This window comes from Sphingopyxis sp. BSN-002 (genome assembly GCF_022024275.1).
Classification (GTDB): domain Bacteria; phylum Pseudomonadota; class Alphaproteobacteria; order Sphingomonadales; family Sphingomonadaceae; genus Sphingopyxis.
This window is the reverse complement of the sequence record NZ_CP091804.1, coordinates 1920903-1976363: the sequence shown is the minus strand read 5'-3', so window position 1 is coordinate 1976363 and position 55461 is coordinate 1920903. Positions and strand designations below refer to the sequence as shown.

50 protein-coding genes and 2 tRNA genes (2 of these 52 running past the window's edge) are annotated in these 55461 nt (G+C 65.6%); 27 read left to right on the top strand and 25 right to left on the bottom strand.

What is annotated here, in order from left to right; translation table 11 throughout:
- The 3 genes from L7H23_RS09710 to glpX form a co-directional block, all read right to left on the bottom strand.
- Nucleotides 1-341, bottom strand: the 5' portion of a protein-coding gene (locus tag L7H23_RS09710; protein ID WP_237835686.1) for a Slp family lipoprotein. The gene continues 121 nt to the left of window position 1, outside the view; the window shows 341 of its 462 coding nt (coding positions 1-341); its start codon is at nt 339-341; the stop codon falls past the left edge of the window.
- Nucleotides 342-473: 132 nt separating this feature from the next.
- Entirely contained in the window at nt 474-1595 is a 1122-nt protein-coding gene (locus L7H23_RS09705; protein WP_237835685.1) for a TIR domain-containing protein, read from the bottom strand.
- Between the two features lie 48 nt (nt 1596-1643).
- The gene (glpX, locus tag L7H23_RS09700) at nt 1644-2618 is read right to left on the bottom strand and encodes a class II fructose-bisphosphatase (RefSeq protein ID WP_237835684.1); all 975 of its coding nucleotides are present in this window, start codon (nt 2616-2618) and stop codon (nt 1644-1646) included.
- A gap of 123 nt (nt 2619-2741) precedes the next feature.
- Here glpX and L7H23_RS09695 point away from each other — a divergent pair, with 123 nt between their 5' ends.
- Nucleotides 2742-3152 (top strand): hypothetical protein, encoded by a 411-nt coding sequence (locus L7H23_RS09695; protein WP_237835683.1) that lies wholly within the window; start codon nt 2742-2744, stop codon nt 3150-3152.
- Here L7H23_RS09695 and L7H23_RS09690 read toward each other — a convergent pair.
- The 3 genes from L7H23_RS09690 to L7H23_RS09680 all read right to left on the bottom strand — a co-directional run bounded on the left by L7H23_RS09690 (nt 3149) and on the right by L7H23_RS09680 (nt 6354).
- Complete coding sequence (locus L7H23_RS09690) at nt 3149-3985, bottom strand: hypothetical protein (RefSeq protein WP_237835682.1); 837 nt, start codon at nt 3983-3985, stop codon at nt 3149-3151. The genes L7H23_RS09695 and L7H23_RS09690 overlap by 4 nt on opposite strands.
- 63 nt (nt 3986-4048) lie before the next feature.
- Entirely contained in the window at nt 4049-5368 is a 1320-nt protein-coding gene (locus L7H23_RS09685; RefSeq protein WP_237835681.1) for a homoserine dehydrogenase, read from the bottom strand.
- Nucleotides 5369-5469: 101 nt separating this feature from the next.
- Entirely contained in the window at nt 5470-6354 is an 885-nt protein-coding gene (locus L7H23_RS09680; RefSeq protein ID WP_237835680.1) for a hypothetical protein, read from the bottom strand.
- 269 nt (nt 6355-6623) lie between these two features.
- Here L7H23_RS09680 and L7H23_RS09675 point away from each other — a divergent pair, with 269 nt between their 5' ends.
- The 4 genes from L7H23_RS09675 (at nt 6624) to L7H23_RS09660 (ending at nt 9253) form a co-directional block, all read left to right on the top strand.
- Entirely contained in the window at nt 6624-7280 is a 657-nt protein-coding gene (locus L7H23_RS09675; RefSeq protein WP_237835679.1) for an energy transducer TonB, read from the top strand.
- Nucleotides 7281-7347: 67 nt separating this feature from the next.
- Complete coding sequence (locus L7H23_RS09670; RefSeq protein WP_237835678.1) at nt 7348-8166, top strand: MotA/TolQ/ExbB proton channel family protein; 819 nt, start codon at nt 7348-7350, stop codon at nt 8164-8166.
- Nucleotides 8167-8273: 107 nt separating this feature from the next.
- Nucleotides 8274-8792, top strand: a complete 519-nt coding sequence (locus L7H23_RS09665) for a biopolymer transporter ExbD (RefSeq protein WP_237835677.1) — start codon at nt 8274-8276, stop codon at nt 8790-8792.
- Nucleotides 8793-8827: 35 nt separating this feature from the next.
- Nucleotides 8828-9253, top strand: a complete 426-nt coding sequence (locus L7H23_RS09660) for a biopolymer transporter ExbD (protein WP_237835676.1) — start codon at nt 8828-8830, stop codon at nt 9251-9253.
- 102 nt (nt 9254-9355) lie between these two features.
- On the opposite strand, the gene L7H23_RS09655 is transcribed toward L7H23_RS09660, so the two are convergent.
- Together L7H23_RS09655 and L7H23_RS09650 are read right to left on the bottom strand one after the other, a co-directional pair.
- A complete protein-coding gene (locus L7H23_RS09655) occupies nt 9356-9895 on the bottom strand; it encodes a phosphatase PAP2 family protein (protein WP_237835675.1) in 540 nt (179 codons plus the stop codon).
- Between the two features lie 24 nt (nt 9896-9919).
- Complete coding sequence (locus L7H23_RS09650; RefSeq protein WP_237835674.1) at nt 9920-10711, bottom strand: hypothetical protein; 792 nt, start codon at nt 10709-10711, stop codon at nt 9920-9922.
- Between the two features lie 116 nt (nt 10712-10827).
- Between L7H23_RS09650 and L7H23_RS09645 the strand changes: the two genes are divergently transcribed.
- Nucleotides 10828-11376 (top strand): hypothetical protein, encoded by a 549-nt coding sequence (locus tag L7H23_RS09645; protein WP_237835673.1) that lies wholly within the window; start codon nt 10828-10830, stop codon nt 11374-11376.
- Between the two features lie 108 nt (nt 11377-11484).
- Nucleotides 11485-12045: a superoxide dismutase family protein gene (locus L7H23_RS09640; RefSeq protein WP_237835672.1), complete on the top strand. Its 561-nt coding sequence runs from the start codon at nt 11485-11487 to the stop codon at nt 12043-12045.
- 25 nt (nt 12046-12070) lie between these two features.
- Here the strand turns inward: L7H23_RS09640 and L7H23_RS09635 are convergent, their stop codons facing one another.
- Nucleotides 12071-13660, bottom strand: coding sequence for an MFS transporter (locus tag L7H23_RS09635; protein WP_237835671.1), 1590 nt, complete (start codon nt 13658-13660; stop codon nt 12071-12073).
- A 94-nt stretch (nt 13661-13754) separates the two neighbouring features.
- Between L7H23_RS09635 and L7H23_RS09630 the strand changes: the two genes are divergently transcribed.
- Complete coding sequence (locus L7H23_RS09630) at nt 13755-14240, top strand: low molecular weight protein-tyrosine-phosphatase (RefSeq protein ID WP_237835670.1); 486 nt, start codon at nt 13755-13757, stop codon at nt 14238-14240.
- Here L7H23_RS09630 and thpR read toward each other — a convergent pair.
- Nucleotides 14156-14764, bottom strand: a complete 609-nt coding sequence (gene thpR, locus L7H23_RS09625) for an RNA 2',3'-cyclic phosphodiesterase (protein ID WP_237835669.1) — start codon at nt 14762-14764, stop codon at nt 14156-14158. The two genes, L7H23_RS09630 and thpR, sit on opposite strands and share 85 nt — an antisense overlap.
- Before the next feature lie 140 nt (nt 14765-14904).
- On the opposite strand from thpR, the gene L7H23_RS09620 reads away from it, so the two are divergent.
- The gene (locus L7H23_RS09620) at nt 14905-15636 is read left to right on the top strand and encodes a Bax inhibitor-1/YccA family protein (protein WP_237839208.1); all 732 of its coding nucleotides are present in this window, start codon (nt 14905-14907) and stop codon (nt 15634-15636) included.
- 73 nt (nt 15637-15709) lie between these two features.
- Complete coding sequence (locus L7H23_RS09615; RefSeq protein ID WP_237835668.1) at nt 15710-16606, top strand: DUF2785 domain-containing protein; 897 nt, start codon at nt 15710-15712, stop codon at nt 16604-16606.
- Here L7H23_RS09615 and L7H23_RS09610 read toward each other — a convergent pair.
- On the bottom strand, nt 16603-17238 hold the full coding sequence (locus L7H23_RS09610; protein WP_237835667.1) for a glutathione S-transferase family protein: 636 nt from the start codon (nt 17236-17238) through the stop codon (nt 16603-16605). The genes L7H23_RS09615 and L7H23_RS09610 overlap by 4 nt on opposite strands.
- 101 nt (nt 17239-17339) lie before the next feature.
- Between L7H23_RS09610 and L7H23_RS09605 the strand changes: the two genes are divergently transcribed.
- Entirely contained in the window at nt 17340-18101 is a 762-nt protein-coding gene (locus tag L7H23_RS09605; protein ID WP_237835666.1) for a competence/damage-inducible protein A, read from the top strand.
- Here the strand turns inward: L7H23_RS09605 and L7H23_RS09600 are convergent.
- Complete coding sequence (locus L7H23_RS09600; RefSeq protein WP_237835665.1) at nt 18074-19300, bottom strand: MFS transporter; 1227 nt, start codon at nt 19298-19300, stop codon at nt 18074-18076. The genes L7H23_RS09605 and L7H23_RS09600 overlap by 28 nt on opposite strands.
- A gap of 60 nt (nt 19301-19360) precedes the next feature.
- On the opposite strand from L7H23_RS09600, the gene L7H23_RS09595 reads away from it, so the two are divergent.
- Nucleotides 19361-20143, top strand: coding sequence for a transglutaminase family protein (locus L7H23_RS09595; protein WP_237835664.1), 783 nt, complete (start codon nt 19361-19363; stop codon nt 20141-20143).
- 103 nt (nt 20144-20246) lie between these two features.
- Here the strand turns inward: L7H23_RS09595 and L7H23_RS09590 are convergent.
- A tRNA-Gly gene (locus L7H23_RS09590) sits at nt 20247-20320 on the bottom strand.
- A gap of 133 nt (nt 20321-20453) precedes the next feature.
- Here L7H23_RS09590 and L7H23_RS09585 point away from each other — a divergent pair.
- Together L7H23_RS09585 and L7H23_RS09580 are read left to right on the top strand one after the other, a co-directional pair.
- Nucleotides 20454-21605, top strand: coding sequence for an acyl-CoA dehydrogenase family protein (locus tag L7H23_RS09585; RefSeq protein ID WP_237835663.1), 1152 nt, complete (start codon nt 20454-20456; stop codon nt 21603-21605).
- Entirely contained in the window at nt 21605-22549 is a 945-nt protein-coding gene (locus L7H23_RS09580; RefSeq protein ID WP_237835662.1) for an acyl-CoA dehydrogenase family protein, read from the top strand. Before L7H23_RS09585 ends, L7H23_RS09580 begins: the two co-directional genes overlap by 1 nt.
- Here the strand turns inward: L7H23_RS09580 and L7H23_RS09575 are convergent.
- On the bottom strand, nt 22546-23016 hold the full coding sequence (locus L7H23_RS09575) for an Lrp/AsnC family transcriptional regulator (protein WP_237835661.1): 471 nt from the start codon (nt 23014-23016) through the stop codon (nt 22546-22548). The two genes, L7H23_RS09580 and L7H23_RS09575, sit on opposite strands and share 4 nt — an antisense overlap.
- Nucleotides 23017-23114: 98 nt before the next feature.
- Here L7H23_RS09575 and putA point away from each other — a divergent pair, with 98 nt between their 5' ends.
- Complete coding sequence (gene putA / locus L7H23_RS09570; RefSeq protein ID WP_237835660.1) at nt 23115-26207, top strand: bifunctional proline dehydrogenase/L-glutamate gamma-semialdehyde dehydrogenase PutA; 3093 nt, start codon at nt 23115-23117, stop codon at nt 26205-26207.
- On the opposite strand, the gene L7H23_RS09565 is transcribed toward putA, so the two are convergent.
- Together L7H23_RS09565 and L7H23_RS09560 are read right to left on the bottom strand one after the other, a co-directional pair.
- Nucleotides 26204-26761, bottom strand: coding sequence for a hypothetical protein (locus tag L7H23_RS09565; RefSeq protein WP_237835659.1), 558 nt, complete (start codon nt 26759-26761; stop codon nt 26204-26206). The two genes, putA and L7H23_RS09565, sit on opposite strands and share 4 nt — an antisense overlap.
- A 118-nt stretch (nt 26762-26879) precedes the next feature.
- Complete coding sequence (locus L7H23_RS09560) at nt 26880-27818, bottom strand: tetratricopeptide repeat protein (protein ID WP_237835658.1); 939 nt, start codon at nt 27816-27818, stop codon at nt 26880-26882.
- A 160-nt stretch (nt 27819-27978) separates the two neighbouring features.
- Between L7H23_RS09560 and gdhA the strand changes: the two genes are divergently transcribed.
- From gdhA to L7H23_RS09535, 5 genes are read left to right on the top strand one after another with little or no spacing between them, the layout of a single operon-like run.
- Nucleotides 27979-29334 carry an NADP-specific glutamate dehydrogenase gene (gene gdhA, locus L7H23_RS09555; protein ID WP_237835657.1) on the top strand — a complete coding sequence of 452 codons (1356 nt, stop codon included), beginning with the start codon at nt 27979-27981 and terminating at the stop codon, nt 29332-29334.
- 47 nt (nt 29335-29381) lie between these two features.
- The gene (locus tag L7H23_RS09550) at nt 29382-30836 is read left to right on the top strand and encodes a cytochrome c family protein (RefSeq protein WP_237835656.1); all 1455 of its coding nucleotides are present in this window, start codon (nt 29382-29384) and stop codon (nt 30834-30836) included.
- 4 nt (nt 30837-30840) lie between these two features.
- Nucleotides 30841-32820: a heme-binding protein gene (locus L7H23_RS09545; protein ID WP_237835655.1), complete on the top strand. Its 1980-nt coding sequence runs from the start codon at nt 30841-30843 to the stop codon at nt 32818-32820.
- A gap of 3 nt (nt 32821-32823) precedes the next feature.
- Nucleotides 32824-34776 (top strand): hypothetical protein, encoded by a 1953-nt coding sequence (locus L7H23_RS09540; protein ID WP_237835654.1) that lies wholly within the window; start codon nt 32824-32826, stop codon nt 34774-34776.
- Between the two features lie 3 nt (nt 34777-34779).
- The gene (locus tag L7H23_RS09535; protein ID WP_237835653.1) at nt 34780-39108 is read left to right on the top strand and encodes a hypothetical protein; all 4329 of its coding nucleotides are present in this window, start codon (nt 34780-34782) and stop codon (nt 39106-39108) included.
- Here the strand turns inward: L7H23_RS09535 and L7H23_RS09530 are convergent.
- Nucleotides 39105-41198 carry a bifunctional (p)ppGpp synthetase/guanosine-3',5'-bis(diphosphate) 3'-pyrophosphohydrolase gene (locus L7H23_RS09530; RefSeq protein WP_237835652.1) on the bottom strand — a complete coding sequence of 698 codons (2094 nt, stop codon included), beginning with the start codon at nt 41196-41198 and terminating at the stop codon, nt 39105-39107. The two genes, L7H23_RS09535 and L7H23_RS09530, sit on opposite strands and share 4 nt — an antisense overlap.
- Nucleotides 41199-41322: 124 nt before the next feature.
- On the opposite strand from L7H23_RS09530, the gene L7H23_RS09525 reads away from it, so the two are divergent.
- Entirely contained in the window at nt 41323-42207 is an 885-nt protein-coding gene (locus L7H23_RS09525) for a glycosyltransferase (protein ID WP_237835651.1), read from the top strand.
- 107 nt (nt 42208-42314) lie between these two features.
- Here L7H23_RS09525 and L7H23_RS09520 read toward each other — a convergent pair whose 3' ends face one another.
- Nucleotides 42315-42626 carry a hypothetical protein gene (locus L7H23_RS09520; RefSeq protein WP_237835650.1) on the bottom strand — a complete coding sequence of 104 codons (312 nt, stop codon included), beginning with the start codon at nt 42624-42626 and terminating at the stop codon, nt 42315-42317.
- A 128-nt stretch (nt 42627-42754) separates the two neighbouring features.
- Here L7H23_RS09520 and L7H23_RS09515 point away from each other — a divergent pair, with 128 nt between their 5' ends.
- The 3 genes from L7H23_RS09515 to L7H23_RS09505 are packed head-to-tail and all read left to right on the top strand — an operon-like array spanning nt 42755 to nt 45243.
- Entirely contained in the window at nt 42755-43264 is a 510-nt protein-coding gene (locus L7H23_RS09515; RefSeq protein WP_237835649.1) for a helix-turn-helix domain-containing protein, read from the top strand.
- Between the two features lie 51 nt (nt 43265-43315).
- Nucleotides 43316-44440, top strand: a complete 1125-nt coding sequence (locus L7H23_RS09510) for a histidine kinase (RefSeq protein WP_237839206.1) — start codon at nt 43316-43318, stop codon at nt 44438-44440.
- Complete coding sequence (locus tag L7H23_RS09505) at nt 44437-45243, top strand: LytTR family DNA-binding domain-containing protein (RefSeq protein ID WP_237835648.1); 807 nt, start codon at nt 44437-44439, stop codon at nt 45241-45243. The genes L7H23_RS09510 and L7H23_RS09505 overlap by 4 nt, the downstream gene beginning before the upstream one ends.
- 39 nt (nt 45244-45282) lie before the next feature.
- Here the strand turns inward: L7H23_RS09505 and ribA are convergent, their stop codons facing one another.
- The 4 genes from ribA to L7H23_RS09485 all read right to left on the bottom strand — a co-directional run bounded on the left by ribA (nt 45283) and on the right by L7H23_RS09485 (nt 50518).
- Entirely contained in the window at nt 45283-46338 is a 1056-nt protein-coding gene (gene ribA, locus L7H23_RS09500; RefSeq protein ID WP_237835647.1) for a GTP cyclohydrolase II, read from the bottom strand.
- Nucleotides 46335-47129, bottom strand: coding sequence for an exodeoxyribonuclease III (locus L7H23_RS09495; protein WP_237835646.1), 795 nt, complete (start codon nt 47127-47129; stop codon nt 46335-46337). Before L7H23_RS09495 ends, ribA begins: the two co-directional genes overlap by 4 nt.
- A 298-nt stretch (nt 47130-47427) precedes the next feature.
- Nucleotides 47428-48069 carry an outer membrane lipoprotein carrier protein LolA gene (locus tag L7H23_RS09490; protein ID WP_237835645.1) on the bottom strand — a complete coding sequence of 214 codons (642 nt, stop codon included), beginning with the start codon at nt 48067-48069 and terminating at the stop codon, nt 47428-47430.
- A 109-nt stretch (nt 48070-48178) separates the two neighbouring features.
- On the bottom strand, nt 48179-50518 hold the full coding sequence (locus tag L7H23_RS09485) for a DNA translocase FtsK 4TM domain-containing protein (RefSeq protein ID WP_237835644.1): 2340 nt from the start codon (nt 50516-50518) through the stop codon (nt 48179-48181).
- Nucleotides 50519-50624: 106 nt separating this feature from the next.
- Between L7H23_RS09485 and L7H23_RS09480 the strand changes: the two genes are divergently transcribed.
- Together L7H23_RS09480 and L7H23_RS09475 are read left to right on the top strand one after the other, a co-directional pair.
- Nucleotides 50625-51854, top strand: coding sequence for an FAD-dependent monooxygenase (locus L7H23_RS09480; protein ID WP_237835643.1), 1230 nt, complete (start codon nt 50625-50627; stop codon nt 51852-51854).
- A gap of 95 nt (nt 51855-51949) precedes the next feature.
- A complete protein-coding gene (locus tag L7H23_RS09475) occupies nt 51950-52657 on the top strand; it encodes a sigma factor (RefSeq protein ID WP_237835642.1) in 708 nt (235 codons plus the stop codon).
- Here the strand turns inward: L7H23_RS09475 and L7H23_RS09470 are convergent, their stop codons facing one another.
- A complete protein-coding gene (locus L7H23_RS09470) occupies nt 52658-53308 on the bottom strand; it encodes an LON peptidase substrate-binding domain-containing protein (RefSeq protein WP_237835641.1) in 651 nt (216 codons plus the stop codon). It abuts the gene before it with no gap.
- Nucleotides 53308-54219, bottom strand: coding sequence for a tetratricopeptide repeat protein (locus L7H23_RS09465; protein ID WP_237835640.1), 912 nt, complete (start codon nt 54217-54219; stop codon nt 53308-53310). The genes L7H23_RS09470 and L7H23_RS09465 overlap by 1 nt, the downstream gene beginning before the upstream one ends.
- Nucleotides 54220-54379: 160 nt before the next feature.
- Between L7H23_RS09465 and L7H23_RS09460 the strand changes: the two genes are divergently transcribed.
- Nucleotides 54380-54454 (top strand) — tRNA-Gly (locus L7H23_RS09460).
- Nucleotides 54455-54511: 57 nt separating this feature from the next.
- On the opposite strand, the gene L7H23_RS09455 is transcribed toward L7H23_RS09460, so the two are convergent.
- On the bottom strand, nt 54512-55461 hold the 3' portion of the coding sequence (locus L7H23_RS09455) for an MBL fold metallo-hydrolase (protein ID WP_237835639.1). The gene runs 37 nt beyond the window's last position; the window shows 950 of its 987 coding nt (coding positions 38-987); its start codon lies beyond the right edge, outside the window — the gene reads right to left on this strand; its stop codon occupies nt 54512-54514.

Sequence of the window (55461 nt, the reverse complement as noted above, 5' to 3'; positions counted from 1 at the left end):
GGACCTTCGCTTCCGCCGCCTCCCATGCCGATATGGCGCTTTCCCGAAATCGTACCGACGATTGTGACGTTGGTATTTTCATGGACGAGCAGGGGCGCATAGCCGCCCGCGGTGCAGGCTACAAAGGCCTGGTAGGTCGGGTCAGGAGCCCAGCGAGGCTCGGCATTGTCGCCGCTGCGGGCATAAAGGATCGTCAGGCAGGTGCCTTGCTCCGACGGGCTGATGCCATAGACAGCTCCGGCCCAGCGTATGCGCTGTCCGATCCGGTTCGCATCCATCGCCTCGTCGGGGCTCAGCGGCGCGACGTCTGCCGCTTTCAGCGCTTCAAGATCAGCCAGCATCCTGCCGGCTTCGGCGGCCCTGTCCTGCACGGGTCCGGACGCGAGGGCCGGTGACGGTCCCGCCAGCGCACAGAAAAGCAGAAAGCCCGCCTTTGCGCCCGGGGACGGAAACCGGCTGCCTTTCATGACAATCTATTCGGCTGCCGGCGCGCTTGCCCGGTTCTGCAGGATTTCGGTTCGCCGTTCGTCCAGCACGACGATGCGCTGGCGCATCACACGCGTCATGCACGCCTCGTCGGGGCAGGCATCGCGCACCGACAGCCGCCAGGCGCGCTGTTCCGTCGCCAGCAGTTCGCGCCGCTTCACCGCCACGTTGAACAGCTGGCGATAGGCGCGCGCCATCTCGCGGTCGAGCGCCGCCAGTTCGTCGCTCGCACAGATCAGCTTTTCCGAATTGGTCCCGGCCTTGTCGCAGTTGAAGGTCGGCGGAATCTTCGCACGCGCGGTGGCGGGCCCCGCGGTATCGGCCGGTGCGGCCGTGTCCGGTCCGGCGTCGGGCAGCGGAGCCGCGGGCGAGGCGGCTTGCGTGTCCGGTCCGGCCGATGCGGGCGGCGCGGCAGCGCCGGTGCCCGGAGCGGCCGTCGCCGCGACGGGCGCATCGGTTGCGGCCGCGACCTCGGCCTTGGGGGTGTCGCCGCCGCGCATGAACAGCATCGCGGCGAGCACGGCTACTGCAAGGCCGAGGCCGACCATGATCAGCGTCCGGACCGATACGCTGGCCGGAGCAGCGGCGGGCGCCTCGGCCGCCTGCGACAGGATCGCGGCGTGCAGATCGTCGGCTGCGGCGGTTACCGAAGGCGAAGGGGCGGGTGCCGGCGCTGCCGGCGCTGCATCGGCGGGCGGCGTCAATCCCGCCAGCTGGTGCGCTTTCGCGGCGATCCGCGCGATCGAATCGTCGCGCTTTTCCAGCCAGTCGATCCACTGTGCGCTCGCCAGATGATAGGCGAGGTCGTCGGGAACGATCTCTTCCAGCCGCAAGGGTATAATGGCCTTATGCGCGCTATCGGCCAGGATCAGCTCGCGCTTCACATGCGGGCTCTTGTCCGAATGGCTGCAGAAAAGCAGCAGGACGCCCGCGCAGTCGCGGATCGCCTTCATGATCGCGGTATCGAAGGCCTCGCCCGGTCCGACGTCGCGCGGAGCGATCCAGCAATCGACACCGTGTCGCGCCAGCGCCTTTTCGACGTGGAGCGCGACCTCGTACTTGCTCGAATGATGGCTGACGAACAGCTTCGGACGCTTCGGCTCTTCCATTCCGCTTCCCCCTTTGCGGTCAAGACGATGGCACAGCTCGCGCTATATTCAAGCGCTCCGATGCTCGCCCTTGACCCAGCGCACGGTGCCTGACGACGCGCGCATCACGACGGTCTCGGTCGTCATCACGCCGTCGCGGCGGCGCTTGACCCCGCGCAGCAGCGACCCGTCGGTAACGCCCGTCGCGGCGAAGATCACGTCGCCCTTGGCAAGATCCTCGAGGTCATAGACGCGGTCGAGGTCCTCGATGCCCCATTTCTTCGCGCGCAGCCGCTCGTCGTCGTTGCGGAACAGCAGCCGGCCCTTGAACTGGCCGCCGACGCAGCGCAGCGCCGCCGCGGCAAGCACGCCTTCGGGCGCGCCGCCCGACCCCATATAGATGTCGACATTGGTTTCGGGATTGGTCGTCGCGATCACCCCGGCGACGTCGCCGTCGGGGATCAGCGCGACGCCGCAGCCGATCTCGCGCAGCTCGGCGATGATTGCCTCGTGGCGCGGACGGTCGAGCACGCAGACGATGATCTGTTCGGGCGGGCAGCCCTTTTCGCGCGACACCGCCTCGACATTCTCGCGGACGCTGTTGTTGAAATTGACGATGTCGGGCGAATAGCCGGGACCGACCGCGAGCTTGTCCATATAGACGTCGGGGGCGTGGAGCAGGCAGCCTTCCTCGGCGATCGCGAGCACCGCGAGCGCGTTGGGGCCGGCCTTGGCCGTGATCGTCGTGCCTTCCAGCGGGTCGACCGCGATGTCGATCTTCGGACCCTTGCCCGGCGCATTGCCGACCTTCTCGCCGATATAGAGCATCGGCGCCTCGTCGCGCTCGCCCTCGCCGATGACGATCGTGCCGTCCATATAGAGCGTGTTGAACGAATTGCGCATCGCCTCGACGGCGGCGGCGTCGGCGGCCTTTTCGTCGCCGCGTCCGATCAGCTTTGCGGCGGCGATCGCCGCAGCTTCGGTGACGCGGACCATTTCGAGCACGAGCACCCGGTCCAGATTGCTGCCGCTGCTATTCGTCATCGCCCTGACTCTCCGTCTTTACTTGTTCTGCCGCATGGGCATGGTGGGCGCCATATGGTCGCCCGCGCCGCTTGTCGAGAATGCTTCGCCCGATTCGGGGCCGCTTTTGCGGCTTTGTGCGTCATGGGGATGACGGTCGTTCCGGCGGGCGCGCAGATGATCGGGCCGCCGGCGTCCAAGCCGGCAAAGTCCGCCGCCGACACCGCAATCGACAATTCAAAGGAACTGACCGACCCGGTCAAGCGCTGCAAACCCGCTGCGGACGGGTCGATCACCGTATGCGGCAGCGATACCGAGCGCCACCGCCTGTCGCCCGAACTGCGCGCGATCGCACGCGAGGGACGCGAGGCGCCGCCGAAGCTGCCGCGCGCGGAGGCGAAGGCGATGAGCCTCGACAAGCTGCCCTATAACTGGATGTCGATCGGCGGCCGGATGAAGCGCGGTCCGGAATATAACGAGCTTTATGAAAAGGTTAAGCGCGAGACCGACCCCGAAACCGGGACTCCGGCCCCGCCCGAAGACGAAGAGCCCTAGGCGAAGATTTCGGCCGGCCCCGCGGCCGGTCGCGCCGAACGCAGGAAGCCCGCGGCGAACAATATCTGCCCCAGAAAATAGGCTGCGAACAGCAGCACCCAGCCGAAACTCATCGCGGTTTCAAGGACGGTACCCGGCGCCTGTGCATTGTTCCAGATTACTGCGCCGTGCAGCAGGACAAGGCCGCCGAAGGCTGCCGCGACGATCAGGCCATAGACGAAGTAGAAGGCGAAGAGCCGCCCCTGTGCCTCACGCGTCAGCCGCCATGATTCGGCCATCGCCGAAAAGGGCTCCAGCCGGTTCCCCGCGCCCATGATCGCGCCGGTCAGGCACAGCCGCGCGCCGATCCATGTGCCGAACAGCGAGAGCGCCAGCCGGTATGCGGCGCTGACCGCGCCGCCGCCCAGGCTGTTCCACTCGGCGATCCCGATCGTCGTCATGATCGGCAGCACGGCGAGGAGGCCGGTGCCGACATAGACGATGATATTGGCGACCAGAAAGCCCGCGCCGGCGACCATCCCGTACATGATCTCGGAGACATAGCCCTCGCGGATTTCGGCAAGCAGCGCGTTCCACGCCGCGAGCATCGCCCCCGCCGCGACCACCGCGACGATGCCGAGCAGATAGAGCGGCCCCGCGATCGAGCCGCTGACATAGGCGGCATACGGCGAGACGATCATCGACATGACCGTGCGCAGGTTGAAGATCGGCTCGCTCGACAGCAGCAGGAAGGGGAAGACGACCCCCATCACCACATAGGCGGCGAGCGCCCCCTTGTGCTCGCCCGCCAGCGCCCGCGCCTCGGCGAGCCCGCCCCTGATCTGGATGTCCATGCGATCCCCCGTTTCCCCTGTCCGCAGGGGTAACAGCGCGATTCGCGATTTCAAGCGCGGCTTTTAAAGCGCGAGGATCGGCATGTGCATCGGCGTGCCGACGACATGGTCCGAAGCGGCAAGAATGCCCAGCGCCGCCGCGACCGCGCGCGCCGGCCCCTCGTGCGTGACGATCGCGATCACCACGCCTTGTTCCTCGTCGGTGCCGCGCTGGATGAAGCTTTCGATCGACACGCCCGCATCGCGCATCGCGGTCGCGATCTCGGCGAGCACGCCGATCCGGTCCTCGACGATCAGGCGGACATAATGCTTGCCGACCCGCGCGCCGGCGTCGGCGGCCGGCGCGGCGTCGAGCGCGTCGACCGGCATCGCGAAGGCGGGGCCATATTCGTCGCGCGCGATATCGATGATGTCGGCGACGATCGCCGACGCCGTCGGTCCCGCGCCCGCGCCCGCGCCCTCGAAGAACAGGCGGCCGACGAAATTGCCCTCGGCGACGACGGCATTGAGCGCGCCCGGAACATAGGCGAGCGGATGGTCGGCCGGCACGAGGCACGGCTGGACATGCTGATAGAGTCCGCTTCCGTCGCGCTCGGCCATGCCGATCAGGCGGACGCGGTGGCCCAGCGCTTCGGCCTCGCGAATGTCGGCGGCGATCAGGTTCCGGATGCCGTTCGCGGTCACCGCATCGATGTCGAGCCGGGTCCCGAAGCACAGCGCGGCGAGAATCGACAGCTTGTGCGCCGCGTCGATCCCGTCGACGTCGAAGGTCGGATCGGCCTCGGCATAGCCCTCGGCCTGCGCCGCGGCGAGCGCGTCGGCGAAGCTCGCGCCGTTCCGCTCCATCTGCGTCAGGATATAATTGCAGGTGCCGTTGAGGATGCCATAGACGCGCGCGATCTGGTTCGCCGACGCGCCCTCGCGGATCGCCTTGATCACGGGAATGCCGCCCGCGACCGCCGCTTCATATTTGAGCGGCGTGTCGCGTTCCTCGGCGATCCGCGCGAGATCGAGCCCGTGATGCGCGATCATCGCCTTGTTCGCGGTGACCAGCGCCTTGCCCGCAGTCAGCGCCTGCCGCGCGAGCGTCAGCGCCATGCCGTCGGCGCCGCCGATCATCTCGACGACCACGTCGACGTCGCCCGCGGTCACCAGCGCGCCGAGATCGTCTTCCCAGCGATAGGGCGACAGGTCGACGCCGCGGTCCTTGTGCCGGTCGCGCGCCGACAGCGCGACGATCTCGACCGCGCGCCCCGCGCGGCGCGCGATCAGGTCGCGGTTCGCTTCGAGCAGCCTGACGACGCCGCCGCCCACGACGCCGATCCCGGCAAGCGCGACGCGCAGCGGCGGGCGGAGGGCGGCAGGGGCAGGCGCAGGCGACATCGGGGCACTCCGTCAAAATGCGGAGCCTCGCCCCGCCGATGCGAGCGCCCTATCGGCTTTTCGTCACGAAACAAGCCCGCAAGGCCGGTTTGCCGACCTATTCAGCCCCCCACCGGCGGCGTCCGCGTCCGCGTGCATTCGCCGAGCGCGCCGAGCACCACGGCATAGTCCGACGCCGCCTTCTTGCGATCCTCGGGTGCGGTGCCGCCGAGCTTGGCGAGCGGCAATGTCCGCGGCAGGCCGCAGGCGAGGCGATACCAGGCGAGCGTATCGCGCGCCGGCACCGCCGCCGATCCGTCGACGATCTCGCCGAAGGCGGCGGCCCAGCGCCGCGACCCGTCGGGCGCCGTCAGGATCGTGATCGACACCGGCTCGCCCGTTTTCGTATCGAGGAACAGCTGAGTCTCGCCTTCGCCCGGCAGCGTGCCGGGGACGTGGAAGCCGTTGGCGATCCCGGTAATCGCGGGCGGCGCCCCGGGTTTGACCAGCTCGGTCAGGATCGCGCGCAGCTTCGCGTCGGTCGCCGGGTCCCACGGCAATTGCGCATCGGGCGAGACCAGCCGGACGCTCGCGGTGTTGCTGCTTCCGGCCGTCGCACCCGCGACGGGGCGCGCAAAGATCAGGACGGGCTGCTTCTTCTTCAGTTTCGGCGGCTTGCCCTTCGCGTCGAGCGGCAGGTCGACCAGATAGTTGATTCGCGCCGCGAGCGGCCCGCCGCCGCGAATCAGCCCGACGACATCGGCTTCGACATAGAGTCGCGCCTGACCCGCCTTGAGCCCGGGTGCCTGTTCGGGCTTGAGCACGGCAGTCTTGTAGATTCTCCCGTGGATCGCCATCGGCGCGATCGTCGCCAGATCGGCAATATCGGCATAGCTATAGGGCGAAGCCGCTGTCACCGGTGTCGGTGCCTGCATTGCCGAAACGCTGGAAAAACCGCCACTTAGCGTGACTAGGCCGACGGCAAGAGCCGGCAGGATCGCGCGCATGATCGAACCACCTTCCATAGTTGAATGCGCCGGAAAGGCGCCAAAACCCCTTCATGGGGAAGCGGACATTAACCGCTGATAAAGGGTTTGCGAACTTGTCGCCACCGCGATAGGACGGGCGACGAAGCGTCCGGCAAGACCAAAATAATAGCCGGCTGCGACGCCGCCGGGTCTGCAGATCGCAACGGATAAAATCCGGGCAATGGGCAACCGAACCCGTCGGTGCGGAATTGGTGTCAGGATGATCTAGCAAGGAGCGTCGTCCCTGAATGGCTTATGGTGATAATGTCGACCCTAAAAACAGGGTAGTGGCAGTTGTCTTGGTGGGCTTGTTAACGGCAGTGCTGGGCTATGGCCTGGTCAACGGCCTGAACATCAGCATCGTCAAGAAACTGGCCGAAAAGTTGGATGTGGTGGACGTCGAAGAGCCGCCGCCGCCGGAGGAGCCGCCGCCGCCGCCGCCGCCGGACAACAAGCTGCCGCCGCCGCCGCCGGTGGTGACGCCGCCGTCGCCGATCCCGCCGCCGGTAACCACGAATACCGTGCAGTCGATCCCGGAGCCGCCGCGCTACGCGCCGCCCCCGACCTATACGCCGCCGGCGCCCCCCGCGCCGCCGTCGACCCCCGACCTCAGCGCTCCGGGCAAGCCGAGGGGCAACCCTGCTCGCTGGGCGACCAACGACGACTATCCGGCGCGGGCCATGCGCGAAGAGCGTGAAGGGACCACGGGCTTCCGTGTGACCTATGACGCTGGCGGCAAGGCAACCGGCTGCGATGTGACGTCGTCGAGCGGCCACCCCGATCTCGATGCCGAGACCTGCAAGCTGATCCTGCGCCGCGCGCGCTTCGATCCGGGCAAGGATCGCAACGGCAACCCGCAGGGCGGCTCTTACAGCAACCGTATCCGCTGGCAGATCCCGCGCTAAGGCGCCGGGGTCTCCACGGACCACACAAGTTTTTTGATCTTTCGTTTTCTGAGAGGGAATAACCGAAATGTTTAATCTGATTGCAAATGCCGCCGCTGCGGCGCCGGCAGCCGCCCACGACGTCGGCCTCAGCCTGATGCCCGCATCGATGTGCGTGAAGGAAGAAGGCCAGAACCCCTACGGCCTCGTCCCCGCACTCTGCGAAGGCGGTATCGTGTCGCAGGTCACCTTCCTCGTCCTGCTGATCATGTTCATCGGCACGCTCTACATCCTCTTCACCAAGCTGTTCGAACAGAACAAGGTGATGAGCCAGGGCAAAGCGGTCGACGCCAATTTCTGGCGCGCCCCGACGCTCGCCGACGGCATGTCGAAGCTCGAAAAGAACAGCGCCTATCGCCAGGTCGTCGAAGACGGTCTGCGCGCCAACGAAGAGCATAACAAGCTGACCGACCCCGTCGAAGCCCACGACTGGATGCACGGCACGCTCGAGCGTTCGCAGAACCACATCAACTCGAAGCTGAACTCGGGCCTCGCGTTCCTCGCGACGGTCGGTTCGACCGCTCCGTTCGTCGGTCTGTTCGGTACCGTTATCGGTATTCTTCGCGCTCTCGTGAAGATCGGTGCATCGGGCCAGGCCTCGATCGACACCGTCGCCGGTCCGGTCGGTGAAGCTCTGATCATGACCGCCATCGGTCTGATCGTGGCGGTTCCCGCGGTGCTCGCGTTCAACTGGCTCCAGAGCCGCAACAAGGCGATCGCCCGCCGTCTGTCGACCTTCTCGAACGACGTTCTCGGCTCGATCATGTCGGGTGGCCAGGTGAAGCCGGTTTCGGCCGCGCCCGCCAAGGCTGCCGCTCCGGCCGCCGCCGCTGCGCCGAAGAAGTAAAGGTCTGCGGCCCCCGCGCGAACATCGCGGGGGCTCGCTGGACGGGACGCGCGCTCCGTGCGCCGTCCCGGTCCATGACAGTAATTTTGTGACAGGATGCTAATCCTATGGCGATGAGTTCAGGCGCAAAGGGCGAAGATGCCCCGATGTCCGACATCAACACGACTCCGCTCGTGGACATCATGCTTGTGTTGCTCATCATCTTCCTCATCACGGTTCCCGTGGTGCTGAAGACGGTGACGCTCAAGCTGCCGGACGTGGTCTTCGAGCCGACGACGACAAAGCCCGAAAACGTGCTTCTGTCGGTCCGCTCGTCGGATACCGACGGCGACGGCGAGCCCAACCCCGAGAGCACGGGTTGCGAAGTCTATTGGGGCCAGACCCCGGTCGATTCGAAGCAGCTGCTCGAAAAGGGTCAGGACAAGCTGAAACAGCTTCTCGAAGATATCGGCGGTCCGCAGAATATCACCGAAGAGAACTTCCCCGAAGTGCACATCCGCGGCGACGTCAACACGCCGTACCAGTGCATCGGCGGTGTGATCTACACGATGCAATATGCCGGCTTCCAGAAGATCGGGTTCATTTCGGAACCGGCTGCTGGCTCGGGCACGCTGGGCCGCCTCTAAGGGGTCGGTCCACTTAGGAATGAAGGAATAATCCTATGGCTATGGCCGTTGGTGATCGGGACGACAATGAACCGATGATGGAAATGAACACGACGCCGCTTATCGACGTCATGCTCGTGCTCCTCATCATGTTCATCATCACCCTCCCGGTCCAGACTCACGCTGTGAAGATCGACCTGCCGATTCCGACCGACGCAAAGAACAACGTCGACCCGGAAAAGAACAAGGTGATGATCGACCCCGCGGGTACGATTACCTGGAACGGCACGCCGATCGATCTGGCGCAGCTCGCGCAATATCTGGAACAGACCAAGGCTCTGCCGGTCGAACCCGAATTGCAGGTGCAGCCCGATCCTTATGCCCGCTATATCGTCGTCGACCGCGTGATGGCCGTCATCAAGCGCAGCGGCGTGGGCAAGCTCGGCTTCGTCGGCAACGAACAATATGCACGCGTCTTCTGATCACTGATCGGATTTGCGTACAGGACAAGGGCTGCGGAGCGATCCGCGGCCCTTTCTCTTTAAGCGCCGAGAGGCGCCCGGCCAGAGCGAACCTCATACCATCTAGAAGCGCATCGATACGGTCATGCCGGCGCCGTCGGTACCGCCCCAGGGAAAGACCTGAATCCGGTCGGTCGCTTTGCGCGTGATGAGAAATCCCGATGCCTCACCGATTGCGGCACCCACGAGTACATCGTGGACATGATGCTTCCTCGCTTCGACGCGGCTCAATCCAACGAACGCGGCGACAAGTTGTGCCGGGACACCGACCTTCCAGCCATACCGGTTCTGAAGCGTCGCCGCGGCCGCGAAGGAGATTGAGGTGTGCCCTGACGGAAAGCTCTTCGTGTCGCTTCCGTCGGGGCGTCGTTCGGGGAACACCTCCTTGAGTCCGTAGGATAGGCCGCCGGCGACCCCGACGCTGGCGCCCGCCTGAAGCGTGCCATCCCAATCGCCCTGCGCCGCGGGAACGCCGAACGCCGCGACGACCAGCGCGTCGCGCGCAAGCGATCCCGCGTCGTCCCAGCTTTTGTCGCTTGCGTGGGCGGGAGCCGCGAACAACAGCATCGCCGCCATGGCCGTTGTCGTCAGGAATCTGTGCATGGCCTTCTCCTGTTCCGGGGCGACTCAGTCCGAGATGACCAATGTGGTCATGCGCGCCGTCCGCGACCCGGTCCTTTCGGCACGCTGTGGCAAGGCAAGGATCAGCGTCGTGATGGCGAGGCCGAGTATCAGCGACGCGCCGGCGCGACTCAGTTCGAGCCCTCCGTGCGCAATGGGCTTGTCGAGAAAATCGCCGATCACTGCGCCGAGCGGACGGGTCAAAATGAAGGCGGCCCAGAACAGTCCCACGCGGCTGATTGACGACCGGTAACAGGCCACCGCGACGAGCACGAGCAGCGCGCCGAATATCATCGCCGAACCCAGATAGCCGAGCGGTCCGTCGGCGACCCAGTCACCCAGCGCCGTACCCAGCGTCTGCGAAAGGGTGATTGTAAGCCAATAACAGAACTCGGCCTTCGGTTCATGTACCGAACCGACCGATATGCTGCCAAGCGCCCGATACCAGATCGACAGCGATGCCAGTACGGCACCCAGCAACAGCAGCGACCCGCCCGGATATCCGATGCCCAGCGATCGCGTCGCAAAATCCGCCATCGTCGTGCCGGCTGTGGTCGAGGCGATGATCGTCGCCCAGTAGAGGAACGGATGGAACTGTTTCGCCCGGATCTGGAACGCGACGAGGAAAGCGAGAAGAACGCCGAAAATACCCGTGCCGACGAGATAGCCGAGGTTCATCGACATGCTGACCGTGTCGCCTGCCGTCTCTCCAAAAGTCGTCGCCAGTATCTTGATCATCCAGAAACCCGTCGTCACGGCGGGCACCTTGGTCATCAGGGCTTTCGGATCGTCAGTCATCGGAGGCAAGGCATGCCCTTTCACACGCGGGGGAGAAAATTTACCGATGGCTAGGCCTGCCGGCCGGTGCCGCCTATAAGCAGGTGCTCAAATCGACCGACATAAGCGGGAGTGCCATGCCGACCGAGCCCCGATCATCGGCACCTCGCCCCAAATTGCCCGCCGCTCGCATGCTGGTTGGTCCGGCCGCGATTGTCGCGTTACAGGGCGTGGCGGCGGTCTATTTCCTCGTCGACGGCGTGGACGATATGGTCGTCGAGGCCAAGCGGGGTTTCAGCATCGGCATGGCGATGGAATGTCTCGTCGCCATTGCGTTGCTCGGCGGTGTGATCATGGGTTCGCGCCACATCCGCCGGATCACCGGAGACCTGCGCCGCAACGAGCGTGCGCTTGCCAGTGCCCGCGGCGCGCTGGCCGACCACATCGCTCTGCGCTTCGACGAGTGGGACCTGACGCCCGGCGAGAGCGATGTTGCGCTCTTCGCCCTCAAAGGCTGCGACGTCGCCGAGATCGCGCGCTTGCGGGGCGCCGCACAAGGGACTGTCCGGTCGCAACTCAGCCAGGTCTATGCCAAGGCCGGCGTCACCAGTCAGGCCATGCTCGTTTCGCTGTTCTTCGACGATCTTCTGGAGACGGGTACCCGGCTCCCGACCGACCAGCCGTAGCATTGGAGCTATTAGCCTTGGAAAGCAGGCCGATCGCGGGCATCATCGCGCCGGATCGAAAACGCCGCCCGCGACGTTATGACCCTGAACCAACCGGAGAAGACATCGATGACCGTCCCCTCACTTGCCCGCTATTCCCTGATCGCGACCACCGCGCTGGCGCTTGCCGGCTGCGCAAGCATGGGCGGCAAGCCGGTCAAGACGCTTCCCGTGGCCGATGCCTCGGCGCAGCTCTATGACGCGCGCGGCGCCGACCGCGGCCGCGCCGATTTCTATCGCGATTCGGACGGCCTGCGGATCGAGCTGGTTGCGCGCGGTTTTGCGCCGGGCACCTATGGCATGCACGTTCACGCCGTCGGCCGCTGCGATGCGCCCGATTTCGCGAGCGCGGGTCCGCACTGGAACCCGACCGGTGCGCAGCACGGCCGCGACAATCCGATGGGCGCGCATCACGGCGATCTCCCGAACCTCGTGATCGACGATGGTGCGATCGGCCGTGCGACGCTGAAACTCGTCGGGACGCGCCTGTCGGGTGACGGTGCGCTGCTCGACGCCGATGGCGCCGCATTCGTGATTCACGCGCAGGCGGACGATCTCAAGACCGATCCCAGCGGCAACAGCGGCGCGCGCGTCGCGTGCGGTGTGATCCAGCTGCCCGCCGAAAAATGAGTCGGTCCGCGGGCGGCGGCGGGCGCTAGATCGCCGCGCCCGCCGCGCGCGCTTCGATCGTCGCCTCGGCCTTCGGTACCGCGCGATAGGCATAGACCAGCAGGGCGAGTGCGATCGGCGCGACGCCGATCAGCGACAGGATCCCGGTGCGCAGGTCGCCAACGGGCTTTCCATCGACCATCGTGCCCGCAAGATCGGAAATCTGCCCCGTCATGTAGGGGCCAAAGGCCAGGCCGACGAGCGTCGTGCCCAGGAAGAATGCCGCCGTGGCCGTGCCGCGCATGCGCGGGAGGACCAGATCCTGCGTGGTCGCCGCCGCGGCCCCGAGCGCCGCAGCGCCGAACATCCCGGCCAGAAAATTCATCACATAGAAAAGGGTCCCGCTCTCGGTCGTATAGCCGATCCAGATGGGAATGATCGGAGCGACGACCCCGAACATGATTACCCAGATCCGGCCTGCCGGATTGCGCGTCCGCAAGGCGTCGGCGATCCGGCCGCCGAGGATCACGCCCAGAAAGCCGGCGAGCGCTGCGTTGGCGCCCAGAACGAACGCCAGTTCCTGCTTGGGCAGGTGCAGCACGGTCTCGGCATAGGGTGCGGCCCAGAATCCCAATGCCCAGGCGACGAGCGACACCAGACTATAGCCGAGCGTCGTGCAGATGAACGCCGGCGTGCCCCAGATCAGCCGAAAAGTGGCGGGGTCGCGCGCCTTGAGCGTGCAGGCCCATGAAAAGACCGCATAATAGCCAAAGGCGATGGCCGACCACTGCGGCAGATTGTGGGTCAGCTCGATCATGAGCCACGCCCCGGCAGCGGCCAGCGCCGCCACCGCAAGGTTGATGGCCAAGGCAACCGGCCCGCGTTCCCACGCGCCCAACAGGGTGAATGGCGGAACGATGCTCGACAGGTCGCCGACGAAGCTGCGGAACGGGGTCGGCGAAACCGGGCTGGCAACGCCGTCCATCGCGCCGCGCGCGGGTTCGCGCAGGGTCGAGACCCACAGCGCGATCAACAGGCCCGGAACCCCGACCGCCAGAAACGCGCCCTGCCAGCCGACGAGGCCGAGCGGGCCGCCGTCCGGCCAGGTCTGGTTCCACACCTGCCCGATCTTCGCGCCGATCAGCAGCGATACGCCGCCACCGATATAAAGCCCCGATGAATAGATCGCGAGCGCGGTGGCGCGCTGGCGTTTGGGAAAATAGTCGGAAATCAGCGAATAGGCGGTCGGGCTCGCGGTCGCCTCGCCGACGCCGACGCCCATGCGGGCGAGCGTCAGGGTCAGCTGGGTTTGTGCGAAGCCCGACAGTGCGGTCATCGCCGACCACAGGGTCAGCCCGATCGTCAGCAGCTTCTTGCGGTTCCAGTTGTCCGCCAGACGGCCGAGCGGAATGCCGAACAGCGCATAAAAGACCGCGAAGGCCGCACCGCCGAGGAAGCCGAGGTCCGCGTCGGTCAGCTTCAGGTCGGCCTTGATGTCCACCGCAAGGATGCTCAGGATCTGCCGGTCGATGAAATTCAGGATATAGACGACGACGAGCACCGACAGGACGTACCAGCTGTATCCCGTCGCTTTCGGCTCGGGAGCCGCGGAAATATCGCTCGCGCTGTCGGCCATCTGGCAACCCTCTCCCTGACCCGTTATCGTTGTCCGCCATGGCTAGCAGAGCCGCCAGCCGGCGCAAGTTGAAAGTCGGTTCAACTTTGGAGTGATGACGGACGATATGCGCGAAGATCGACAAGTTGCGATCCTCTTCCTCTGCCTCGGCAATATCTGCCGCTCGCCGCTTGCCGAAGGCGCCGCCCGCGCGGCCTTCGCCGAAGCTGGAATCGCGGCGCATCTCGATTCGGCGGGCACCGGCGACTGGCATGTCGGCCACCCTCCCGACCTTCGCGCGCAGGCGGAGGCCCGGCGGCGCGGCGCCGACATCTCGGATCTGCGGGCACGCCAGCTTCGTCGGCGCGACTTCTTCGATTTCGACCTGATTCTCGCGGCCGACGAGACGAATCTCGCCGATGCGCTCGCGATCCGCCCTGCCGATGCGACGGCGGAACTGAAACTGATGCTCGATCTGGTGCCCGGCCGCGAAGGCGAGAGCGTCACCGACCCCTATTATGGTACCGACGACGGTTTCGGCGCGACGTGGGACGATGTCGCCGCGGTCGCGGCGTCGCTCGTTGCCCGCTCGAGGGGGTAGCGCGCCACGGGGTGATAGCGCGAACCGCCATGCCCCATCTCGCTTTCGTAGAGCGTGACTTGGTCGAAGGTGAAAGGCGGGCTGGCGAGGTCGCCGTTCAGCGCGAGGAAGGCCGCGACCGGGCCCGAGCCGCGGTTCAGCCGCGCGAGCGTGATGTGCGGGACAAATGCCCGCGTTTCGGGTGCGACGCCCACGCGGCCGAGCAGCTGGTCGACCTTGCGATGGAGCGCGGCAAGCGCGGCGGCAGGTTCGACGCCGGCCCATATCATGTGTGGCCGGCCTTGATGCTCGAACAGGCTGACGCCCGCAATGCGTGCTTCGATTGCAGGGGCATGGAGGCTGCCGAGCGCGGCGGCGATATCCTCGGCGCGGTGATGGTCGACTTCGCCGATGAAGCGCAGCGTCAGGTGGATCTGCTCGTCGTCCTGCCAGCGTGCGCCCGAAATGCCATGCATCGCGGCAATCAGGCGCTCGCGAACGGCGCGCGGGGGACGAAGGGCGACGAACAGGCGATGCGTGGACATGGCGCTCCCAGCATAGGCGGTTTGCGCGGTCGCGCCACGGCATATCAAACGGGCGATGTCCGGTTTCGCTTGAAACAAAGCGCGAATATCCCGATATTATGGGCACGGCCGGTATCGTCTGGCTGGTGATGGAGATGAAAATGGCTAATTGGAACGACCCCAATATGGCGGCGTCCGGCTTCCCTGGCAGCGCGAGCGCGATGGATCAGGCTGTCGATGCCGGCCTGCGGTCGTACATGCTGTCTGTCTACAACTATATGGGTTCGGGCGTGCTGCTCACCGGCATCATCGCGATGCTGGCCTATAATTCGGGCTTCACCGCCTCGATGGTCGGCGGCCCGCTGATGTGGGTGGTGGCGCTCGCGCCGCTGGCTTTCGTGCTGGTGCTGAGCTTCGGCATCAACAAGCTGTCGACGACCGCCGCGCAGATGCTCTTCTGGGCCTATGCCGCGGTGATGGGCCTGTCGATGTCGACGATCTTCCTGGCCTTCACCCAGACCTCGATCGCGCAGACCTTCTTCGCGACCGCGGCGGCCTTCCTCGGCCTCAGCCTCTATGGCTACACGACCAAGAAAGATCTGTCGGGTTTCGGCACCTTCCTGATCATGGGCCTCGTCGGCCTGATCGTCGCGATGCTCCTCAATGCCTTCCTGTTCAAGTCGGGCGCGATGGGCCTTGCGATCAGCGTGATCGGCGTGCTGCTCTTCGCGGGCCTCACGGCTTATGACACGCAGAAGATCAAGAGCATGTATTTCTACGTCCGCGGGACCGACTTTGTCGGCAAGTCGGTGGTGATGGGTGCGCTGACGCTCTACCTCGACTTCGTCAACATGTTCACCTTCCTGCTCAACCTGCTCGGCAACCGCGAATAAGCGGGCGGACAGAACCAGGACACGGGGCCCGGCGGAGCAATTCGCCGGGCCTTTTCTTTTCGGGGAGGTGTCGATGCTGCGCACGGGAATGCTGGTCGCTGCGATGGCGGTGGCGGTGCCTGTCACGGCTGCAGAGGCGCGCGCGCCGGACTGCGTTGTCGCGCGCCCGGCGGACGGCGACCTCAAGGCCTATGCCGCGACCTTCTTTCCGAAGGCGGGTCTGGTCGACCTCGAAGCGCTCGCGCGTTGTCTCGGCGATCCCGATCCCGCGGTGCGTGACGGCTTCGCCTTCACCCTCTGGTCGGAAGGTTTGCGAGGGCGGCACCTGAGCGCGACGCAGATGCGGCAGGCGCTGGCGCTGCTGAGTGAAATGGCTGACGGTCCGGACGATGCCGAGGGTTTTCGTCGTCCTTTCGCTGCGCTTGTGCTGTCCGAGGTTGCCCGCGCCGACCGGATCGAGGCCTATCTGACCGAGGTCGAGCTGCACGAGCTTGCCGCAATCGGCGCGGTCTATCTGCACGGAGTCAGCGACTATCGCGGCTTTACGCCGGGCGAGGGCTGGCGGCACGGTGTCGCGCACGGCTCGGACCTCGCGCTCCAGCTCGCGCTCAACCCGCGTCTGACGCGCGCCGACGCCGACCTGTTGCTTGGTGCGATTGCGGCGCAAGTCGCGCCCGCTGCATCACCCTATTATCATCATGGCGAGTCGTCGCGGCTCGCGCGGCCGGTTCTTTTCCTCGCGAAACGCGCCGACATCGACGATGCCGCCTGGGCCGCATGGTTCAAGGGCTTGCGCCCCGACGGCGGGGCGCGCTGGAAGGATGCTTACTCAGACGACGCCGGTCTTGCCGCGATCCACAACACGACCGCCTTCGCGAGCGCCATCTACATCAGCGCGGCCGAGACGCAGGATCCGCAGATCAAGCGCCTCGCCCCGCTCGCAGTCGAATTGCTGAAAGCGCTGCCCTAGGCCGGGCTCGCCGCCTGCATCTCGGCGATCAGGGCATTGTCGATCGCCTTCGCCGCCTTGTAACCCGCGCGCTCGCGCAGCCCCGCCGCATAGGCCTCGAACGCCGGGCGCGAGGGGATCGTCCCGAATTGCAGCCCCCAGTCGATCTGGCTGCCGACATAGACGTCGGCCGCGGTGAAGCTGTCGCCCGCGACAAAGGCCTTGCCGTCGACGGCGCTCTCAAGCGCATCAAGGGCATGCTCCAGCGTCCCGAAGCCAGCCGAACGCTGCTGGTCGGCGTCGGGATCGATCCCGAAATGCTTGGCGGTAATCGCCTGCTCGACCGGCCCGGCAGCGAAGAACATCCAGCGATAATAATCGGCGCGATCGGCCGCCGCGGGTGCGAGCCCCGCCGACGGAAACGCGTCGGCGAGATAGGCGCAGATCGCGGCGCATTCGGTCACGGTCTTGCCGTTGTGGACGATCGCCGGGACTTTCCCCATCGGGTTGATCGCCAGATAGGCGTCGTCCTTCATCGACGTGCCATAGCCGAGGATATTGGTTTCATAGGGCGCGCCGACCTCCTCGAGCATCCAGCGGACGATCTGCCCGCGCGACATCGGGTTGGTATAGAAAATCAGTTCGTCGGCCATTGCATCTCTCCCTGGATTGCGAGTCGATTGAGAACATATCAAGAACAATGTTCTCCCGCCAGTGGGGTTGTTTTGTCATGTCAGCGGGCTAAGGCAAGGGGATGAGCGACGAACGCATCTGGACCGCCGCCGTGCTGGTCATCGGCGACGAAATTCTCTCGGGCCGCACGCAGGACAAGAATGTGTCGCAGATCGCGACCTGGCTCGACGTGCAGGGGATTCGCCTGCGCGAAGTGCGCATCGTTCCCGATGTCGAGCAGGAGATCGTCGACGCGCTGAACGCGATCCGTGCGCGCTACGACTATGTCTTCACGACCGGCGGCATCGGCCCGACGCACGACGACATCACCGTCGATGCTGTCGCGAAGGCGCTCGGGGTCGGCGTCGTCATCCATCCCGGCGCGCGCGCGATCCTCGAGCGTTATTACAGCGGGCGCGGGATCGAACTCACCGAGGCGCGGCTCCGCATGGCGCGCGTCCCCGACGGCGCCGACCTGATCCCGAACCGCATGTCTGGCGCGCCGGGGATCCGCCTCGGCAATCTCTTCATCATGGCGGGCGTTCCGCACATCACTGCGGGGATGCTCGACGCGCTGACCGGCGAGCTTGAAGGCGGCGCGCCGCTGATCGCGCATACGATCGGGTCATGGTCGCCCGAGAGCGAGGTCGCAGACCTGCTCCGTCAGGGCGAGAAGGATCATCCCGGGGTCGCCATCGGCAGCTATCCCTTCTTCCGCGATGGCAAGGTCGGCGCGAACTTCGTCGTCCGCTCGGTCGACGGCGATGCGGTTGCGGCCTGCGTCGCGATGCTCACAGCGGGGCTCGAAGCGCTCGGCTATGCGGTGACCGAAGGCGGGATCTGACTGGCGCGCGGCAATCGCCGCAGCATCAGGATCGCGAGCAGACCGAAGATCGCTGCGACGACGAAAGCCGCCCCCGGGAAATGCACCGGCGCATTCTTAGCGGTAAAATAGGCCATCGTTCCGGTGAGCAGGATCGGCGCCACGAGCTGGCCGAGCCCCATCGCCATTGCGGAGATGCCTTGCACCTCGCCTTGCGTTTCGGGCGTCGCGCGCCGCGACATCATCGCCATCAGCGACGGCTGCACCGGCGCCTGCAATGCGACGGGGATCAGCAGCAGGAACGCCCCGACCGTCGACGTCGTGAACGCATAGCCAACATAGACCGCTACCGCGACGAGGATTCCCAGCGTCGCCGCGTCGCGTTCGCCGAAGCGCGCCACCGCAGGTCCGACGACGAAAATCTGCCCGAGCGCGATCATTACCCCGACGGCAGCAAGGCTCGCCCCGATCATCCCCGGGGTCCAGCCGAGCTGCGCGATGCAATAGAAGCTCCACGTCATCGGATAGACGAGGCTGGCGATCTGCCAGAGGACGAGGACGATCGCGACCCCGCCCATCCCCGGCAGGCCGCGCATGGTCTTCAGGGCACCCAGCGGATTCGCCCGCCGCCAGTCGAAGCTGCGGCGGCGTTCGGGCGGCAACGTCTCGGGGAAGATGATCAGGCCATAGAGCATGTTCGCGGCGGCCAGTATCGCGGCTGCCACGAACGGCGCGCGCGGACTGACTTCGCCGAGTAGGCCGCCGATTACCGGCCCGACCACAAAGCCGACTCCGAACGCCGCGCCGACGAAACCGAAATTGCGCGCGCGTTCGTCGGGCTTGGTGACATCGGCAATCGCCGCTTGCGCCGCGGCATAACTGCCGCCGAATATCCCCGAAATCGCACGCGCGACGAACAGCCACGGGAGCGTGCCGACGACGGTCAGCAGCGTATAATCGGCGGCTAGCCCGCCGAGCGAAAGCAGCAGTACGCGTCGCCGCCCGAACCGGTCCGACAGATTGCCGAGCACCGGCGAGGCGATGAAGGTCGCGATCGCCATGACGAGGCCGATCCACGCGCCGATCTCGATCGCATGCGGCAGGTCGATCTTCCCAACCTCCATCACAAGCTGCGGCAGCACCGGCATGATGATGCCGAAGCCGATCGCGTCGATGAAGATCGTCGCGACGATGAAGGGTATGGTCCGCTGCGGCGTCACTTGTTCTTTTCCCCGACTGTCATTAGCGGCACGCATCCCTCCATCATGCGTTGCCGATAGATGAAACTGAAAATTTCCGCCTCCCTGAATTATCGCCTGCCCGAACCGGTCGACCTGATGCTGCAGATCGAGGCCGCGAACGGTCATGGCCAGCATGTCCTCGAAAGCTCGCTCGACTTCGGCGCCCCCGATTATATGGCGCGCGTTCCGGCGGCCGAGGGTCTCTGCGAACCGATCTGGCTGCACCATGTCGCCGGCACGCTGCACGCCGAATATCGCGCGCTCGTCGAGGTCGATCGCGATGCCGTCGACGTCCGCCAGCTCGCAGCGGTGCCGCTTCACCGCCTGCCGGCCGCCGCAGTCCCCTACCTCAACGAATCGCGCTATTGCCCGTCGAACAAGTTTCACGCCTTCGTCGAGCGCCGCTTCCGCGACCATGAAGGGGGCGCGAAGATTGCCCGGATGCGCGACTGGATCGAGAGTCGCTTCACCTATGTGGCGGGCACAAGCAATGTCGAGACCGGCGCGCTCGACAGTTTCGTCGAGCGGCGCGGTGTCTGCCGCGACTATGCGCATGTCATGATCGCGCTCGCGCGCGCCGCGCATATCCCGGCGCGTATGGCGAGTGTCTACGCACTCGGCGTCGACCCGCAGGATTTTCACGCCGTCGCCGAAGTCTATCTGGACGGTGACTGGCATATGGTCGACGCGACCGGGATGACGAGCCCGGCCGAGACCGCGCGCATCTGTGTTGGCCGCGATGCTGCCGACGTCGCGTTTCTCACTGCCTATCGCGAAATCGCGTTCGTCAGCCAGAAGGTTAAGGTGAAGCGCGACGACTGAAGCGGGTCCGGCATGGCAAAGCCACGCCGTCAGTCCTCGCGATGCGAGGCTGGCCGGACTTTCGCCGGTCGCGATTTAGCACTGCTAAATCGCTGCGAAAGTCTGGAGCGGGTGAAGGGAATCGAACCCTCGTCGTAAGCTTGGGAAGCTTCTACTCTACCATTGAGCTACACCCGCGCGCTTCCCGGCCTTTGCCGCCTCGCGCGGCCCCGGTCAATCCTCCGCGCTGTAGCGGCTCTCACAAAAAGCAGCTTGTGGGGAGGGCCGCGGCGCAATAGCGGCATTGGCATAACCAAGGGGAAGGATGCCGGTGTTCGACACGCTCAGCCTCGCCAGCCTGCCGGACGCCGACGAGGCGATCCGGCCTGCTATTCGCACGATCGCCGACGAAGCTGCCGCGGCCGCCGGCACAGATCGCCGCGCCCGCTCGTGGCAGGGCTATGACCCGGCCTTCAGCCGCCGTCTCGGCGAAGCAGGCTTTCTCGGGCTCACCCTACCCAAGCGTTATGGCGGGCACGAACGCGGGCCGTTCACGCGCTTCGTCGTCGTCGAGGAATTGCTCGCCGTCGGTGCGCCGGTCGCGGCGCACTGGATTGCCGACCGGCAAAGCGCGCCGCTGATCCTCAATTTCGGGAACGAGGCGCAGCGCGAATTCTACCTGCCCCGTATCGCAAGGGGCGAAATCTTCTTCTGCATCGGGATGAGCGAGCCGGGCTCGGGCTCGGATCTCGCGAGCGTCCGCACCCGCGCCGAACGCACCGGCACAGGCTGGCGTGTCAACGGTCAGAAGATCTGGACCTCGGGTGCGCCGCATTGCGACTATATGATCGCGCTGCTCCGCACCTCGGGCGGCCCCGACGACCGTCATGCAGGCCTGTCGCAGCTGATCATCGACCTCAAGGCCCCCGGCGTCACAATCCGCCCGATCCGCGACCTGTCGGGCGACGCGCATTTTGCCGAAGTCTTCTTCGACAATGTCGAGCTGCCCGAAGATGCGCTGATCGGCAACGAAGGCGACGGCTGGAAACAGGTCACTGCCGAACTGGCCTTCGAACGCAGCGGGCCTGAGCGCATCTATTCGAGCGTCGTGCTGCTCGACGCGTGGGTGCGACATCTGCAGGCGGTCGGCCGCGACGATCCCGCGACGCTTGCGCTCGTCGGCGATTTCACAGCGCGGCTCGGCGTGCTCCGCGCGATGTCGATCGCCTGCACCGCGCGGCTCGCGGCGGGCGAGAGCCCGGTGACCGAGGCCTCGCTGGTCAAGGATCTCGGCACCGCGTTCGAACAGCAGCTGCCGGTCGCGATCGGCGACGACCTTACGGCGCATCCCGACGAGCCGGTCGATGCCGAGCTCTATCGCACCCTGCTCTATGTCACCCATGTGGCGCCGAGCTTCTCGCTGCGCGGCGGAACTCGCGAAATCTTGCGCGGGATCATCGCGCGCGGAATGGGGCTACGGTGATGAGCGAATTTCTCGAACCCTTCGAACGGATGCTCGAGGCGCTGTCGCCGCCCGCGACGGTGCGCGCGATCGAGGCCGGCGATAGCGTTGAAACGCTGTGGAGTGCCATCGCCGAATCGGGCTTCCTCGACGCACTGGTGCCCGAGGAGCGCGGCGGCGCAGGCCTGCCGCTCGCCGATGTCGGCGTGTTGTGGCAGGCGCTCGGACGCCACGCGGTGCCGCTGCCCGTCGGCGAGACGATGATCGCGCGGGCGCTGCTCGCCGAGGCGCCCGACGGTCCGATCGCGCTGGCCATTGCAAGCGCGGGAGGTGAGGTTGTCGTGCCGTTCGGCCGCGTCGCGGGCCATGTCCTGCTCGAAGCCGACGGCCGGCTGCATCTGGTTGCCACTGCGGGTGAGCCGACGGAGGTGTTTGGTAGTACGGCGCTCCGCCTGAATCCTGCTCTCGGTGAAGTCGTTGCCCCAGCCCCCGAAGGCGGTCTTCGCGCCATCGCCGCGATCCTGCGCGCGGCGCTGATTGCCGGCGCGGCCGACCGGCTCACCACAATGACCGCTGCCTATTCCAACGAACGCATCCAGTTCGGCAAGCCGATCGGCAAGCAGCAGGCGCTCCAGCAGCAGATGGCGGTGATGGCCGAGGATATGGTCGCGTGCCGCATTGCAGCGCAGCTCGGCTGCGCGGGCAGCCTGCCGCCAAGCCTCGCCGCCGCCGCAACCGCGAAGTCGGTCACCAGCACTGCCGCCCCGCGCCTCGCCGCAACCGCGCACGCCGTCCACGGCGCGATCGGGATCAGCGAGGAATATGACCTCCAGCTCTATACCCGCCGCCTCCACGAATGGCGCCTCGCCGACGGGTCGGAAAGCTATTGGAACCGCCTGCTCGGCGCGGCGCGCCTTGGTGATGATCGCGGCTCGGTCGACTATGTGCGCGGGGCGTTCGCCTAGCGCGCCGATTCGAGGATCGTCTCCATCGCGACGAAGGTCGAGGTGCTTGCGACATGCGGCAGGCTCGAAATCTTCTCGCCGAGCACGATGCGATAACGACGGATGTCGGGCGTGCGGACTTTCAGCAGATAGTCGAAGCTGCTCGCGATCATATGGCACTCCTCAACCTCGGGAATCTGCCGCACCGCGGTGTTGAACTGGCGCAATGCTTCCTCGCGCGTGTCGGAGAGTTTCACCTCGGTGAAGGCGACATGGTCGAGACCCACTTTGGCGGGATCGACGATCGCGCGGAAGCCGGTGATCAGCCCGCTGTCGACCAGCCGCTTCACGCGCAGCTGGCACGGCGTCTTCGACAGCCCGACCTGCTGTGCGAGGTCGGTGTAGGTGATCCGCCCGTCGCGGCCGAGGATCGCGAGGATCTTGCGATCGAAGTCGTCAAGATCGACTAAGCTGGGGCCATTTTTCATTCGTTCAGACTAAGTATTGTCTGAAATTCAGTCAAAACATATATTCTGGGCGCGAAATCAGGTCAGATCGTCCAAGCGGGATATGCTATCAGCAGCGCATGACCCAGCCCAACGACCGCGCCGCCCTTCGCGCCCTCGCCCGCCGTTCCGAAACCGATATCGTCGCCGATTTGCGCGCCGAACTCGCCCGTTCGCCGGCGACCGTCGCTGCGACCACGCAGCGCGGTCTCGCGCTGATCCGCAAGGCGAAGGCAGAGGGCGACCGCGAGACGCTCGTCGCACAGCTGATGAACCGCTACCGCCTGTCGACCGAGGAAGGCGTCGTGCTGATGTGCCTCGCCGAGGCGTTGCTCCGCGTTCCCGACAGCGCGACCGCGAATGCGCTGATCCGCGACAAGATCGCTGGACGCCACTGGAAGGACGGCGAGGATGAGGACAGCCCGCTGATCGTCGCGCTCTCGGCGCGCGGTCTGTCGCTTGGCTCGGCGACACTGATGCTCGATGCGATGGGCAGCAAGGCGAACCCGCTTTCGCTGCTCAGGTCGATGATCCGCCGCTCGGGCGAGCCGGTGATCCGGCAGGCGGCGCTCGCGGCGATGAAGCTGCTCGGCCAGCAGTTTGTGATGGGCGAGACGATCGACGCCGCGGTCAAGCGCGCCGACAAGGAAAAGAGCGAACTCGCGAGCTTCGACATGCTCGGCGAGGCCGCACGCACCGCCGGGGACGCACGCCGCTATTACGACAGCTACGCCAACGCGATCGCGCGTATCGGCAGGAAGGCCAAGGCGGGCGACCCGCACGCGAACCACGGCATCTCGATCAAGCTGTCTGCGCTCCATCCGCGCTACGAATATCTTCAGGCCGACCGCGTCCGGCAGGAACTGATCCCGAGCGTGATCGAGCTCGCGCGCGCCGCACGCGACGTGAACATTCCGCTGATGATCGACGCCGAGGAAAGCGACCGGCTCGAACCGCATATGGATGTGTTCGCCGCGCTGATCGACGCCGGCATCGCCGACGGCTGGACCGGGCTCGGCATCGTGATCCAAGCCTATCAGAAGCGCGCGCCCGAAGCGATCCGCTGGGTCGCCGACAAGGCGCGGGCGCGCGGCGTCAAGCTGTCGATGCGCCTCGTCAAGGGCGCCTATTGGGACACCGAGATCAAGCGCGCGCAGACGATGGGCCTCGGCGACTTCCCGGTCTTCACCGCGAAGAACCACACCGATCTCAATTACATGCATTGTGCCGAGATCCTGCGCGGCGCGCAGGACTGCATCTTCCCGGCCTTCGCCAGCCACAATGCGATGACGCTCGCCTTCGTGACCGAGCTGTTCGCGGGTGCAGATTACGAGCTGCAGCGGCTGCACGGCATGGGCGAGGGCGCACACGACGCGATCATGGCGCTCTATCCGCCGCCGCGGCCGGTGCGCGTCTATGCGCCGGTCGGCACCCACCGCGACCTGCTGGCATATCTGGTGCGCCGCCTGCTCGAAAATGGCGCGAACTCCAGCTTCGTGCATCAATTCTCGGACCCCGACGTCACCCCCGAACAGCTCGCGGTCGACCCGCGTGGCATCGCGAGCAAGCCGTCGACGATCGCGACGGGCCTCGGTCTTTTCGACCCCGTTCGCCGCAACTCGCGGGGTTACGACCTCGGCGAACCCGGCGTTCCCGAAGCGCTGACCGCGGCGATCGCCAAGGCGCGCCAGAGCAATCAGGTTGCAGCGCCGATCGTCGGCGGTGTGGCCAAGAGCGGCGCCGCCGAACCCGTCCGCAACCCCGCGACCGGCGCCGTCGTCGGTCATGTGATCGAGGCCGATCGCGACACCGTCGAGACCGCCGTTGCCGCCGCGCGCAAGGCGCACGGCGACTGGAGCCTCGCCGGCGGCAGCTTCCGCGCAGAGCGCCTCGAACGTGCCGCCGACTTGCTCGAGGAACGCGACGCGCTCTTCCTCGGCCTCGCGATCGACGAGGCCGGCAAGACTTTGGTCGATGCGATCGCCGAAGTGCGCGAGGCGGTCGACTTTCTCCGCTATTATGCCGCGCGGGCACGCGCCGACTTCACCTATCCCGTCGCGCTTCCCGGCCCGACGGGCGAGCGCAACGAGCTGATCCTCGAGGGCAAGGGCGTCTTCGTGGCGATCAGCCCGTGGAACTTCCCGCTCGCGATCTTCCTGGGGCAAGTCTCGGCCGCGCTTGCCGCGGGCAACAGCGTCCTCGCCAAGCCTGCGGAGCAGACCCCGCTCATCGCCCATGCCGCGGTCGAACTGTTGCTCGAAGCCGGCATTCCCGGCGACCTCCTCCACTTTCTCCCCGGCCGCGGCGAGACCGTCGGCGCGGCGCTGACCGGCCACAACGACATCATCGGCGTCGCCTTCACCGGCTCGACCGAGGTCGCGCGGATGATCAACCGCAGCCTTGCCGGCCGCGATGGCCCGATCGCGACGCTGATCGCCGAAACCGGCGGCGCGAACGCGATGATCGTCGATTCGACCGCGCTCCCCGAACAGGTTGCGCGCGATGCCGTCGCGAGTGCCTTCCAGTCGGCGGGGCAGCGCTGCTCGGCGCTCCGCCTGCTCTGCGTGCAGGAAGATGTCGCCGACACGATGATCGAGATGGTGGCGGGCGCGATGGCCGAGCTGAACGTGGGCGACCCGTCGATCCTCTCGACCGACGTCGGCCCGATCATCGACGACGAGGCGCAGGCGAACATCGCCGCCTATGTCGCCGAAGCGCGCGCCGCGGGCCGCGTGATCGCCGAGGCGGGCCGCACGAACCTGCCTGAAGACGGCCACTTCATACCCCCGGTTGCGATCCGCCTCGACCATGTCACCGACCTGAAGCGCGAGATTTTCGGCCCTGTGCTCCATGTCGCGACGTGGAAGGGGGGCGAGCTCGACCAGCTCATCGATGCGATCAACGCCTCGGGTTATGGCCTGACGCTCGGCGTCCATACGCGTATCGACGGCGTCGCGGCGCACATCGCGGCGCGCGCGCAGGTCGGCAACGTCTATGTGAACCGCAATCAGATCGGCGCGATCGTCGGCTCGCAGCCCTTCGGCGGGCGCGGCCTGTCGGGCACCGGCCCGAAAGCCGGCGGCCCGCACTATCTGCACCGCTTCGCCGAGGAAAAGTCGATCAGCACCGACATTACCGCGGCGGGCGGTAATGCGGCGCTGATGGCGGGTTAGGGTGCCGGCCTGATCTGCATGGCAAGGTCATGGGCGCGTCGCATCTGGCGGACGAAGCCGCCGGGCGTGCCGTCGATATTATAGGCATTGACGGTCATAATCTTGCCGCCGACCGCGGTCATGCAGATGCCGCCCAAGATTACCATGCTCCTCGTCGTGACTTCGACATTCAGCTTGCCGCCGATATAGGCGCAGTCGGCGTCGACGCCTTGGGGGGCGAGGGTGCCGGTGATGGCGATCTCCGATCCCGTCGCCTCGGTCATATTCTTCGAAACGTCGCCGAGCAGTTTTCCGCTTTCGCCGTCTTGCCACTTGGCTTTGCCCATTTCGGGTTCGACCAGCTTCAGAAATTCCGGTCGGCTTATCTCCGCATCGAGCATTCCGAGCGGCGCCTTCACGACCAGATAGTCGGCACCGATGCCTTCCGGGTGATGGCGCCGATCACAACGGATCAGCGCGAGCGGCGTAATATTATATTTGTCGCCCGACGCGGTCACGTCGAAGAGCGCCTTGTCATTCCCGTCGGGCAGGCAATAGCCCTCTGGGATCGGCATGGTAAAATGCTTTCCTCCGACAGAAAAAGCCGCCTGCTCTGCTTCTTGCGCGCTCTGGGCCACAAAAAACGTCGCGACAGCAGCGACCAATATCGATAATTTCACGCTCATTTTCCCTTCATGCCCCCGGCACGCCCAGCAGCTGTGCCTGCGCCTTCAGCCGTCCCGCGGCCTCCGGATTGCTTGCAATCCCGTCCTTCAGCGCCTGCGCCGCCTTCGAGGTTTCGCCCAGTGTCATGCGGCTGCGCATCAGCATGATCCAGCGGTCGACGTCCCTCGGATTGGCCTTGAGCTTTGCCTCGAGGCCGCTCACCATCCCCTCGATCATCGCATCCTGCTGGCCTTTGGGGAGCTGCGAGGCGGCTTCCATGTCCGATCGCGTCGGACCGGGAATTGCGCGCGCCGCGACGGGCATTTCCTCGGGCTTCAGCGCCCGCGGCTGCGTGTTCATCAGGCGCGTTGCCACGTCGATCTTGTGGATTTGCCCGACCTGCTCGATCGTCCGGCGGAGGTCGGCTTCCCATGGGGCACCCTGCGGCGTGTCGGCAAGCAGCGCGAACCAGTCTTCGATCGCACCCTTGTGGTCGCCGGCCACATCCTTCTTCACGGCCATAAAATAGCGCGCGCGGGGATCCTTGGCGTCGAGTGCGATGGCCTTTTCGAACGCGGCGAGGGCGTCGGCGGGCAGCGGATCGCGCTTGCTCGAATAGACTCGCACCTCACCAAGCGCCGACCACAGTCCCGCCGAATCGGGCGAAAGGGCAACCGCCTTCTCGTAAGCGGCCGCGGCGCCCGGATAATCTTCCATGTCGAATCGTGCCGCGCCGAGTGCTGTCCACGCTTCTGCGCTGTTCGGTTCGGCCTTCACCCGCGCCTCGAGGGCGGCAAGCTGACCGTCGGGGGAGGCAGTCGTTTCGGCGGAGGCTGCGGGTGCAGAATCGGCGGAATCGCGCCAGATTGCGTAACCGACCGCTGCTGCCAGCAGCACGAAGGCGGCGATCAGTATCGCGCGGTTGGCCGGTGTTATCCCGCCTGCCATCTTCTTGCTCTCGTTCATCTTTGTCCCCTTTGTGCGGCGCACCAAAAAACAGCGCCTCCGCATGCTGGCGTCTTGCCTTTGCCTCGCGATGGTGTAGCCTTTCACCCGCGAGGTCGGTCAACGACAAAATCGTCAGTGGGGTCGCACCGATTTTCCCAGGCTATAGGGGAGGGGTGCAGTGGCAGTATCGGATCACGTCGATTTTTCGACGTTCATGGAAGGCGTAAAGCGGCGTAACCCGGGTCAGCCCGAGTTCGTCCAGGCGGTGCAGGAGGTGTCCGAGGACATCTTCGACTTCATCGCCGACAAGGAAGAATATCACGCGCAGCAGATCCTGCGCCGCATCGCCGAGCCCGACCGGGTCGTATCCTTCCGCGTGTGCTGGGAGGACGACAATGGCAATATTCGCGTGCAGCGCGGATGGCGCGTCCAGAACAACAACGCCATCGGCCCGTACAAGGGTGGTATCCGCTTTCACCCGAGCGTAACTGAAAGCGTCCTCAAATTCCTCGCGTTCGAACAGACGTTCAAGAACGCGCTCACCGGCCTGCCGATGGGCGGCGGCAAGGGCGGCTCGAACTTCAATCCGAAGGGCAAGAGCGTGCGCGAGATCATGCGCTTCTGCCAGAGCTTCATGACCGAACTCTATCGCCACATCGGCGCGGACATCGACGTTCCCGCGGGTGACATCGGCGTCGGCGGTCGCGAGATCGGCTTCATGTTCGGCCAGTACAAGCGCATCACCAACGAATTCACCGGCGTGCTCACCGGCAAGGGCCTCGAATGGGGCGGATCGCTGATCCGTACCGAGGCGACGGGCTATGGCGCGGTCTATTTCCTCGCGAACATGCTCGCGGCGAAGGGGCAGGATCTCGTCGGCAAGACTGCGGTCATTTCGGGTTCGGGCAACGTCGCGACGCATGCCGCCGAAAAGATCGTCCAGCTCGGCGGCAAGGTACTCACCCTGTCCGATTCGGGCGGCTTCATCCACGATCCCGACGGCATTACCCAGGAAAAGATCGATTGGGTGAAGGCGCACAAGACGCACCGCCGCGGCCGGATCGAGGAATATTGCGACGAGTTCAAATCGGCGAGCTTCACTGCGGGCAAGACCCCGTGGGGTGTCCCGTGCGACGTCGCGCTGCCGTGCGCGACACAAAACGAACTGCTTGGCGAGGATGCCAAGGCGCTGGTCAAGAACGGCTGTATCGCGGTCAGCGAAGGCGCCAACATGCCGACCAATCTCGAAGGCGTGCACCACTTCAAGGATGCGAAGATCATGTTCGCACCCGGCAAGGCGGCGAACGCCGGCGGCGTCGCCGTCTCGGGCCTCGAAATGAGCCAGAACAGCGGCCGCCGCAGCTGGAGCGAAGGCGAACTGCAGCAGATGCTCAAGGACATCATGGACGGCATCCACACGAGCTGCCTGACCTATGGCGACCAAGGGGGCGGCTATATCGACTATGTAAAGGGCGCGAACATCGCGGGCTTCAAGAAGGTTGCCGACGCGATGCTCGCATTCGGGGTTGTGTGATTACGGTCTAGGCGCAAAAGCGTCAGGCGGGAAAAGGGGACACAGGGATGACGACCGACGCGACAGGAAAGCGCGGCGAGCGACCATGGGCGACCATGGGTGCGTTCGCGGTGCTGTTGCTTGCGCTTCTGATCGCTGCGGTCGTTGCCGCTCCCCCCGCCCGTTCGCAAGGCGGCGAGGCCGGGCGCTATACGGGCGTCGCCTCCTGTGCAGGATCGACCTGTCACGGCCGGATGGAAGGCGACGGCACCGTTGTCCGTCAGGACGAACTGATGAAATGGCAGGAGCCTTCGACACCCGGCGGCGCGCACAGCCGGGCCTGGGCGGTGCTCAGCAACAGCCGCAGCCAGTTCATCGCGCGCAACCTCGGAATCGGCGATCCGTCGAAGGCGCCGATGTGCCTCGGCTGCCACAGCACTGCAGGCGCGGGACGCGCCGCGGTCCCGCTCGATGACGGCGTCGGTTGCGAATCGTGCCATGGTCCGGCGGGCGGATGGATCTCCAGCCACTATGCGGGCGTCGGCACAAATTCCGATCCCGACCGCGAAATGCGCGAGAAGCATCTGTCGAACGTGCGCGCTGGCCTCTGGAAGCTTGAGGATCCGGTGGTGCGCGCGGGTGTCTGCGTCGATTGCCACTTCGGATCGAAGGGCGAGGGACAATTCGTCACGCACCGGATCATGGCGGCGGGGCACCCCCGCATTTCGTTCGAACTCGACCTTTTTTCGTCGCTGCAGGCGCATCATCACGAGGACGCCGACTATGGCTGGCGCAAGTTCGGCTCGGGCAGCGCGCGCACCGACCATGTCCAGATGTGGGCGGTCGGGCAGGCGGTCGCGCTCGAACGCAGCCTCGACCTGTTCCAGTCGAAGCGCGGGACCGAGGGGATGTTCCCCGAATTCTTCTTCCTCGACTGCCACAGCTGTCATCGCCGCATCTATGACCAGGCGAAGCCGCTCCGTACCGGCGTCGACAATCCGGGGCGGATGATGACCGGGGGCGAGAAATGGCCCGAGGGCATCCCCCCTTATAATGACGAGAATCTGATCATGCTCTCCGCCGCGGCGCGGGTGGCATCACCCGGTCTTGCGGACCAGCTCGCGGCGCGCACCGCGGCGTTCCACCGCGCAATGACGGTCGATCGGGCGAGCGCGGTCGCGGCTGCGGCGAAGCTGGCCGAGACCGTTTCCGCGCTGAAGGCGGCCTTTGCCGCGCGGAGCTTCTCGGGTGCGGACGCCTTTGCGATGGTCGACGCGATCTCGGCGCCTGCGATCAATGATCGTCTCACCGACTATGCCGGATCGCAGCAGGCGGTGATGGGGGTCGATACCCTTCTCAATTCGATGGTTTCGTCGGGCCGCGTCACCGTGGGGGCGGCCGCGGGCATCCGTGCCGATATCGACCGGGCCTATACCGCCGTGAAAGACCCGAACAGCTTCAAGCCCACCGAATTCCAGGCCGCTCTCGGTAGCGCGGTGCGCTCGATCAGGGCGCTGCGGTAAGATCATGCGAAACAGGACTCATCTCTTCCGCTCGGCGGCTTTTGCCGCAATCGGTTCACTCTTGCTTGCATCGTGCGGCGGTGGCGGAGGCGGCGGGACTCCGACGCCCACCCCCACACCGACCCCGACTCCCACGCCGACCCCGACAGGCGGACTTTTCACCCCGCCCGCCGCCGAAGCGCTGACCGTGACCGAGGTGCAGACGATCGTCGCAAACGCGATCTCGGAAGCGCAGTCGCGCAGCCTGCCTTCGGTGATTGCGGTGACGGACCGCGTCGGCAATGTCCTCGCCGTCTTCCGCATGAATGGCGCGCGCGCGACCGCGACGACTGCGGCGGCTCCGAACGGGATGAGCATGGATGCGCAGAACGTCACCTTCATGGCGGAGGGGGGCGCGATCGCGAAGGCGATCACCGGCGCGTATCTGTCGAGCGGCGGCAACGCCTTTTCCACCCGTACCGCCAGCCAGATCATCCAGGAACATTTCCCGCCCGCGCCGACCACCGTCGGCCTCGAAAGCGGGCCGCTGTTCGGCGTGCAATTCAGCCAGCTGCCGTGCAGCGATTTCTCGTCGCGCTTCGGCGCCGCGGGCAATGCAGCGCTGATCGGTCCGAAACGTTCGCCGCTCGGCCTTGCCGCGGACGCGGGCGGACTGCCGCTTTACAAGAATGGCGTCCTCGTCGGCGGCATCGGGGTGATGGGCGACGGGGTCTATGGCCTCGACACCAATATCCTCGATGTCGAGAATGACGCCGAGGAGTTTATCGCGCTCGCCGGTACGCGCGGGTTCGAGGCACCGGCGGCAATCACCGCCGACAAGATCAGCGTCGACGGCACGACGCTGCGTTTCTCCGACGCGACCTTCGCGGGCGTGATGTCGGGCGGCGGCGCCAGCTTCGCCAGCCTGAACGGCACGGCAGGCAATCTCGTCGCGGTGCCGGGCTATTCCAGTGCCGTCGTGACCGCCGGCATCGCCTATGGCACCGAAGCCTCGGGCATTCGTCCGTCGACCGCTGCCGAATTCTCGAACCGCGACGCGTTCGTTTTTACCAATGGCAGCGGCGCCAACCGCTATCCGATCCGTGCCGGCACCGACGGCGCGGCGGTCGCGACGCCGCTTTCGGCCGCCGAAGTGCGCGCGGTGCTTGAAGAGGCCTTCACGATCATGAGCCGCGCGCGCGCGCAGATCCGCAAGCCGCTCGACAGCCGCGCGCAGGTGACGATCAGCGTCGTCGATACCTTCGGCAGCCCGCTCGGCATGGTCCGCTCGCCCGATGCGCCGATCTTCGGCTCGGACGTCAGTCTGCAGAAGGCGCGCACCGCCGCTTTCTTTTCCAATCCCAACGCCGGCGCAGAACTCAGTGCGAATGCCAGTGCCGACATCCGCCAGTTCGTCACCGCGGTGCGGACCTTCCTGAACAATCCCGCTGCGCTTACCGGCACGATCGCCTTCCCGGATCGTGCCAATGGGAACCTGTCGCGTCCCTATTTCCCCGACGGTGAGGTCGGCCGCCCGAACGGTCCCTTCTCGCGGCCGATCGCGCAGTTCAACCCCTTCTCGACCGGTCTCCAGTCGGCGCTGATCATCGGCAATCTCGGTCAGCATGTCGGCTTTCTGCAGAATGCGAACGCTGACACGCCCGCACGCTGCACGACGCTGCCCGACGTCGTTCCGGGCCAGAACAGGTTGCAGAACGGCATCCAGATTTTCCCCGGTTCGGTGCCCATCTATCGCGGAAACACGCTCGTCGGCGCGATCGGCGTGTCGGGTGACGGTATCGACCAGGATGACATGATCAGTTTCCTCGGCACCCACAACGGCGGCGCACGGGTCGGGGGGATCGGCAACGCCCCCGCGGCGATGCGCTCCGACCAGGTCGTGGTGCGGCTGCCCGACGGCGCCAATGTGCGCCTGCGCTATATCGGCTGTCCCTTTGCGCCCTTCCTCGACACGGCGCAGCAAAATGTCTGCGACGGGCTGTAACGGATGAGTGTCGAGGTCAGCCTTTGGCCGGTCATCGCGACGCTTGCGGCGCAAGGGGCGCCCGCGGCCGAAGTGCCGCCGCCCCCGCCCGCCGCCGATCCGCCGGCGGTCGACGAGAATGGCGCCGCGGCTGCAGGTGCTCCCGCTTCCGCGGACCAGCCCGCCGAGGAACTGACTCCGCCACCCCCGCCGGTCGACTGGCAGGAGATGATCCAGGACGATCTCGTCACCCAGATCATCGAAGGCCGTCGGCGGCCGGGCTATACGCCCGATCTGCCCGACGCGCTGACGCAGGATAACGTCGGCGCCCTGCGTCCGCCTCCTCCGCAAGCTTTCCCGGGGATCGAGGATCAGCTGCCCATTCCCGACCGCTGGCGCCTGATCGAGACGCTGGGCGTGGTCAAGGAACGCTGGTTCGACCCCTATCACCAGAATACGCTGAAGGGCGACCGGCCGATCGATCCCGAAAAGGTCAAATGGCTGCCGATCAAGGGCGACGACTGGTTCTTCGTCGCCAACGCCGTGTCCGACACGGTGTTCGAGCCGCGCACCTTTCCGATCCCGGTCGGCGTCCAGACGACCGAGCGCCCCGGCAGCCTCGACGTCTTCGGCAAGGATCGCAGCTTCGTGCTCGCGCAGACCATCATCGCGGGCGCGGCGCTGATCAAGGGTTCGACCGCGTTCAAGCCGCCCGATGTCGAATATCGCGTGACGCTCGCATGGCAGGCCAATTATGTCGACGTGCCCGAACGGCGCGTCCTCGATGTGCGGCCGTCGAAGAAAAGCCATCGCTACGACAGCTTTCTGGGCGTGCAGGAGCTGTTCGTCGACAAGCATCTCGGCAACGACAGCGACCGCTACGACTTCCACTCGATCCGTATCGGCATCCAGCCGTTCCAGAGCGATTTCCGTGGCTTCCTGTTCAACGACAGCCAGCTCGGCGTCCGCCTGTTCGGCAACCGCGACAACAACCGCTTCCAGTATAATGTCGCGGCATTCTGGCGGCTGGAAAAGGATACCAACAGCGGCCTCAACGACATCACCCAGACGCCGCGCGACGATTTCATCTTCACCGCGAACCTCTATCGCCAGGATTTCCCGTTCGTCGGGCTGACCAGCCAGGTCAGCGTGACCTACAACATGAACCGCGAAAAGAACGACGTGCAGATCGACCACAACGGCTTCCCGGTGCGACCGGCGCTGCTCGGCGATCTGCGCGGCCGCGAATATGACGTCGCCTATCTGGGTTACAGCGCCGACGGCCGCATCGGGCGGATCAACGTCACTGCCAGCTTCTATGCCGCGCTGGGCCAGGACCGGAACAGCTTCTTCACCAGCAAGCCGGCGAAGATCCGCGCGGGCTTCGCCGCGGCCGAGCTCAGCTACGACCATGACTGGATGCGTTTCCGCCTGTCGGGGCTCTATGCCAGCGGCGACCGCGATCCGTACAACAATGTCGAGGGCGGGTTCGACGCGATCTTCGAGAACCCGATCTTCGGCGGCGCGGACACCAGCTACTGGATCCGGCAGACGATCCCGTTCGCGGGCGGCGGCCGTGTCATTTCGATCAGCGGCCGCAACGGCATATTGAACTCGCTGCGCTCGTCGAAGGAAGAGGGGCAGTCGAATTTCAACAACCCCGGCACCGTCTTTATCGGCGCCGGCGCCGATTTCGACCTGTCGCCCGAAATGCGCATCAGCACGAACCTCAACCATTTGTGGTTCGACAACACGAAGGTGCTGCAAACGCTGCGCGTCGAGGGGTCGATTCCCAAGGATATCGGGTTCGACCTGTCGGTTGCCGGCATCTATCGTCCGAAGGCGACGCAGAATATCGTCGGCCGCCTGAGCGCCGCGGTCCTCGTGCCGGGCAAGGGGTTCAAGGATCTGTTCGACAACAAGCAGGGCAACAAGGCCTACCTGTCCGTCCTCGCCAATGTGATCGTGAGTTTCTAGACGATGGCGCGCAAACTCTTTGCCCTTCTTGCTTTTGCCGCGATGCTGCTGGCGTTCGGCGCGCAGGGCGTTCGCGCGTCCGAAGAGGAAAAGCCGGTCAAGGTCGTCTATCGCTTCACGCCACCGGCGCCGAAGGAACAGACCGAGGCGCAGATGGCCGAGAAATCGGCCGGCTGTTACAGCTGCCACGTCCGTACCGACATGCCGACGATGCACGCGACCCCGGCGGTCCGGCTCGGTTGCACCGACTGTCACGGTGGCGATTCGACCTCGCCTGCAGCGTTCGGCAAGCCCGAACTCGGCTATGAAAGCCCCTATAATCTGGCCGCGAAAAAGGTCGCGCACCCGCAGCCGACGCTACCCGGTGCATGGGGCGGGAGCCCGGCGAACCCGAAACGCAGCTACACCCTGCTCAACAAGGAATCGCCCGAATTCATCCGTTTCGTGAATCCCAGCGACTATCGCGTCGCGCGCGAGGCATGCGGATCCTGCCATCTGGAGGTGATCGAGGCGACCGAGCGCTCGATGATGTCGACCGGTGCGATGCTCTGGGGCGGCGCGGCGTATAACAACGGCATCGTGCCCTATAAGAATTACGTCTTCGGTGAGGCCTATACGCGCGACGGCAAGCCGGCGTGCATCCTCTCGCCCTCGTCGCGGCTGACAAAGGAAGAATATGCCGAGGCGTGCAAGCCGAGCTTCGATTCCGAGAAGATCCTGAAACCGGAAGAAAAGAAACGCGGTGCGCTGGCGCGCATGTATCCGCTGCCGCGCTGGAGCGTGCTCCCTCCGGGCGATATCTTCCGCGTCTTCGAACGCGGCGGGCGCAATATCAACACCCAGTTCGCCGAAATCGGCCTGCCGAACCCGACCGGCAGCATCCAGCGTCTCGAAGAGCCGGGCCGCCCCGACCTCAAACAGTCGAACCGCGGTCCCGGTACGGGCCTGCGCGTTTCGATCCCGGTGCTCAACATCCACAAGACCCGCCTCAATGATCCCTTGTCATGGTTCATGGGCACCAACGACCAGCCGGGCGACTATCGTCATTCGGGCTGCGCTGGCTGCCACGTGATCTACGCCAACGATCGCGAACCGCGGCACAGTCTTATCTATGCGCAGTACGGCCGCGACGGTGAGACCGCGACGGTCGACCCGACGATCAGGGGCCGCAAATGGAAGCCCGACGACGACGGTCATGGCGGCGATAGTCACGGCGGCGGCGGATCGGATCATGGCGACGGCGCAAAGCACGCTCCCGATCCCGACCAGCATGGCGCGCTCGTCAACCCGGCCGATGCGGCCGCAGGGCCGCAGGCGAAGCCCAAAAAGGAACGCCTGGAGTCGGGCCACCCGATCGGCCACGCCTTCACGCGCGCGATTCCCACATCGCAGTGCATGTCGTGCCACATGCACCAGCCGAACATCTTCCTGAACTCCTACCTCGGCTACACGATGTGGGATTATGAATCCGACGCGCCGCAGATGTGGCCGGGGCCGAACAACACCGCGCCGCGCCCGCCGGGGATGAGCGACGAGGAATATCAGAAGAAATACAAGCAGCAGCATTATCCGACCGCTGCCGAGGTCCATAAGACCCTCGAGCGCAATCCCGAGGGGGCGTCGGCGCGCGGCCTGTGGTCCGACGTCGAATTCCTGCGCGACGTCTATGACGTCAATGATTCGAACCAGGACACCCAGTTCGCCGACTATCATGGTCACGGCTGGAACTTCCGCGGCATCTTCAAGCGCGATCGCAACGGCAATCTGCTCGATGCCGAGGGCAATATGTCGACCTATGGCACCGACAAGGCGCATATCATCGATCCCAAGGATCCCGAGAAGTGGCGCAAGAGCTGCGGCTACTACAATGATCCCAAGGAACGCGACCTGTGCCTGAGCAGCGCCGATCCGGGCAAGCCGGGGGTCGAGGGCAAGTTCGTTCCGCCCGGCATCAACCCCGGCAAGGCAGTCCATATGATGGACATCCACGCCGAAAAGGGGATGCAATGCGCCGATTGCCACTTCGCGCAGGACGCGCATGGCAACGGCTATATCCAGGGCGAGGTCGCGAACGCCGTCGAGATCGGGTGCAAGGACTGCCACGGCACCGCCGACGCGCTGCCGAACCTGCTTACCTCGAATGTCGCGGCGCGGCCGCAGGGTACCAATCTGGCGCTGCTCCGCAATTCAGACGGCCGCCGCCGCTTCGAATTCCAGTATAATGACGATGGCGAGGTGACGGGCCTGATCCAGCGTTCGATCGTCGATCCGAAGCTCGAATGGCAGGTCAGCCTCGTCAAGCAGGCGGTCACCCCGGGGCCGCACTTCAATGCGAAGGCGGCACGTGCGAAGCTCATGTCGCGGTCGGGCGCCGACGACGGCAAATTCGAATGGGGTCCCGGCGTCGCGAAGGAAGACCGCGCACACGGCGAGGACAAGATGACCTGCTTTACCTGTCACCTTTCATGGACGACGAGTTGCGGCGGCTGCCACTTGCCGATCGAGGCGAACTGGAAGACCAAGATGCACCACTTCGAGGGTGAGGAGACGCGTAATTTCGCGACCTACAACCCGCAGGTGGCGCGCGACGAGATGTTCCAGCTCGGACGGCACATGACGACGAAGCCCGGCGAGCCCGGCCCGAACGGCGAAGTGCGCGGAATCATCACACCGGTGCGATCTACGTCCGCCCTCGTGCTGTCGTCGACGAACCTTAACCGCGAACGCATCTATGTGCAGCAGCCGCCAATCTCGTCGGCGGGCTTCTCGAGCCAGGCGTTTGCGCCGCATTTCCCGCACACGGTGCGCCGCCAGGAAACCAAACAGTGTACCGACTGCCACCTGTCCGAAGCCGACGACAACAACGCGATCATGTCGCAGTTGACGTTGATGGGCACGAATTTCGTGAATTTCGTCGGGCTCAACGTCTGGTCGGGACAGGAAGACAGCTTCCAGGCGACGCGCGTCACCGAATGGGACGAGCCGCAGGCGGTGATCGGCAGCTATCTGCAGAAATATGCCTATCCCGATTATTGGGACATGCACGTCAACAAGAACGGGCGCGAACTCAAGAACTGGGTACGCGGCAAGGTCTTCGACAAGAAAATCTCCGGCGAAAAATATGCGCTCGAGGAATTCCACAACATCGTCCAGGGGACGAGCGGCCGGGTGAACTGCCTGCAGCAGCGCGGCGAATATATGTTCGTCGCCGAAGGCAAGGGCGGCTTCCGCGTCTATGACGTCGCGTCGATCGGCAACAAGGGCTTCTCCGAACGGATCGTCCGCGCGCCCTTCTCGCCGATGGGTCACGACACGCATGTGAAAACCACGAACGCGACCTGCATGGCGATCGGTACGAACCAGCCGATCAGCATCTCGCGCAACGACCATATCGTGAAGGACTTCCCCGAAAATCAGGAACAGGCCTTCCACCCGCTCTATCGCTACGCCGTCATCACCGACAGCGTCGAGGGCCTGATCCTTGTCGACATCGACACGATGGCCGACGGTGAATTCCGCAACAACAAGCTGACCCGCGCGCTGACCTGGAACCCCGACAATGTGCTCGCGGGTGCGCGGCATGTGACGCTTGCGGGCAATTATGCCTATATCGCGACCGACTCAGGGCTTGTCGTCGTCGATCTGTCGGCGCCGCTCGAACCCAAGGTCACGGCGCAGCTTCCGCTCAGCGACGCGCGCGCCAGCGCCGTGCAGTTCCGCTATCTGTGGGTGACCAATGCCGAAGGTGTCAGCCTGTTCGACATCACCAACATGGCGCAGCCGGTCCCGGTTCCCGGGGGCACCGTCCGGCTCGCCAATGCCCGGAAAATCTATATCGCGCGCACCTATATGTATGTCGCGGCGAAGGGTGACGGGCTCGTCATCGTCGACGTGACGCGACCCGCGGCGCCCGTCGTCTGGCCGGGATTGACCTTCGACGGAAAGCTGAGCGATGCCGAGGATGTCATCGTCGGGTCGACCAACGCCTCGCTCTTTGCCTATGTCGCCGACGGCCGGAACGGCATCAAGGTGCTCCAGCTCACCAGCCCCGACAATCCGGGTCTCTACGGCTTCTCGCCGAAGCCGACCCCCGAACTGATCGCGTGGGCGAAGACGCCTTCGCCGGCGCTCGCGTTGTCGAAGGGGCTCGATCGCGACCGCGCGGTCGACGAGAGCGGCGGCCAGATCGCGGTTTTCGGCCGCCTCGGCTCGCGCCCGTTCACGCGGCCCGAAATGGAGAAGCTGTTCCTGAACAGCAAGGGACAGGTGTACAAGGTCCGCGACGAGGTCGATCAGTCGGCGTGGCGGCCGCCCTTGCTCTACGCGAATTAGAGCCGTTCGGCCTGCACCACATTGTCCGACGCGCGCAGCGCCGACAGGATCCGCATCACATGCTGGACGTCGCGCACCTCGACGACGACGTCATAGGTGTGAAATCCGCCCTCGCGGTTCGACAGGCGCAGATTGGTGATGTTCGCCGAATTCGCCGCGAGGATCCCCGACATCTCCGCCAGCGTGCCCGGCTCGTTCAGGATCACCACGCACAGCCGCGCATTGCCGCCCTCGCTGTCTTCCTGCCAGCGGAGATCGATCCAGTCGGCATCGATCCCGTCGGCGAGGCTGGGGCAGTCGATGACATGCACCTCGATGCCTTCGCCCGGCCGTGCGAGGCCGACGATGCGGTCGCCGGGCACCGGGTGGCAGCAATCGGCGAGCTGATAGGCGACGCCGGGGGTCAGCCCCGCGATCGAGACCGCGGCGCCCTGCGCCAGCTTGCCGGGCTTGGTCTTCATTTCGGCCGTGATGCCGGGGACGAGCGCTTCGAGCACGGCATTGTCGGTGAAGCGCCGCTTGGCGATCCCGACGTAGAGCGCGCTGTCGTCCTCCAGCTTCAGTCGCGTCAGCGCCGCGGCGCGCGCCTTGTCTCCGACCTTGTTCGGAAGCCGTGCGACGATCTCGTCGTACATCTTGCGTCCCAGGGCGGCGAGCTCGACCTTTTCCTTCGACCGCACATGGCGGCGGATCGCCGCACGCGCCTTGCCCGTGACCGCAAAGCCGAGCCACGCCGGCTGCGGCGTCTGTTTGTCCGACGACAGGATCTCGACCGTGTCGCCGTTCGCGAGCTGGGTGCGCAGCGGGACGAGCCGCCCGTTGACCTTGGCGCCGACGGTGCAGTCGCCAAGCTTGGTGTGCACGGCATAGGCGAAATCGACCGGGGTCGCCCCCTTTGGCAACTGGTGCAGACTGCCCTTCGGCGTGAAGGCGAAGATGCGGTCCTGGTACATCGCGATACGCGTGTTTTCGAGGAACTCGTCGGGATCGTGCGTCTGCTCGAGGATTTCGAGCAGGTCGCGGATCCATCCCGCCTGCCCGTCGGGGACCGCGCCGCCCTGCTTGTACGCCCAATGCGCGGCGAGGCCGAACTCGGACTGCTGGTGCATGCCGAGGCTGCGGATCTGGATCTCGATCCGCATATTCTGCTGATGCATGATCGTCGTGTGCAGCGACTTGTAGCCGTTGCGCTTCGGAGTCGAGATATAGTCCTTGAAACGGCCGGGGACCATTTTCCACTTGCGGTGGAGGATGCCCAGCGCCGCATAGCAATCGGCATCGGTCGGGGTGATGATGCGGAAGGCGATGATGTCGGTCACCTGTTCGAAGCTGACATGGCGTTCCTGCATCTTGCGCCAGATCGAATAGGGATGCTTTTCGCGCCCCGACACCTCGGCCTCGATTCCGTTCTTCGCCAGCAGTTCCTTGAACTCCCGGCTGATCGCGGCGACCTTGTCCTTGCCGCCCGCCGTAAGCTTGGCGAGGCGGCCCGTGATCGTGGCATAGGCCTCCGGCTCGAGTTCGCTGAACGCGAGCAGCTGCATCTCGCGCATATATTCATACATGCCGATCCGCTCAGCGAGCGGGGCATAGATGTCCATCGTCTCCTTGGCGATGCGGCGGCGCTTGTCCGGGTTCTTGATGAAATGCAGCGTCCGCATGTTGTGCAGCCGGTCGGCGAGCTTGACCAGCAGCACGCGGATGTCGTCGGACATCGCGAGCAGGAACTTGCGCAGATTTTCTGCAGCGCGCTCATTCTCGGTCTGCGCCTCGATCTTGCTGAGCTTGGTCACCCCGTCGACCAGCCGGCCGACATCGCTGCCGAACAACCGCTCGATCTCCTCGGGCGTCGTCAGCGTGTCCTCCAACGTATCGTGAAGCAACGCGGTGACGATCGTCTCGCTGTCGAGGTGGAGGTCGGTCAAAATGCCTGCGACCTCGACGGGATGGCTGAAATACGGGTCGCCAGAGGCGCGCTTCTGGCTCCCGTGCTTCTGCACGGTGAAGACATAGGCACGGTTGAGCAACGCCTCGTCGACGTCGGGATCATAAGCGCGTACGCGCTCGACAAGTTCATATTGCCTGAGCATCCCCCTCAATGTCGTTCATGCGAGGGCAATTGCAATGCGAAATTTGCTTTCACTTTCGCCAAGACGTTAGCAACATTGGTAAAGCCCGTTGGAAGCTTCGTACACGGCGGGTAGGACGGGGCCGATGGGGACCGATATTCTCGATTCGACCGGCATACCGCGCGTGTCGATGATCATGCCCGTGCATAATGGTGCGCGCTGGCTGGTCGATGCTATCGATTCGGTTCTGACCCAGGATTTCCGCGATTTCGAGCTGATCCTCGTCGACGACGCCTCGCAGGATGCCTCGCCGACGATCATGGCCGAAGCCGCGGCGCGCGATCCGCGCGTACGGCTGATCACGCTCGGGACGAATGTCGGCCTGCCAGCGGCGCTCAACCGGGGTTTTGCGGCGGCGCGGGGCGCGCTGCATAGCTGGACCTCCGACGACAATCTGCTTCGCGCGCCGATGCTGGCCCGACTTGTTGCAACGCTCGACGCGCATCCCGATGCCGATATCGCTTTTGCCGACTTCATGCTGATCGACGAGGACGGGACGGAATTGGGCTGCACGCGCGTCGGCCCGGTCGAGCGACTGCTTCATGGCAACAATGTCGGCGCCTGCTTCCTTTATCGGGCGGGCGTCACCGAGGCGCTGGGCGGCTATGACACTGGCCTCTTCGGGGTGGAGGACTATGACTTCTGGCTCCGCGCCGCGCAGCGTTTCCGCTTCGTCGAGCTGCACGAGGATCTCTATCGCTATCGCAAGCATGGCGGCAGCCTGACGAACCAGCGCGCCGCACGAATCCAGGCGCTGACGGCGACGATCGTCGAACGCGCAATGCCCGCGACGCTGCCGGCGGGCGAGCGGGGCGAAATATTGCTGGACCTTGCGTTCAAAAGCCGGCTGAGCTGGCGTACCGACCTTGTCGGGCGCGCGTTTCGTGCGTCGCCGGGTTACGTCCTTGCGCACCTGCCGCAGCTTGCGCGCTGGTCGCTCGTCGTTGCGCGCAATCGCCTGACCGCCTGAATCAGAAGGGCCGCCACGCCTGGCCGTAAAGGCAAGCGGGCGGCCCCGTGCGGTCGGCCGTCAGGAGGCAGGGAGAGGGGAGAGCGCCGCCCGTCCGGCCGACCGTATTATTTCGCGCCGTTGCAGCGCGCGAGCTCTTCGGCGGCAAGCGCCGTGCCGTTCGCGGTGAAGCTCTTCACCTCACCCACCTCGCGGGCAAGGCCGGCGCAGATGATCAGCGGACGGCTGGTGCCGCGGCCCGCGCCGCAATTGACGCCGTCGCACGACCAGATGACGTCGCGGGCTACGAATTTGGCGGTCTTGGCAGGGTTTGCAATTTCGGCGCGATAATAGGAACCGTCGGCCGCCCCGGCCGTTGCGGGAACGAGCGCCGCGCCGAGCAGCGGTAGCAGCAGGGCAGGCGAAGAAAGCTTGAACATGGGGAGGTCCTCCTGTTTTTGGGCAACCCTGAAGGGTTGCGAAATGAAATTTGGGTATCGGGTTGCAAATTGCAACCAAAGGCGCATATTTTTTTGTGCGAAGGGCAAATTTACGTTAGGGCAGCTTGATGGGAAAACTACGCGAACCGCTGAACGACATTTACGGCGATAATTGTGCGCTGCCGCTCGCGCTGGAGGCTATGGGCGAGCGCTGGTCGTTCATGATCCTTCGTGCGGCCTTCAACGGCGTCCATCATTTCGAGGAGTTCCAGCAGGAACTCAGTATCGCGCGCAATATCCTTTCGAACCGCCTTTCGCGCCTCGTCGATCATGGCATCATGGCACGTGAGGTAATGGCCGAGGATCGCCGCAAGGTTCGGTACGAGCTGACCCAGAAGGGTGTCGAACTGCTCCCGGCGATGATCGCGCTTCGCCAGTGGGGCGAGAAATGGGGCGCAGGCGTGCCGTCGACCCCCGTGCTCGTCGACACCACCGACGAACAGCCGATCGGCCCGGTGACGATCACCGCGCACGACGGCCGGACGCTCACCTATGGCGAACTGGTGTGGAAGCACCGCTCGGAACTTCAGCCGCTCGGCCAGGCGCGGATGCGCATGGCACCCGTCGCCGCGGAATGATCCTTGGCTTCGGGCGCATTCGCGCTGACCGCCGGTAAGCGCTCCGACACCATGCCGATTTTCGGATTTTCCTCGCCCGAACCCTTCTTCGGAAACAAGGTACGGGCCTTCTGGAACCTGCAGCTTCTGGGCTGGGCTGCCTGGCTCGGACTCCGCGGCGTGTCGGGTCTTGCCAACGGTCAGCCCTTCACCTTCCTGATCCCGCAGACGATTTCGGCGATTACCGGCTTCTCGCTGACGCTGGTGCTGTCGGTCTGCTATCGCGCGCTCATCAACCGCCGCCCGCTCCTGATGTGGGGCGTCAGCTTCGGCCTCGCGGGTCTCGCGACGGCGCTGTGGGCCTTCATCGACGCATGGGTCGCGCAGATCCAGAACCCGGCGAGCGAGGCGGGCTTTACCAGCCTGCTGCTCGGCGCGGTCTATATCGACGCAACATCGCTCGGCGCGTGGTCGGCGCTCTATTTCGCGATCAACTATTTCCTCCAGCTCGAGGAACAGAACGACCGCATGCTGCGCCTCGAAGCGCAGGCGGCATCGGCCCAGCTTGCGATGCTGCGCTACCAGCTCAATCCGCATTTTCTCTTCAACACGCTCAACAGCATTTCGACGCTGGTGCTGCTCAAACAGTCCGAGCCGGCGAATGCGATGCTCTCGCGCCTCTCGGCCTTCCTCCGCTACACGCTCGCCAACGAGCCCACGGCGCAGGTGACGCTGGCGCAGGAGATCGAGACGCTGAAGCTCTATCTCGATATCGAAAAAATGCGCTTCGAGGACCGGCTGCGGCCGCATTTCGCGATCGATCCGGCGGTCGCACGCGCGCGTCTGCCGTCGCTCCTGCTCCAGCCGCTGATCGAAAACGCCATCAAATATGCGGTGACGCCGCAGGAAGAGGGCGCCGATATCACGATTTCGGCTCAGCTGGCCGGTCAAAACGTGCGGATCACCGTGTCGGATACCGGATCGGGATTGTCAGGCGAAACCACCGACCCCACCACGGGCTTTGCAACGGAATCGACCGGTGTGGGTTTAGCCAACATCAGGGACCGGCTGGCGCAGGCTTTTGGCGACCAGCACAGGTTCGACGTCCAGACGGGCGCTGAGGGCGGGTTCACGGTCGTGATCGAATTTCCGTTCCAGCCCGATGGGCATATGACGATTGGAACCGAACGCACATGACGATCAGAACCATCCTGGTGGATGATGAAAAATTGGCGACCCAGGGCCTGCAACTGCGGCTCGAAGCGCATCCGGATGTCGAAATCGTCGACACTGCCCAGAACGGCCGCGAGGCCATTCGCAAGATCAAGACGCACAAGCCCGACCTCGTATTTCTTGACATCCAGATGCCGGGTTTCGACGGCTTTTCGGTGATCCAGGGTCTGATGGAGGTCGAACCGCCGCTCGTCGTCTTCGTCACCGCCTATTCCGATCACGCGATCCGCGCGTTCGAGGCGCAGGCGGTCGATTATCTGGTGAAGCCGGTCGAGCCCGAACGGCTCGCCGACGCGCTCGATCGCGTCCGCCAGCGCCTCGCCGAAAAGCGCGGTGCCGCCGAAGTCGAGCGCCTCAAGACCGTGCTTGCCGAGGTCGCCCCCGAAGCCGTCGAGGATTATGACGCCGAGGTTCAGCCCGACGCGCACGCTGCCGATCGCTACGAGAAGATGATCAACATCAAGGATCGCGGCCAGATTTTCCGTGTCGACGTCGACAGCATCGAGCGCATCGACGCCGCCGGCGACTATATGTGCATCTATACCGCCGACAACAGCCTGATCCTGCGCGAGACGATGAAGGATCTGGAAAAGCGGCTCGATCCGCGCAATTTCCAGCGCGTCCATCGCTCGACGATCGTGAACCTGTCGCAGGTCAAGCAGGTCAAGCCGCACACCAACGGCGAATGCTTCCTCGTGCTGGGTTCGGGCGCGCAGGTGAAGGTCAGCCGCAGCTATCGCGACGTCGTCGCGCGCTTCGTGCATTGATTTGATGAAGGCGCCGGCGTTGTCCGGCGCCTTTTCCCTTCAGAGCTGGTGTCCCGTCCGGTCGCGCTTCGTCGCGAGATACTGCTCGTTATATTTGTTCGTCGGCAGCGCGAGCGGAATGCGCTCGACGACCTCGACGCCCTCCTTCTCCAGCCGCGCGACCTTCTCCGGATTGTTCGTCATCAGCCGGATTCGCGGGATGTTCAGCAGTTCGAGCATCCGCCCCGCGATCGCAAAATCGCGTGCCTCGACGGGAAAGCCGAGCCGCAGATTCGCGTCGACCGTGTCATAACCCTGATCCTGCAGCGCATAGGCGCGCAGCTTGTTGACGAGGCCGATCCCGCGTCCTTCCTGCCGCAGATAGAGCAGCACGCCCCACGGTGCGTCGGCCATCGCATGAAGCGCCGCGTGGAGCTGCGGCCCGCAATCGCATTTCAGGCTGCCGAGCACGTCGCCGGTCAGGCATTCGCTGTGCAATCGCACCACCGGCGGATTGCCGTCGCGCTTGCCGATGACGAGCGCGACATGATCCGATGCTTCCTCGGGCGAGCGGAAAGCGACGATTTCGGCGCTCTCGCTCGCCTCAACCGGCAGACGCGCGCGTGCCGCGACCTGGAGGCGGGCGGGATCGAGCAGCGCCGCGACATCGTCGACGCTGCACGCGGTCTCGGCATCGCCCGCGGCTTCGCGGACGAAGAAGGCGGGAAGCAGTCCGGCATGGCGCGCCATTGTCATCGCCGTCATCGCAGCGCTTTCACCGCCGGTCGCGATCGTGCGGAACGGCCCCTTCAGCGGATTGGCGAGATCGAGCGACGGATCGGCGATCGCGAGCGCCGCCGCTACGCTGCTTGCGGCGCCCGACAGCCGCACCGGACCCGGGGTCGCCGCAATCCGCTGGTTGGTGAGCTTCAGCGTTACCGCGCGCTCGCCCGACAACAGAACATCGGCGCTGCCGAATTCGGCCAGCGCTTCGTCACGTGCGCTTTCGACGGCCAGCAGGTCGAGTGCACCATCGGCGCCGATCACGCGGAACGGCCAGCCGCGGCGCAGCGCGTCGATCGCGCGCGCGGCCCTGCGGGCCCCGGTGGCGCTCAAAGCGCGAACTCGGTGATCAGCGGAATATGATCCGACGGCCGTTCCCAGCTCCGCGCCGGCTGGACGACGCGGTGCGACACCGCCTTCGCCATCAGGTCGGGGGTAACCCACATATGATCGAGGCGGCGACCGCGGTTCGAGGCTTCCCAGTCCTTCGCGCGATAGCTCCACCAGGTGAACAGCGGGGTTGGAGCCTCGACGAAGTGGCGACCGAGATCGACCCAGTTCGATGCCGCCTGCAATCGTGCGAGGGTTTCGACCTCGATCGGGGTGTGGCTGACGACGTCGAGCAGCGCCTTGTGGTTCCAGACGTCGCTTGCGAGCGGGGCGACGTTGAAGTCGCCGGTCAGGATCGTCGGCGTGTCGACGAGCGCGCTCGACCATTCGGTCATGCGGCCGAAAAAGTCGAGTTTTTGCCCGAATTTGGGATTGAGGTCGCGGTCGGGAATATCGCCGCCCGCGGGGATGTAGACATTGTCGAGCCGCACGCCCGAGGGCAGGGTCACGCCGACGTGGCGCGCCTCGCCATTCGCCTGCCAGTCATATTTGCGCGCGTCGGCCAGCGGGATCTTGCTGATGATCGCGACGCCATGGTGCATGCGCTGGCCGTTGGTCACGATGTGGGTGTAGCCGAGCTGTTCGAACATCCCCTTCGGGAACAGGCCGCATTCGACTTTCGTCTCCTGCAGGCAAAGAACATCGGGGGCTTCCTCGCGCAGGAATTTCTCGACGATGCCGATGCGCGCGCGAACGCTATTGATGTTCCACGAGGCGATGCTGGTGTTGGTCATGCGATTCGGCTCTATCGGCGCAGGGAAGGGCGCGCAACTTTGCCGCAAGAAATCTTGCGCACAAACATAAACCCCCGTTCCAGGGGCGGTGGAACGGGGGTTCAAGGTCAGCGTTCGTCACGCTCTTGAATGAAGACACCGGGCAGTCCGGATGGGGCAACAGGGGGAAACCCAATGCCGGGGCCGTGTTGGCGTCCTCAAGAGTTGAAATAGGCCTTCTTCCCTGTCGCCAAGCTGAACAAAGCCGTTAACCGTGCCGTTCGTCGGCCGGAGCGGGCCGTTCGTCGAAGCCGCGGCTTCACTTGCGCTGGCGCGGCCGCGGATCGGTCCATTTGAACGCGGAATCGGCGACCGCGACGTTGAACTTCTGGTTGCTGAGGTCGATGCGCGTGCGGTTGTTCTGCGAATCGAGCGCCACCCAGCCGCGCAGGCGCAGCCCGGCCGGCGCGCCGCCGTCGCGGATGAACACCATCGTGATGGTGCCATATTCGGGTCGCTTCGGATCCTTGACCTCGACACTCAGCACGTCGTTGCTGCCGGTCGGGATCACCTTCGCATATTTCGTCAGGTCGCGGTCGGGGTCGAGCAGCGCGCCGAGCGGCGAGTTCTTCACCGGCCAGCTCTGCACCTGCTTCACCTGATAGTCGATCATCGTCAGACGGCTGCCGTCGCCGACGATCAGCAGCGGAACGTCCTTCTGATACTGGAAACGGATCTTGCCGGGGCGCTTGAGCGTCAGCTTGCCCGACAGGCGCTGGCCGTTGCGGTCGGTCTGGACGAAATCGGCGGTCATCGAGCTTGTCGCTTTCAGGTGCGACTGCACCGAGGACAGTGCGTTCGCCGACTGCGCGATCGCGGGCGCGCCGATCGCGATACCCGCGGCGAGCGCGGGAACGAGCGTGAAGGCGGCAAGACGGGTCAGCTTGGTCTGAAGGATCATCTGGCTCTCTATTCTGCAAATGGTCGGCCGGGCATGGAAGATACGCATTGAACGCGCCCTGAACCCGGCCTTTAGACGCTGTTCAAGTCATGAGCGCGGCATTGGTTCCTTACCGCTGCTGGCCGTACTGGTCGGTGAGCACATCGCGGCGGCCGACATGGTTCGGCGGACTGACAAGGCCTTCCTCCTCCATTCGCTCGATCAGGCGCGCGGCGCTGTTATAGCCGATACGAAGCTGGCGCTGCAGCCAGCTGGTCGATGCCTTCTGGCTTTCGACGACGATCTGGCAGGCCTTGGCGTACATGCGATCCTCGGCGCTGTCGCCGCCCGCGGGCGCGCCTTCCATCGCAAAGCCGCCGTCCTCGGGATCCTCGGTAACGCTCTCGATATAGTCGGGGCGACCCTGGCCCTTCCAGTGATCGGCGACAGCGCGGACCTCATCGTCCGAGACGAACGGACCGTGGATGCGCGTGATCTGCTTGCCGCCCGGCACATACAGCATGTCGCCCTTGCCGAGCAGCTGTTCGGCACCCGCTTCGCCGAGGATCGTCCGGCTGTCGATCTTGCTGGTGACGTTGAAGCTGATGCGCGTCGGCAGGTTCGCCTTGATGACGCCGGTGATGACGTCGACCGACGGGCGCTGCGTCGCGAGGATCAGGTGGATGCCCGCCGCACGCGCCTTTTGCGCGAGCCGCTGGATCAGGAACTCGACCTCCTTGCCCGCGGTCATCATCAGGTCGGCCAGCTCGTCGACGACGACGACGATCTGCGGCAGCGGCGCGTAGTCGAGCGTCTCTTCCTCATAGACCGGCTGGCCGGTGTCGGGATCGTAGCCGGTCTGGACGCGGCGGCCGAGCGACTTGCCCTTGGCGAGCGCGCCGCGGACCTTGTCGTTGTAAGAGGCAAGATTGCGCACCGACAGCGACGACATCATCCGGTAGCGGTCTTCCATCTGCTCGACCGCCCATTTGAGGGCGCGGATCGCCTTCTTGGGTTCGGTCACGACCGGTGCGAGCAGGTGCGGAATGTCGTCATAGACGCTGAGTTCCAGCATCTTCGGGTCGATCATGATCATCTTCACCTGATCGGGACCGAGGCGATAAAGGAGCGACAGGATCATCGCGTTGAGCCCGACCGACTTGCCCGAACCCGTGGTACCCGCGATCAGCAGGTGCGGCATCGGGGCGAGGTCGGCGATCATCGCGTCGCCGCTGATATTCTTGCCGAGGATGATCGGCAGCGCGCCGGTCTGGTCCTGGAACAGCGCGCTGCCGATGATTTCGTGCAGCACGACCGCCTCGCGGTTGGCATTGGGCAGCTCGATGCCGATCACTGTGCGGCCGGGGATCGGCGCGATACGCGCCGAGAGCGCCGACATGTTGCGCGCGATATCGTCGGCGAGGTTCGAGACGCGGCTCGCCTTGGTACCCGGTGCGGGCTCGAGTTCGTACATGGTGACGACCGGGCCGGGGCGGACCGCGGTGACGACGCCCTTGACCTGGAAATCCTCGAGCACCGATTCGAGCAGGCGCGCGTTGCGCTCGAGCGCGGCCTTGTCGATCTGGCCCCCGGCGCGTTCGGGCGCGGGCGCAAGAAGGTCGATCGACGGCAGCTGGTAATTGGTGAACAGCTCGGTCTGCGGCTTCGGACGGGGTTTCGACGGCTCGGTGCGCTGGACCGGATCGGCGATTTCGGGAGGGGCGCGATCGCTCGGCTCGGCGCGCGGACGCGGGCGGATCACGCGTTCCATCAGGTTCGGGGCCTTTGTCGCGTCGCTTGCGACGGCAGGCTTGGGCGGCTCGACAACGATGCGGCTTCCCTCGGCGGCCGGCAGCTTGAAGCGCTGTGACCAGCCCTTTTCGAGGCGCAGTGCGCGCCACGCGAGAAACAGGCCAAGCCCCAGCAGCACGAGGATCGTCGCGAAGCGGATCAGCGCCGATGCCGGATCTCCCGCCAGTTCGAACCACGGCGTGATCGCTCCGCCTAGGACAAGTGCGATGATCCCGCCCCAGCCCGCAGGCAGCGGCGATCCGCTTGCGGGCGCCCACAGCTCGGCGCCGAGCCCCGCCAGCAGGATGCCGGCGAAACTATAGGCGAGCTGGCGTACCCAATAGGGCTGCGGTTCGCCGGTCCACAGGCGCCATGCCATGATACCGAGCAACGGCAGCAGCAGCGCGATCGGCGCGCCGCCGATCGACAGGCCAAGGTCGGCAAACCATGCCCCCGGTGCGCCCATCCAGTTCGCGGCGGTGCCTCCTGCCGCCGTGTTCAGCGCGGCATCGGTGCTGTCGTAGGTCAGCAGCGCGAGCGTCAGGAACAGCGTGAAGGCCGCGAGCGCCACCGCCGCTGCGATCACGAGACTGCGGGCGATGCTTTGACGGAAAACGGTGCGCCAATCGGCCTTTGCGGCGACGGGCTTGCGGCTGGCCATGCTGAAATCGGTCCCCATGAGTTAACCACGGCGATATGCGCATGGGGTGGACTCGCCGTCAAGCACGCGGCGGCGGGCCGCCCACAGCCTTTCCAACCGGCGCGCGGCGGGCTAGGGCAGCGGCATGAGCGAAACCCTGCGCAGCGACGTCATCATTTCGGGCGGCGGCCTTGTCGGTCAGGCGCTGGCGCTGGCGCTGGCGCACCACGGCCTCTCCTCGCAGATCGTCGATCCGGCCGATCCGGTCGCGACCATCGCGCCCGGCTTCGACGGCCGGGCCTCGGCGATCGCCAGCGCGACGTGGCAGATGTTCGAGGTGCTCGGTATCGCCGATCGCCTCGCCGGGCACGGCTGCGCGATCCATGCGATCAAGGTCAGCGACGGCGGGCAGGCGGGCGAACTCGACTTCGTGACGTCGCCCGAGGACCGCGCGCTCGGCACGATGATCGAGAACCGCCAGCTGCGTCTCGCGCTCGCTGCCGCGCTTGCCGAGGCGCCGCTCGTCCGGCTCTTCATGCCGTCGCAGGTCGTGGAGCGCGACGTCGGGCCGCATGGCGTCACGCTGACGCTGGGCGACGGAACGAAGCTTGCGGCGCCCTTGCTGATCGTCGCCGAAGGCCGCCGCTCGCCGACGCGCGATGCGGCGGGCTTCAGCATCGCCAACTGGTCGTACCACCACCACGCAATGATCGGGGCGGTCGCGCACAGCAAGCCCCACGGCAGCGTCGCGCACGAAATCTTCTTCCCGTCGGGGCCCTTCGCGCTGCTCCCGCTCGTCGATGACGCACAGGGGCGCCACCGCTCGGCGTTCGTGTGGACCGTGTCGGAGAAGGACGGACCCGGCTTCGCCAAGCTTGGCGACCGCGGCTTCACCGCCGAACTCGAAAAGCGCGCCGGCGACCTGCTCGGGTCGATGGAACTGGTCGCGCCGCGGATGACCTATCCGCTCGGTTTCCATCACAGCGCGCAGATCGTCGCCGACCGCATCGTCCTTGTCGGCGACGCCGCGCACGGCATCCATCCGATCGCGGGGCAGGGGCTCAACCTCGGCCTGCGCGATGTTGCCGCGCTCGCCGAAGTGCTCGTCGAAGGTGCGCGGCTCGGGCTCGATCTCGGCGATGCCGCGCTGCTGGCGCGCTACCAGCGCTGGCGCGGGCTCGACAGCCTGATGGTCAGCCTAGCGACCGATGGTCTGACCCGCCTGTTCGGAATTCCGGGCCGCACCGCATCGGCGGTCCGCCGCGCGGGGCTGGGCGCAGTTCAGCGGATGCCGATGCTCAAGCGTTTCTTCATGGACGAGGCGCGTGGGGAGGCTGGCGACCTGCCACGGCTCCTTGCGGGCGCCGAGATCTAGGTAGTTCCACCTAGGCGGCGCGCATGCTGCCGCTAACCACGCGCGAAATACTCTCCTCCCTGCGGGCATTCCGGCCCGGCATGAGGGGAACGATCATGTCAGCGAAGAGCGATGCTCTCGAAGCGGCCGTCATCGAATTGATCAAGGCACGCACCATGTTGGAGGGGGCGCCGGGAGCTCGCGCCCGCGCCAACGTCGATAGCGCCTTCGCGCGGCTCGCGGCGCTCGCCGGCTCGCGCATCCGCCACTTCACCCGCGCCTACGGACTTGTCGACGTCGCCGAGGATGCTGCGCAGGCATGCTGGATCGCACTCCATCGCGCCGCTGAACGCTACGATCCTGCACGCGCGCGTTTCACGACCTATGTGAACTGGCAGATCCGCGCCGAGCTGCAGGCGCTGCGGCTCCGCCTCCACGGCGACCAGCGCTGCGCCGGGCGCCGGCAGGTGCAGGCGATCCTGTCCTTCGAAGCGCTCGCCGAAGACGGCATCGACGAATGGCTCGCCGATCCCGACGCCGAGACCGCGACCGAGCAGGGGGCATCGGACAGCCTCGCGGAGCTTGTTGCCGACCAGCTGGTCGCCGACTGGACCTCGCGCCGCCGGTCGGCGCTGCTCCGCACCCCGCGCGGTTCGGCGGCGCCCGACCGGGTAGATGCGAAAGTAGAGGGCGAAGGCGCGCTCGTACGGCGCCAGCTTATGCACACAGACGCGCTGATCGAACGGCTGGGAGAGGCAGATCGTCATGTGGTCCGCCGTGCGTTTGGCGATATCGCGCGCATTGCCGGCGCCAAACTGCACTGATTACTGGAGCGTTGCGCGTCCGTCGTCGCCGTCGAAGCGGCCGAAGAATTGCATCATCTGGACGACGAGTTCGGCGCGGGCGTCGATCGGCGTCGCTTCGAGCAGGGCCTGCTTCGCTGCCGCGTCGAAAGGTGCGACCTGTGCGATGCCGTTGACCAGCGTCGCATCATCGAGCTGGCCTACTGAATCCCAGTCGACGACATAGCCCTGCCGTGCCGCGAAACGCTTGGCCTCGCGCTCGAGGCTCGCGCGTTCGATGCTCGACAATATGGCGTCGTCTTCCGCCTCGACCTCGATCTCGGCCTCGACCTGCCGGAACGGCGTCGTGACGTCGAGTTCGCGGCGGACGCGAAAGCGCGCGACGCCTTCGAGGACAAGGTTGAACCGGCCCTCGTCGAGCGCTTCAACATCGACGATGCGGCCGACGCAGCCGATGTCGTACAGCGCCGGCGGCTCGCGATTCTCTTCGCCAGGTATCAGCCGCGGCTGGATCATCCCGATCTGGCGGTCGCGCGCGAGCACCTCCTGCACCATCGCCTTATAGCGGGGCTCGAAGATATGGAGCGGCAGGTGCAGCCCCGGAAACAGCACCGCGCCGGGCAGCGGAAAGATCGCGATCCGCTGGATAGTCAAAGGCGCGGCTTCGCCCATCAGCCGAACAGGATCAGCGACAGACGGCGGCGCTGCATCGCGACCCAAGGGTCTTCGAGGCCGACGGCTTCGAAGAGCGAGAGCAGCTTTGCGCGCGCTGCGCCATCGTTCCATTCGCGGTCGGCAGCGACGATATGGAGCAGATTGTCGGCGGCGGCATCGCGTTGGCCGGCGCCGATTTGCGCCGCGGCCAGGTCGAACCGCGCCTGATGATCCTCGGGGTTCCCCACGACGGCCGCTTCATAGCCTGCCAGTTCGCTGAGGTCCGGGGCATCGGCAGCAAGTGCCAGCGCACTCTTAGCTTGGGCGATCGCGGGATCGCCGGCGATGTCGGCGGGTACGGCGTCGAGCGCGGCCTGCGCCGCCTCGACATCCCCTGCGAGCACCAGCGCGCGGACCAATCCGGCATGCGCGGCGGCGTTGTCGGGCGCCATTTCGGCGATCTGGGCAAAGATGCCGACCGCGCGTTCGCCGTCGCCTTCGGCGAGCACGCTTTCGCCCATCTCGATCAGCGGCGCGATCTCGATCGCGCGCGCACTCGCCTCGCTCTCGACCGGCAGCTGCGCGAGCAGCTGGTCGAGGATCGCTTTCAGCTGGCTTTCGCTACGCGCGTTGGTGAGGTTCGCGACCGGCTGGCCCTGGAAGATCGCATAGACCGTCGGGATCGACTGCACCTGGAACTGCGCGGCGATGAACTGATTCGTGTCGACGTCGACCTTCGCGAGCACCACGCCCTTGTCGGCGTAATCTTCGGCGACTTTTTCGAGCACCGGGCCGAGTTGCTTGCACGGCCCGCACCATTCGGCCCAGAAATCGAGGATGACGAGCTTCGTCATCGACGGGTCGACGACGTCGCGGCGGAACGCCTCGACGGCTTCCTTTTCCTGCGGGTTCAGACCGAGAGTGGCCACGGCGGCTATGCTCCTTATTCCATGCTTGTCCGCTTATGTGGGATTTGGCGGCGCATTGCCAACCCTTCGCAGAAAATCGCAAACAGGGGTTGCCGACTCCGAAAGCCGGTGCTAATCGCCCGCCTCACCCGCTGGGAGCCACCCGTTTCCAGCCGCCAGAGCGGGCGTAGCTCAGGGGTAGAGCACAACCTTGCCAAGGTTGGGGTCGAGGGTTCGAATCCCTTCGCCCGCTCCAGTTTTTCCGACAATCCGATACCGATATCCGGCCGCAAAGCGCGGGCCCGGATTGCCGTCAGTCGAAATCCGCCACGTCCGCGGGGTGAAGCGCCCTGAAACGGCCGGGGTCGATACCGTGAGCCGCCAATCCCTCGGCAAGCCGCCGCTCGGGGTCGGTGCGGGCTTCGTCGGTCAGCTTGAAACTTCCCCAGTGCATCCCGACGGCCGCCTTGGCGCCGACGTCGAGCATGATCCGGATCGCATCCTCCGGATCGCAATGCTGCGCGGCCATGAACCACCGCGGGTCATAGGCCCCGATCGGCAGGATCGCGAGGTCGACTTCGCCGAACCGCGCACCGATCGCGCGGAAGATATTGCCGGTGCCATAGCCGGTGTCACCCGCGAAATAGACGCGCTTTCCGCCCGCCTCGAGGATGAAGCCGCCCCACAGCGCCATGCGGCGGTCGCGCGGGCCGCGCGAGGACCAGTGCAGCGCGGGGACGATATGCGCGCTTGCTCGGGGCGCGATCTCGACGGCATCGCCCCAGTCGCCGGTCCGGACCCGCGCCGCCCGAATGCGGCGATGGATGATCTTATCGTTGCCGAGCGGGGTGACGATCAGCGGATCGTGCCGCGCGTGCAGCGCCTTCAGCGCCGGCATGTCGAGATGGTCGTAATGATTGTGCGACAGCAATATCGCGTCGACCGGCGGCAGCGCGTCCATCGCGATGCCCGGCGCGGTCACGCGCCGCGGGCCGGCGAAGGCGACCGGGCTCGCGCGCTCCGACCAGACCGGGTCGGTCAGGATATTGAGCCCGGCGATCTGGATCAGCAATGTCGCATGGCCGACCATCGTGACGCGCAGCCCCTCGACGCGCGCATCGGGAACCACCGGCGTGACGGGGATCGAAGTGGGCCAGGGATTGTCGGGAGCGCTCCGCCGCCAGCGGAGCAGGTCGCCGAACGAGCGGTCGGTCTCGGGCTCGCCTGCGGGATTGAGGAAACGGGTTCCGTCGAAATGGTCGG

Excerpts from the sequence above, each read along its gene's own strand:
- L7H23_RS09560 (WP_237835658.1), bottom strand. The coding sequence starts at position 27,818 with ATGAACGAGAGCAAGAAGATGGCAGGCGGGATAACACCGGCCAACCGC.
- L7H23_RS09690 (WP_237835682.1), bottom strand. The coding sequence starts at position 3,985 with ATGGACATCCAGATCAGGGGCGGGCTCGCCGAGGCGCGGGCGCTGGCG.
- L7H23_RS09475 (WP_237835642.1), top strand. The coding sequence starts at position 51,950 with ATGTCAGCGAAGAGCGATGCTCTCGAAGCGGCCGTCATCGAATTGATC.
- L7H23_RS09490 (WP_237835645.1), bottom strand. The coding sequence starts at position 48,069 with ATGATCCTTCAGACCAAGCTGACCCGTCTTGCCGCCTTCACGCTCGTT.
- L7H23_RS09565 (WP_237835659.1), bottom strand. The coding sequence starts at position 26,761 with ATGCCGATCCCAGAGGGCTATTGCCTGCCCGACGGGAATGACAAGGCG.
- L7H23_RS09580 (WP_237835662.1), top strand. The coding sequence starts at position 21,605 with ATGAGCGAATTTCTCGAACCCTTCGAACGGATGCTCGAGGCGCTGTCG.
- glpX (WP_237835684.1), bottom strand. The coding sequence starts at position 2,618 with ATGACGAATAGCAGCGGCAGCAATCTGGACCGGGTGCTCGTGCTCGAA.
- putA (WP_237835660.1), top strand. The coding sequence starts at position 23,115 with ATGACCCAGCCCAACGACCGCGCCGCCCTTCGCGCCCTCGCCCGCCGT.
- L7H23_RS09630 (WP_237835670.1), top strand. The coding sequence starts at position 13,755 with ATGACGGACGATATGCGCGAAGATCGACAAGTTGCGATCCTCTTCCTC.
- L7H23_RS09485 (WP_237835644.1), bottom strand. The coding sequence starts at position 50,518 with ATGGGGACCGATTTCAGCATGGCCAGCCGCAAGCCCGTCGCCGCAAAG.
- L7H23_RS09550 (WP_237835656.1), top strand. The coding sequence starts at position 29,382 with ATGACGACCGACGCGACAGGAAAGCGCGGCGAGCGACCATGGGCGACC.
- L7H23_RS09650 (WP_237835674.1), bottom strand. The coding sequence starts at position 10,711 with ATGACTGACGATCCGAAAGCCCTGATGACCAAGGTGCCCGCCGTGACG.
- L7H23_RS09510 (WP_237839206.1), top strand. The coding sequence starts at position 43,316 with ATGCCGATTTTCGGATTTTCCTCGCCCGAACCCTTCTTCGGAAACAAG.
- L7H23_RS09515 (WP_237835649.1), top strand. The coding sequence starts at position 42,755 with ATGGGAAAACTACGCGAACCGCTGAACGACATTTACGGCGATAATTGT.
- L7H23_RS09530 (WP_237835652.1), bottom strand. The coding sequence starts at position 41,198 with ATGCTCAGGCAATATGAACTTGTCGAGCGCGTACGCGCTTATGATCCC.
- L7H23_RS09655 (WP_237835675.1), bottom strand. The coding sequence starts at position 9,895 with ATGCACAGATTCCTGACGACAACGGCCATGGCGGCGATGCTGTTGTTC.
- L7H23_RS09605 (WP_237835666.1), top strand. The coding sequence starts at position 17,340 with ATGAGCGACGAACGCATCTGGACCGCCGCCGTGCTGGTCATCGGCGAC.
- L7H23_RS09640 (WP_237835672.1), top strand. The coding sequence starts at position 11,485 with ATGACCGTCCCCTCACTTGCCCGCTATTCCCTGATCGCGACCACCGCG.
- L7H23_RS09480 (WP_237835643.1), top strand. The coding sequence starts at position 50,625 with ATGAGCGAAACCCTGCGCAGCGACGTCATCATTTCGGGCGGCGGCCTT.
- L7H23_RS09615 (WP_237835668.1), top strand. The coding sequence starts at position 15,710 with ATGCTGCGCACGGGAATGCTGGTCGCTGCGATGGCGGTGGCGGTGCCT.
- L7H23_RS09535 (WP_237835653.1), top strand. The coding sequence starts at position 34,780 with ATGGCGCGCAAACTCTTTGCCCTTCTTGCTTTTGCCGCGATGCTGCTG.
- L7H23_RS09660 (WP_237835676.1), top strand. The coding sequence starts at position 8,828 with ATGGCTATGGCCGTTGGTGATCGGGACGACAATGAACCGATGATGGAA.
- L7H23_RS09540 (WP_237835654.1), top strand. The coding sequence starts at position 32,824 with ATGAGTGTCGAGGTCAGCCTTTGGCCGGTCATCGCGACGCTTGCGGCG.
- L7H23_RS09505 (WP_237835648.1), top strand. The coding sequence starts at position 44,437 with ATGACGATCAGAACCATCCTGGTGGATGATGAAAAATTGGCGACCCAG.
- L7H23_RS09545 (WP_237835655.1), top strand. The coding sequence starts at position 30,841 with ATGCGAAACAGGACTCATCTCTTCCGCTCGGCGGCTTTTGCCGCAATC.
- L7H23_RS09680 (WP_237835680.1), bottom strand. The coding sequence starts at position 6,354 with ATGCGCGCGATCCTGCCGGCTCTTGCCGTCGGCCTAGTCACGCTAAGT.
- L7H23_RS09685 (WP_237835681.1), bottom strand. The coding sequence starts at position 5,368 with ATGTCGCCTGCGCCTGCCCCTGCCGCCCTCCGCCCGCCGCTGCGCGTC.
- L7H23_RS09595 (WP_237835664.1), top strand. The coding sequence starts at position 19,361 with ATGAAACTGAAAATTTCCGCCTCCCTGAATTATCGCCTGCCCGAACCG.
- L7H23_RS09665 (WP_237835677.1), top strand. The coding sequence starts at position 8,274 with ATGGCGATGAGTTCAGGCGCAAAGGGCGAAGATGCCCCGATGTCCGAC.
- L7H23_RS09670 (WP_237835678.1), top strand. The coding sequence starts at position 7,348 with ATGTTTAATCTGATTGCAAATGCCGCCGCTGCGGCGCCGGCAGCCGCC.
- L7H23_RS09495 (WP_237835646.1), bottom strand. The coding sequence starts at position 47,129 with ATGACCAACACCAGCATCGCCTCGTGGAACATCAATAGCGTTCGCGCG.
- L7H23_RS09520 (WP_237835650.1), bottom strand. The coding sequence starts at position 42,626 with ATGTTCAAGCTTTCTTCGCCTGCCCTGCTGCTACCGCTGCTCGGCGCG.
- L7H23_RS09575 (WP_237835661.1), bottom strand. The coding sequence starts at position 23,016 with ATGAAAAATGGCCCCAGCTTAGTCGATCTTGACGACTTCGATCGCAAG.
- L7H23_RS09635 (WP_237835671.1), bottom strand. The coding sequence starts at position 13,660 with ATGGCCGACAGCGCGAGCGATATTTCCGCGGCTCCCGAGCCGAAAGCG.
- L7H23_RS09695 (WP_237835683.1), top strand. The coding sequence starts at position 2,742 with ATGGGGATGACGGTCGTTCCGGCGGGCGCGCAGATGATCGGGCCGCCG.
- L7H23_RS09470 (WP_237835641.1), bottom strand. The coding sequence starts at position 53,308 with ATGGGCGAAGCCGCGCCTTTGACTATCCAGCGGATCGCGATCTTTCCG.
- L7H23_RS09645 (WP_237835673.1), top strand. The coding sequence starts at position 10,828 with ATGCCGACCGAGCCCCGATCATCGGCACCTCGCCCCAAATTGCCCGCC.
- L7H23_RS09620 (WP_237839208.1), top strand. The coding sequence starts at position 14,905 with ATGGCTAATTGGAACGACCCCAATATGGCGGCGTCCGGCTTCCCTGGC.
- L7H23_RS09705 (WP_237835685.1), bottom strand. The coding sequence starts at position 1,595 with ATGGAAGAGCCGAAGCGTCCGAAGCTGTTCGTCAGCCATCATTCGAGC.
- L7H23_RS09525 (WP_237835651.1), top strand. The coding sequence starts at position 41,323 with ATGGGGACCGATATTCTCGATTCGACCGGCATACCGCGCGTGTCGATG.
- thpR (WP_237835669.1), bottom strand. The coding sequence starts at position 14,764 with ATGTCCACGCATCGCCTGTTCGTCGCCCTTCGTCCCCCGCGCGCCGTT.
- L7H23_RS09675 (WP_237835679.1), top strand. The coding sequence starts at position 6,624 with ATGGCTTATGGTGATAATGTCGACCCTAAAAACAGGGTAGTGGCAGTT.
- L7H23_RS09610 (WP_237835667.1), bottom strand. The coding sequence starts at position 17,238 with ATGGCCGACGAACTGATTTTCTATACCAACCCGATGTCGCGCGGGCAG.